Raw genomic sequence first — 45501 nt, 5'->3', positions numbered from 1 at the left:
AACGCAGGGTTCGCCGCTCCGTAGGCACGGCTCGCGTTCGCCGCCGTCACCGTCAGCGTCGCCTTGTTCACTGTGATCGGCACCGTTACGGTTGCCGGACTATAGTCCGTCGTGTCTGTCGGCGTGAACGTCACGCTCAGCGTGTTCGTGCCCACTCCCAGGACTGTTCCGCCTGCTGGTGTGTACACCAGCAGGCCAGGCACCGATGCCGTCGCATTCAGCTGCGTCGTCGAGAGTGCCGTGCCATACGTGATCGATGCCGGATTTGACCAGGTGACCGTTGGGGTGGCCTTGTTCACCATAATCTGCACTGTCGCCGTCGCTGTCGCATAATTTGAATTTGGCGGCGTATAGGTCACATTTAATGAATGTGTTCCCGCAGAAAGTACCGTGCCTGCAGCCGGGGAATAGGCGAATGCGCCGCCTGATGGCACCGCTGTCGCGTTCAATTGAGCCGTGCTCAGCGCTATCCCATAGGTAATCGCTGCGGGAGTGTTCCATGTGATCGTCGATGCGGCCTGATTTACCTGGATCTGGACCGTCGCCGTCCCTGTCGCATAGTTCGGATTCGATGGTGTGTAGGTCACGCTCAGAGTCTGGGTCCCCGCAGGGAGCACCGTGCCCCAGACCGGCGTATAGGTGAAGCTACCGCCTGCTGGCGTCGCCGTCGCATCAAGCTGCGTGTTCGACAGCGCCGTCCCGTAAGTGATCGCCGCTGGCGTCGCCCACGTGATCGTCGGAGCGGCCTGCGTGATCGTCAGCGTGCCATTAGTGAAGGTTGTGAAGTTGTAGTTCGTCGAAGCAAGTGTTCCCAAAGCTGCTGTAATGGGGTACACCCCAACGTTCGCGGGGGTAACTGGAGAAGTGGTAAGTGTGGGTGCCCCAGTGACCGCCGTCGCCTGCGTGTCGCCATTCACAAACCCTGTGATGGTATAGGTGTAGGGTGGATTCGCAGTGCCGTATACGGCAGTTTCACTGTTCGCAATAACCGTCAGTGGCGCTTTATTGACAAGGATGCTGACGCTCGCCGTGCCTCCATTGCCATAGGTTGTAGTGTCAGTTGGCGTAAACGCGACATTGAGTGTGTGTGTTCCAGGCAAGAGCACCGTTCCTGCCGGTGGGGTGTAGACGGACGCTCCAGGAACTGGGGTTGCTGGGTTCGACAGCGTGCTTAAAGCCAACGACAGGATAGTGATGTTGCTGTTGTTGGGTAGCGTAATGCTCTGGAGGGTCTTCGCCGGATTCAGCGTGATCTGGTATCCGTATACATTGTAAGTTCCGGATTGGGTCCCACCGCTCTGTGTATCAGCATAGGTAGTCGATTCAACAAGGGACTCACCTGGGTATGCATAATAGTTTTTCCAGTCGCTGAGGCTTAGGTTCGTTGTAGTGGTCGTGCCATCTGTGTAGGTGATGATGAACGGCTGTGAGGTCTGGTTGCCATTGGCCGCACCAAGCAGATAGAGCGTATAGCCACTCAACGCAGGGAGCGGGACAGTGGCGCTAGTGATGCCATCCGGCACACCAGGCGTTCCCAGAGGGAACGTCGTTCCATTCCAGATGATCGAGCTACCGAGTTGGCTGGCTGAGTACGCGTAGTTTGTACCACTGAAGCCAGTCGCGCTAAAGCTGGTGCCATCGGTGAAGAACGCATTCACGTCATAGGAAGTCGAGATCGGTAGAGCCACCATACCCAAGTTGAACGTAGAAGTCGCATTCAACTGCGTCGCACTGAGCGGCGTGCCGTAGATGATTGGAGCTGGCGTCGCCCAGGTCGTAGAGGTGACCGTCGGATTGACAACCAACGAGACTGATGCGGACGCTGTGCTGTAATCGGTCGTGTCCGTCGGGGTGAAGGTTGTCGAAAGCGTATCCGTGCCAACTGCAGGGGTCGTCCCCGCAGGCGGGTTATAGACGAAGGTTCCCGAGACCGGCTGTGAGGTCAGCCCTGCAGCCAACATCACGATGTTTCTAGTATTGGGCAGGGTCAGGCTCTGCACAATCTTGTTCGGGTTCAACGTAATCTGATAGCCATACACGCAAGCGGAGTGCGTATCTACGCCGCCACCAGACGTGTCCCGGTTGAGGTTGCACTTGAGCGACGACTCTCCGGGCCAGCTCTTTGAATTAAACCAATCGCTCAGGTTGATCGTCTGTGTGATCTGACTGCCGTCCGTATATGTGACGGTGAAGGTCCAGTTCGACTGGACGTTGTTGACCATCGCGCCTATCAGATTCAGCGTGGCATAGTATCCAGCAGGAAGCGTAATCTGCGTAGCTGTGGTGCCGTCTCCGTAGACTGCATCGGGAGCATTAGCTGGGCCGAACGTGTAGGTTACGCCATTCCAAGTGAGCGTCGTACCCAACGAGTTCGAAGAGTAGGCGTTCCCATCGTTGTCGAACCCGCCCGTGTTGTAGGTGCTTCCGTTGGTATAGATGCCGTAGACGTTGTAGTAGCTCGACAGTGGCACCTGGATCGAGTTCGTTGCAGTGGCATTGAGCTGGATGGAGTCCAGCGGCGCACCATAAGTAACGGCGGTCGGGGTGGCCCAGGTGATCGCCGGCGTCGCCTGATTGACCTGAATCGTCGTTGTAGCGGTGGCAGAGGTGAAGGCCGTCGGGTTGCTCGGTGTGAATATAACGCTGAGCGTATAAGTTCCCACCGGAAGAATCGCACCCATGGCTTGAGTGCCGCCGTTGTAGCTATAGGCATAGCTTCCATTTACGGAATTGCCATTGTTGGTTGCCACGGCATCCAGCTGGGTCGTCCACAGAATCGTTCCGTATTGAATCGGAGCCGGATTCGCCCAGGTGATCACAGGCGTCGATTGCCCGACGGTCACGGTCACGGTTGACGAAGTGCTGCCAACAAAGTTTGGATCTGTCCCGCTACCTGGAAAGACTGCCTTGATGGTGTGCGTTCCTACGGTCAATGAGTTCGTAGCGTAAGTGGCTACACCGCTCGATGGAGAAGCGTAGCCAATCAATGTAGCCCCGTCGTAAAAGGCCACGTTAGCTGTTGGGGTCAGGGAACCTACTGGGAGAGAGCCGCTCTGAGGCACAATCTTTGCCGTGAACGTGACCTGTGTCCCATAGCTCGGCGAAGTGCTGCTTACACTCAGAAGTGTGGAGGTTGCAACTTTGGTGGAGGTAAGAGATACGGTTCCGGAAGTGCTTGCGGCGAAGTTCGTGTCCCCTACATATGAAGCATCGACATTGTGCTGCGTACCACTTCCCGGCACAGAAACGCCCGTAAGTAGCGCACTTGCTGTGTCCGTCATCTCATTCAGCAGAATATTAATGGTGTTACTGCCATCATTTGCAGATGCCAGGTCGGTGGTGCCATCGCCGTTGTAGTCCGCGGCCGCGGCCACAGATGGAAGCGTACCCACACTAGTAGTCGTCTGCGACTGGAAGCTAAAATTTCCGTTGCCAAGAAACATCCCCACGGTATTAGAGCTTGAATTGGCGACTGCCAAGTCGATCTTGCCGTCGGCATTGAAATCCCCGAAGACGATGGAAGAGGGTGAGCTACCTGTTGCAAGGGATGGTGCCTGCAATGTGAAGGTGCCATTGCCGTTTCCCTTGAAGATATCCACCCTGTTTTTTCCACTTTCAGCGATGGCAAGATCGAGATTGCCATCACCGTTAAAATCGGCTGTTACTAAAGCAGCGGGGCTAGTACCGCTGCCAGTCGTGAAGGGCGATCCAGTAACTTGATTGAAGGTGCTCCCATTGCCTGTGCCCAACATGACACTGTAGGTGTTGCTCTGCTGGTTAGCAGTCGCAAAATCCAGATTGCCATCGCCGTTGAAGTCACCCACGACGATCGAGGCTGGATTATTGCCGACGCCTATCCCGGTCAAAGGGGGATTGGAAAATGTACCACTGCCAGTTCCCAGCAAAACATTGACTGTGCCACCACCTAGGAGGGTACCCGCGACTGCAATATCTGGAATGCCATCACCATTAAAATCACCCACCACCAGTGCGGTAGGAGTCATCAAATCAAGTGTGGAAGCAGCGTATGTTATCTGAGATTGAAATGTCCCATCACCGTTTCCAAGCAGAACTGAGATCGTACCAGCGCTTGAATTGGCCACAGCAAGATCGAGTTTGCCGTCACCATTAAAATCCGCGGCAACAATAGCAACAGGCTTACTACCCGTCGCATAAGTTTTACCTGTAGCTGTGAATCCACCCGCTCCATTGCCCAGCAGAATACTTATTGTTTTGTCGGTGTAGTTCAATACGGCAAGATCGACCAAGCCGTCTCCGTTGAAGTCACCAGCAACTGCGTCCACCGGACCATGGCCGGTGGCAACAGGCGAATTGCTACCAGACACGACCTGCTGCGTAATCGTGCCTGCGCTCAGCCCAGCCACTCCTAACAGGTAATTGCTATTGCTCGTGTCAAGGAAAGACACATTTCCCGTTGGAGAAAGACTGTTGCTACCGGCACCTATAACGGTCGCTGTCAACGAGTAGTTTCCCGATGTCCCGGCGTACGACAGGCTTGTAACTGTGGGGTATGGGCCGCTGACGGTTACGCTCTGCGCCGAAGAAGAGCTTGCAGCGTACGCTGAGGGCGGGTTGAAAGTCGCTATGATCGAATGCGTGCCGACCCACCCAAACTCCTGTTTGAGCACAGCGGTTCCCGCATTCCCGTTCGCCGATTGCACCTGCACTGTGCCTAACGTCTCTGCGACACTGTTGTAAGTATCTTTGAATGTGACGGTGCCTCCGGTCAGCGCGGTGGCCCCCGCTTTTACCGTAGCTGTCATCGTAACCACAGACCCATCGGATGTGCTGGTCGGTACAACTGTCAGCGTCGTCGTCGTCGCTGTTTGCGCTCCTGCTACAGCAAACATTGTCGTCGCCAATAACACAGCCACAGCCCACCGTAGCATCATGGCAGGAAGAAGCTTAGAGCTTCCTAATCTTTGACGCTTCGTCGCCCGCCTGTATGGCACAAGGATTGCTTCGTTGCTTATGCGATCTAGAGCAACAGACTGGCATCCCGAAACGGTGCGAGGCTTCGCCGCTGCAAACGGCAACACGCTACATACTTGGGAGGCATGCGACTCAGGCTGGCAGGAAGCAATTCCGGCGGACCGAACTGCGGAAACATTGGACGAATCAGGCATTTCAAACCTTTCGGTGCAAGCAGCAAGCGTGTACGTCAGCTAATCAGGGGGCCCAACTACGTTGCTCAACAACAACCAATTGAGCGGTTTTATTGCGAAGCCGTGGCAGTTTTGCACGGCACCGGACAGACTCTGAACAAAGCGCGAGACCGGGTAAGCTCGAATCGTGATCCCGGTAGAGCAGCACAAAAGCATTAATCTCTACGCCCCGTGCCATGGCATTTCAGGCAAATCTTTTTGAGTCGTGTCGGTTGAACACTCCTAACGCTGAGGTAGCGCAGTTTCCAAATTGGGAATCTTGCACCCTGAAACATCATGGCGTGGAGCATTCATGCGGGGTATGGCACGCCATGTGCATCAACACCAACCAAAGTTGTAGAAGTGAACCACAAAGATAAAAGTGGGGATACACGTGCTCGTGGACGCTCTTACACATGCGTCCTGGACAGCATGCAAGACCCGGGCGGTTGACCCTGCCTTCCTATGCGAGATACCCTCTCTTTAGATCTGGTGATGGGAAGCGCGGTGCGAATCCGCCACTACCCCGTAACTGTGAGCGTGGAGAACTTCGACATTCAGTTCAAAGCCACTGGGGCTGAAACCCTGGGAAGGTGAGTCGAAACTTCGTTGAAGCGCAGAGTCAGGAGACCTGCCAGAGGCCAACCGGGCTTCATTCAGCTCCGAAGGGAGAGCTGAAGAGCATTCTCGCCAGCAGTCCCGCTGGCACGAGCGCTGTTTATTCTTCCCACTTCTTCGTTCTGAGCTGGACTGCCCAGCTTGTAACTGTTAACCCACCGGCGAGGTGTCGGGAAGCGCGGTGCGAATCCGCCACTACCCCGTAACTGTAAGCGCAGAGGATCCGAGCGATGCTGCTTGAAGCCACTGGAACCAAACGGTTCTGGGAAGGCTGCTCCGGAGCCGATGATGCGCAAAGTCAGGAGACCGGCCTTGCCTCACCTATCCCGAGGGGGGACCATGCGTTCAACACTTCATGCTTCGCGGGCAATCGTCCGCGCAATTTGCTTTTTCGTCATTGCGCTTTTGCTATCCTCAATCCAGGCCACCGCCCAGGGCACGCTTCGTGGAACCGTCAAAGATCCCTTAGGAGCAATAGTCGTCCACGCCAAAGTTGAATTGCTCAGCGGCGCAACAGTGGCTGCAACTACAACAACCGGCCAGGCCGGAGAATATGTCCTGCCTGTAAAAACAGCCGGCATCTATCGCGTCCGTGCCACAGCGCCCACCTTTCAAACCTCAATCAGTCAGCCCATCTTCTCCACCCCATTCATAAACTCCAATATCGACATCACTCTTGCGACGGGAACACTCACGCAGCAAATAACAGTCACCACTGGAACCCCAACGCCAATAGCGCAAGTTGGAGCGCCCGTTACGGTCCTGACCTCTGACAGTTTTCGTTACACTCCACAGGTTGCCGATCCCTTACGTCTCGTTCCTGGACTTCAACTCACGCAGAGCGGACAGGCTGGGGGCACCACCGCTCTCTACATCCGTGGTGGTAACAGCAACGCCAACAAAGTGCTCATCGACGGTGTACCAGCCAACGACATCGGGGGCGCGGTCGAGTTCGCCAACCTCGCCACCGTTGGAGTCGATCAGATTGAAGTCCTGCGTCAGCCGAACAGCACACTCTATGGCTCCGACGCACTCGCCGGTGTTGTCAGTCTCACAACCGCTCGCGGCACAACAGGGCTGCCACTATTCACCTATGCGGGCGATGCAGGAAACTTCGGAACCTATAGCCAGGCAGTCTCTGCCAGCGGACTCTTCCGTCAGTTCGACTACCTCTCAGAGTTCTCACGCATGGACACGCGCAACAATCTGCCGCGCGACCAGTTCCACAACGCAACCTATGTAGGCAATTTTGGCTGGACACCGAACACCGACAACAACCTGCGCTTTACCGTACGCCATCTCGCTGTAGCTGCCGGTCAGCCAAACACGATACAGCTTTACGGTATCGCCGATGCAGCAGGCTACAAGGAGCAGGAGAACTATTACTCTGCCATCTGGAACAACCAGACCACCAACCGTTGGCACAATCAGATCCGCTATGGTGGTCTCCGACTCAACTACCAATACACCGATTACGCGCCTACCGGCATCTACGATCCAAACACCGACCTCTATCTTGGAAAGCCCCTCACCATCACTGGAGCAAATGGGTACAGCGTCACCGGCCAGGCAATCTTCCAGTACGGAGCGAGCTACGGCTCCAGTTATCCAAGCGTCTACAAAGCCCCCAGCAAACGCGACTTCGTTTACGCTCAGACGGACTACCAATTCAGCCCTCGCCTCGTGGCCCTTGGCGGCTTCAAGTATGAGGACGAACGCGGCTACACTCTCTCTGAAGGCAGCACGCCAAACTCCATCGAGCGCGGCAACTACAGCTACACATTGCAACTCGGAGGTGCTCTCGGTGACCGCCTCTACTACACACTCGGCAGCGGGCTTGAAGACAATGGACTCTTCGGCTTTGCCGCTACACCTCGCGCTTCGCTTGCGTACTATCTTGCACGCCCATCGGCTGCACATTGGCTGAGCGGAACCAAGCTCCACTTCAGTTTTGGCAAAGGCATTAAGGAGCCGAACATCTCCGACCAAGACAGCTCGCTCTATGACTTGCTTGCATCCCAACCCAATGGCAGCTCGCTCATCTCTCAATATCATGTCTCACCCATTGGCCCAGAGACCTCACGTAGCTACGACGGCGGCCTTGACCAGCAACTCTGGAACGGACGCGCCCGCATCGGCGTAACATACTTCCACAACGAGTTCACCAACGGTGTCGAATATGTTCCCCAATCCGCGTTACTCGAACTAGGCATCCCGGCTGGGAGCGATCCTGCGACGCAGTTCGGTGCGACGATCAATTCCATGGCCTTCCGCGCTCGAGGTGCCGAAGCCGAGGGAGAGTACCAGGTCAGCCATCATCTCTTCGCGCGTGGCGGCTATACCTATCTTGACGCCGCAGTTCAGCGGTCATTTTCGAGCGAATCAGCTCCGGCCTATAACACCAGTTCAGACTTCAGCACCATTCCTATTGGCCAATATTCGCCGCTGATCGGAGCACGCCCATTTCGCCGGGCACCACACACCGGATACTTCAGTCTGAACTACATGCGCTCGCGCTGGTACGGCTCTCTCACCGGAACGTTGGTTGGACGCCGCGACGATAGCACATACCTTTCGGATGAAAATTTTGGATACAGCCTGCTACTGCCCAACCACAATCTACTCGGTGCCTATCAACGACTCGACCTCAGCGGAAGCTATGAAGTCAGCCACGCGGTCACGGCCTACGCCAATATTCAGAATCTATTGAGCGAACATTACAGCGAAGCCTTTGGCTATCCAGCCTTACCCTTCACCTTTCGCACTGGCCTCAAAGTCAGCTTTGGTGGCGAATCCTGGAGCATCCGATAATCTGAAAGCGGGATGCCGGAATTATCGCCGGCATCCCAACAGCCGGCGTATAAAGAGTAACCATGAGCATCGCGACAAAACACGGCGACAGTGGCCAGACTGGACTTGCTGGAGGTACTCGTATCTCAAAGGCCGATCTGCGTGTCGAAGCATACGGCTCGGTCGATGAATTGAATACAGCCCTCGGCTTTGCTCGCAGCATCTGCACCAACCAACAGATTTATGAGTGGACTGAGCAAATCCAGCGAACACTCTTCAGCATTGGTGGGGCATTAGCCTCGCCGTCGGAGAGCAAACACGTACCTGTCATCACTCGTGAGCAAGTTGAGCACCTCACCATGCTCGTCCATCAAATTGAAGTCATTGACGGAATCCTCTCCGACTGGTCAATCCCAGGCGCGCACCCCCAGTCCGCTGCGTACGAGGTCGCCCGCACCACTTGCAGGCGCGCCGAACGCAACGTCGTCCGCCTGATGGAGAGCGGCGTCCAAGTGCAGGCCGAATTACTGGCCTATCTCAATCGCCTCTCGGACCTGATCTGGCTCTTCGGCAGGTTGATCGAAAAGAGTGCTGGCGTTGACGCCAGTCTCCGCACCGGTGAAACCGAAGGCGCACGCTGGTCACGTGCATGGAAATAAAACTAATTGTCTTAGCATGCAACTAGTTTTCAAATTCCGCCCCAGGCGGTGGAAGCACATCTTTCTCCCGTGCGATCCAAACATAGAGCGTCGGTAGCAGGAAGATACTCATGACAAGGTCGGTGATGAGACCACCGACGATTACGATAGCAAATGGCCGCTGCGAATCTGAGCCAATTCCATGCGACATCGCTGCAGGCAGCAAGCCAAGGGTGGCCACGAGCATAGTCATCATAATCGGACGGAGGCGAAGGACCGCCCCTTCTACAGCTGCCTCCTCCACCGTGTGACCTCGTGCACGGAGCTGGTTGATGTACTCAAGCATGATGACGCCTGTCTGCACCGAAACGCCGAACAGCGCGAGAAAACCTACTTCAGATGAGACGCTGAAGTTTGTATGGGTGATGAGCAAGACTAGCAGGCCTCCAATGCTGGCCATCGCTACTGTGGCCATGATGAGGAACGCCCACTTCAACGACTTATACATCGAGTAGAGAATAATAAAGATCAAGAGGACAGTCAGCGGAACGATAACAGCCATCCGTGCTTCTGCACGCAGTTCGCTCTGATACTCCCCCTCCCACCCTAGGTGATATCCGCGTGGGAGCTTCACTTCACGGTTGACCTTGTCAATGGCCTCTTTTACCGCATCGCCGAGCGGGCGGTCTCGCACGCTGTACTTAATAGCGACATATCGTTGGTTGTTCTCGCGGTAAATTTCGGAGCCTTCATCAGCTTCTCGGATAGTACATAGCTGAGCAAGTGATACTCGTTCGCCCGATGGAGAAAGTAGGCGAATATTTTCAATCGCTTGCCGTGTGTCCCTGTATTGCGGCAGGTAACGCAGCGTCAGGGCATAGACCTGTTCACCTTTGAGTACCTGAGTGAGAGCCGTACCACCAACAGCAGTTTGAACGGCATCCTGTACGTCAGCGACGTTGATACCCCAGCGTGCGGCCTTTTGGCGATCTACCTCAATGTCCAGATCGGGTTGCCCTGTTACCTGGAAGACCCCAATGTCTGCAATGCCTTTGACATGGCTCATTACAGCTTCGATCTGGTTGGCAAGGTCCTCAAGCGTATGGAGGTCGGAACCGTAAACCTTGGTAGCAAGTTCGCCCTTCACTCCGCTGACCGCCTCTTCCATGTTGTCTTCTATTGGTTGGGAGAACCCCCAGATGACGCCAGGTATTTTCTGTGTTAGCTCAAGGTTCATCGCGGCAATCAGATTGTCTTTGTTGCCGTGAAAGATGGACCTCCATTGAGACTCGGGCTTTAGTCCAACGAAGTACTCGGTGTTGAAAAACCCCGTGTGATCGGTCCCATCGTCCGGGCGTCCGGTCTGGCTGGTACACTCAGTCGTTTCGGGGAATGAACAGAGAAGAAGCCGCGCCTGATTTGCTACGGCGATCCCTGCATCAGGTCCGGTACTCTGCTCTAGAGTGCCACGTACCCATATAGTGCCTTCATCAAGATGTGGCAGAAATTCTGAGCCGATGACTCCTCCAAAGGCAAGGTAGATAGCCATCAGGAGTGCCACAACACCCATGCCAATAGTGAACCTATAGTGTCGAATGGCCCATGTAGCCCCACGGCGATAGCGATTGCGGAGAAACTCCATGATGGGGTTCTTCCACTCCGTTGCACCCTTTTGAAAAAGCAGACTACATAGTACAGGTGCGAGGATAATCGAGAAGAGCAGAGCTCCGAGTAGAGCAAATGCTACCGTCCAGGCCATTGGCCGGAAGAGACGGCCTTCGACTGCTTGCAGTGTGAAGATCGGCAAGTAGGCAGTGATTATGATGGCAATCGCATAAAAGACCGGACGCTGAACTTCGTGCGCGGCTTCGGATATCTTCGCCTGCGTTGTCCTGCCGTTATCGTCCTTGTGTGCTAAGTGACGGACGATATTCTCAACCATGACCACAGCGCCATCCACCACCATGCCGAAATCCAGTGCGCCGAGCGAAAGCAGGTTGGCGGGAATATGCTTCAGATCGAGGCAGGTAGCGGCAAAGAGCAGCGAGAACGGAATTGTCAACGCCACAATCAACGCGCCGCGTGCATTCCCTAGAAAGAGAAAGAGGATAATAATGACCAGGCAGATGCCTTCGCCCAAGTTGTGCAGCACTGTATGGGTGGTGAAGTGCAACAGGTCGCTTCTGTCGATAAAAGGAACAATCTTTACTCCCTTCGGCAGGATCTGCTCGTTCAGCTCCTTCACCTTCGCATGAATACCGGCAAGTACTGGCTGCGCATCCGCGCCTTTTTGCAGGAGCGCGATGCCAGAGACAACATCATTGTTGTCTACCAACCTGCCATCCTCGCGGTGATACGTGTCACCGAACTGGCCTAACCGGATCATCGGGCCTTGCGTCACCTCGGCAATGTCCTTCACGCGCAGGGCTGTACCATTTTTCGCAGCGATGACGGTATTCTCGATGTCCTGGATGTTGCCGACCAGGCCGACCTCGCGCACGTTTATCTGCTGCGAACCTTCTTGAATAAAGCTACCGCCAGCGTTCGCATTATTGTTGGTGAGCTGTTGCTCCACTTGCGCGATGCTCAAGCCATAAGAGACAAGCTTGTCAGGATCCAATCTCACCTGATATTCGCGCGTTGGGCCACCAAACGGGTTTGTGTCCACTACTCCAGGAACAGACTTAAGGTTCTTCTCGATCACCCAGGTCTCGAGCATCTTCAGGTTCATCGCGTCATACTCTGGGTTCACGCTGCGTAGCGTGTAGAAGTAGATCTGTCCAACTGGACTCCAATCGGTACCCATCTGCGGAATCACTCCGGTAGGCAATGTCACCTGCGATAGGCGCTCGAGCACCCGCTCACGGTTTTCAAAGTCGGTTGTGTCTTCCCCGAAGACCAGCTCGACTGTAGAGAGTCCGAAGATCGACCATGATCGAACGTGTGCAACTCCGGGGATACCATTCAGTGTGGTCTCGATTGGAATCGTTACCTGCTGCTCAACCTGTTCCGCAGAGATGCCTGGCCACTGCGCGATCACATCAACATAATTATTGGCGACATCGGGATAGGCCTCGACAGGCAGATTGTGAAACGAAACAAAGCCCCAGATAAAGAGCACAATACCGATCGTAAGAACAAGAAAACGGCTCCCAAGCGCAAAATCGACCAACCTGCGGATCATTGCGCCTCCAGCGTCTCTTCGATAGACAAGACATTGGCGACCACCTGTTGGCTAGGGGCTATGCCGGAGAGAATCTCTTGTCGACTACCGGACAGTGTGTCGCCAACAGTCACTTCCACGCGCTTAAACTTCTTGTCGCCAGCAGGCACGAATACCCAATCGCGATCATGCAAATGCAAGATGGCCGAAGCAGGAATGACGGCATGGGTCTTCTTCGTCTGGCTTTCGATCGTGGCGGTGACGAACATACCCAATCGCAGGATGCCAGGGTTCGGCACTTCGATGCGCACCTTCGCGGTACGCAGTGTCGGGTCGAGCACAGGGCCTATGTCGCTGACGCGCCCCGTAAGAACCCTGTCTGGATATGCATTCAGTCGAATCATCGCAGTCTGTCCTAGCCGCAACTTTGGCAGATCATTCTCGTACACATCGCAAAGAATCCAGACACGCGAGAGGTCAGCAATGGTAAACAACGTAGACGATCCCGTGTAAGTGACGCCTGCCGCTGCTGCGTTGGTAACATTCTGCGCAACGATTACGCCGGAGATCGGCGCATAAACATTGACAATACTCGATGGGTGATCCCTGCTGACGCCAAGCGTTTCAAGTTGCTGCGCTGCCGCACCCAGGTCAGCCTTTGAATCCTTTTCCGCATCTTCTGCCTGCTCCAGAGCCCCCAACGAAACAGCTCCGTGTGCAAAAAGGTCTTTGGTGCGGATGTAAGCCTTGTTTGTCATCTGCTCATCATTGAGGGCCTTGAGATAGGCATCATAAGCATTAGTGACGTCGGGGCTCTGGACACGTAGAAGCAGTTGGCCCTTCTTCACGTTGTCGTCCAGTCGCGCACGGATGTCCACGACGCGCCCGCTGGCCAGAGAAATTACTGGAACTTCGCGAGAGATATCGGGGCTTACCGATCCTGTTACATTAAGTTTGTCACGAGCGTCATAGCTCTCTGCTGCGACTAGGGCAAACTGTTCAGGCTTGTCCACCGTCACCACGCTGGAGTTGCTCGCGTCGATCACCTGTGCGGGAGGTGCCGCACCGTCGGCAGGATTAAACTTTTTCCCGCATGACGTCAGCGACAAACAGATAGCAAAGCAGCAGACAGGCTTTATCGCGGTCCAAGTCTTCACTGAATCACCTCCTGAGCTACAGAGAGATTCAGCTGCGCAGCTGCTGTCAGATAAGAACCTACCAGCTGCAGATATGCCATCTGAACATTACGATAGTCGCTCTGTGCATTTAGAAAATCCATCAATGATGCTCCCCCATGCTGCCAGGCATAAGTCTCGGTGTCGCGGACATACAATGCTTGTGTAAGATACTGCGTTTTATAAGGCCGCAGCAGCGTCAGATTGCTGCTCACCTGTGCATAGGCAGAGTCCACGTCGCTGAAAAGCTGTGCGCGCGAGGCATCGGCCAGTTGCTGGTTGCGGTCAATGTCGATCTGCGTGCGCAGCTTTTCGCCTTGGTTACGGTCAAAGATACGTAAGGGAATGCTGACGCTGAGCCCCAAGGTCTCGTGGGCATACGGATTATTGAAGGACGGATTGTAAGTCCACCAGCCACTGAAGGTGGGGTCCGTGGATCCGTTGGCAACTGCTAGCTTGTGATTTGTCTGTGCCTGCTGCAAACCTTCGAGTGCAGCTTGTAGATCCGGCCGGTTTGTTAGCGCAATCTGACGAAACGTCCCAAGCGGTTGCAGTTGATCTTGGAAAACGAAGGGACCCTCAACATCAAACTGATCCACTGGCGTCTTGTCATTGAGAAGCTGCAACATCTGGATCTTTGCTGTCCGTAAGTTGACCTCGGCCGTCGCAAGATCAGACTCGTATTGCACGCGCTGCAATTCAATCCGATCTAAATCAATGCGCGCGAGATCGCCGGCCTGGAACCGATCTTGGCTGATCTTGATAATGTGGTCGTAATAGGCTAATTCCTCGCGGGAAAGAGCAACAACCGATTTCGCTTCCAACGTCTGCACAAACACGGCGCGCAACGTGAACAACAGGTTTCGCTCAAGGTCTTTGTGTTGTGAGGAGGCAATCTGTGTACCCTGCTGAGCACTCTTAAGACGAAGTTCCCGCTTGTGGTCGCGCTCATGCAGATAGCTAAATGCAGTTTGGATCTGAGTACCAACCAGTGGTTGCCAAACTCCATGATACGGGGTGATCTGCGTACCATCTGTCGAGAGGGTAAATTGAGGATTCGGCCGCAGATATGCTGTTACCTCATTAGCCTTCATCTCGTCCACGTTGGCTGCATCTGCCTTCAGCGTGGGATTACCTGTCTCGAACTTAGCCTTAACTTGATCCCAAGTCAGCCCCTGTTGCGCCGAAGCGCTCAAACAGCACCCAAACAGAAGGCCCATCAAGGCTGGGACGCTCACTGCCCGGACAAGATATCGAATCGTTCGCATGAAATAACTCAAATAAGGTTTTACTCGCGGAATGTGCATGGGCCATCACCACAGCCCAGCATCGGATGCTCTCAGGCTAGCTTCAGCATAAAGTGCAAGACGATGACCACACCCGGACCTTTCAGCTCTTCGCCCCTATCTTTTGGTCACAAATACATGTCGCCATTGCACAAACTGCGGTCCGTACATAAATCTACAATGGAAGTGTTTCAATGTTGGTAACACAACGGGCAATATGCGCATCTACGCAATATTCTTTCGTGGAAGTAAGCGAGCGACTCTGTTTAGAGCAGCCGCTCTAACATTGGCGATTGCTTTACTTGATTGGCGAGTTGTAGGTGAAATCCCTTTAGGTTTTCTTTACCTCCTCCCTATGGCAATGATTGGCTCCGTTTTAAGCTCTTGGCAAATTGCTTTGGCCGCTATGTTCTGCACTCTCCTCGCAGAAAACTTCGACGATCTAGCATGGAGCCTACGTACTGGAACCACACGCGATGTTCTCTATGCTGCAGCCTTCACTGGCGTTGGGCTGTTTGTACGCGAGATTAACCGCAATCGCAAAATGACGATGGAACATCTCGATGAGATCGAGCACCAGAGCGAAGCACGAAAGGAAGCAGAAGAACAGCTACGGGTCTTGATTGAAAGCAGCCCAGCAGCCATCATCACGGCCGATGCAAATAGTGCGGTACTTATGGCCAATGAAGCTGCCCACCGCATGTTGGGTGTTCGCCAGGGAGAGCTTCAGGGCAGAGCTATCTATCGCTATCTGCCTTCGCTACGAAACATCTCCAGTCCTGACACACTACAGCAGCTATTCCGCACCGTCATGCAGGCACGCGCTCAACGTGAAGATGGCGAGACATTCCTTGCCGATATTTGCTTTTCGACCTACCGCACGAATGCAGGGTTGCGTCTGGCAGTCATGGTGCTCGATGCGTCCGAAGAGTTTAGAACACATGAGGTATCTGGCCTTCATCAATTAATGCTCGGATCACGCATTGTCATAGGAGCCATGTCTCATGAAATCCGTAACGTCTGCGGTGCCATTACGGCAGTCCATCAAAACCTGTCTCGTGAACCTCTGCTTGCTGGCAACCAAGACTTCGAAGCTCTGGGGAACTTGATCTCAGCACTTGGAAGTATCGCAAATTTTAATCTGCGACAAACGGCAGATCAGGCAACCGAAGTCGATCTGATCGCATTACTAGATGAACTTCGAATTATTATCTCCCCTTCTCTTAGCGATGAAAATATTGCAACCCAATGGAATGTAGAGCCATTTCTTCCGCTCGTATGGGCCGATCGGTCAAGCCTGATGCAGGTGTTTCTGAACCTGATCACTAACAGCATTCGTGCGCTTTCCGAACACTCGGCGGGGACCCTTCGCATCAACGCAAGAACTGAAGCAAATCACATTGTTATAGAAGTTGCAGACAACGGGGGCGGGGTAAAACATCCGGAACACCTCTTTCACCCTTTTCAGAACGGCGTAGCATCTACCGGGCTGGGACTTTATCTATCACGCGCGTTTCTGCACTCTTTTGGTGGAGAGATTCGTTATAGATCCCTACCTTCAGGAGCATGCTTTGTGATTAGTCTGAATTCTGCGGCAATGCCAACTGAGGTCCACAATGCCTGAAATCCGTATCTTGTTGGTGGATGATCACAGCCTCTTTCGCGAGAGCTTGACCCGCCTGCTCGAAACATCAGCGGTTTTTCAATTGGTCGCTCATTGTGCGACTGTGTCTGACGCTCTGGCCAGATTATCCACCAACGAGATAGATGTTATCCTTCTCGATTACGATCTCGGAGAGGACTCAGGCCTACATCTTTTAGCAGAATTGAAGCAGTGCTCGAGCCGCGCCAGAGTGCTAATGGTCACCGCAGGCCTATCAGACGAAGCAACGCTTCAGGTGATCGAAGCAGGCGCTGCCGGTATCTTTCTCAAGCAAGGCAATCCAGAACAACTAATTGCTGCTATCAAATTAGTAGCAAGCGGGGGCACTTGGTTGGATGCTGCTGCAGTTCAGAGCATCATTTCCGGACAGGGAGCACATTCAAAGCAATTGAACCGTACTCATTCTCTAACTTCACGGCAAAGTGAGGTCCTACGAGGTATCCTAGATGGACTCGCGAACAAGGAAATCGCCTGGAAACTTAATACATCTGAGAGCTCGGTGAAAGCCGTAATCCAAGAGCTCTTCCATAAAGCAGGCGTTAGAACTCGTAGTCAATTGGTAAGAATCGCCATCGAAAAACACTCCTCCGATTGGCTTCACCCTAGATAGGGCGATGCGCATAGAACATATCTCAATCATGAGACGATTTATTGCACCAATTTGTTGGGACGTTCTTCTTTTTGCGAAACTTGCCCCCTATCCAACTGGGCGGAGAATATGGCTTTACATATGGAAGAGAAACCATGCTACAACTATTGCTCCAATACCGAGTTCGGCCAATCATCGCGCCAAACCAGAGTGGAAATCTGAAGAGCAGGAACTCCGGTGTGCGCATCATAAGCGTGAAAGACAATAATGTCCTGGCCAGATGGCTGTAGTAGCACCGATTCGCCTCCTGGTCCGACCCAGTGGCGGTCGGTACTCAACAACGGCGTGCCTCCTCCTCGCATCATTGAGGTACCGCTCTTGTCGACATATGGACCGGTGATTTTCCTGGAACGGCCCACTAATGTTCGGTAGCTGCTATGAGTTCCACGGCAGCAGAGATCCCAGGAAACAAACAAATAGTAGTAACCGCCATGGTGAACGATAAACGGTGCTTCGATGGCCTGCCAATCGGGAGGCAGTCCCGGTTTTGCTGGCGATGGGTCCGGCGGACGAAATCGAGTTGCCAATGAATACAGCTTGTGACGACTAGCAAGCCCTGTCGTGTCGTTCAGACGTCGCAATTTAATCCCGCCCCAGAAGCTTCCGAATGCAAGCCATGCACGATGATGTTCGTCCATTACAAAATTTGGGTCGATCGCGTTGAAGTCATCGGCGACAGTTGAGCGCAATACGAGGCCTCGGTCGATCCATTTATAGGCGGGGCTGGATCGGTCCAGCGTCTTGTTCGTTGCCAGCGCTATGCCGGAAGTATTCTTGGCAAAGAGAGAAAACGCATAGTAAAGACGGTACTCCCCACCTTCAAAGGAGATGTCCGGCGCCCATAGCTCTTTGGTCCCTGGGCTCTCTTGCTGTATCCAATCAGGAATCTCATTGAATACATGTCCGCAAAGGCTCCATGCATGGAGGTCAGTGGAACAGCGAATCTGAAATTGACCACCGTCGCGAGCTTTTCCAGTGGCGAACACATACCACGTGTCCCCGGCTTTGATGATGGACGGATCATGCGCGCCCCAGTAATCACCCGAGAGCTGAAGTGCCTGCGGTTTCTGTGCAGGCACATAGCAGGAGAGCCCGGCGAATGCGGCTACTGCCGCGAAGGCGATCCACCATCGTTGGACACACATTGCATCGACTATTTTGTCGCGAATCTGTGCACGCAATCCACGCTGTGCCTCACCACGAGCATCAAGTACAAGGGTCAACATTGGCTCCTCTGATATGCAAGCATTCCAATCTGTTTTTCAAGCCGAACGCCGTCCCAAGCCTGCCCCGGTTATTTGACATAGGGCCAGCCATCCGACGTCCAACCGAGCTGATTCAATCCAAGGGCAGGTGAGCCGCCATTGTTTCCGTCGTAGTAGTGGTAGACGAGCACAGCCCCTGACGCGCCAGTAAAGACGCTCTCCCCCCCAGGACCATTAATATTGCTGTGCGAGCTGAGCAGGATCGTTCCTCCGCCCTGTGTGAGTGGAATACCACCACGGTCTGTATAGGGTCCCATCACAGAAGCGGCGCGGCCGACAATAATGCGGTAGGTGCTGCTTACGCCATTGCAACAGGTGTCAATCGAAGCAAAGAGATAGTAGTACCCTCCGTACGGATAAACATAAGCACCTTCGATTCCGGTGCCGGATGGATGGTCAGCCAACTGTGTGCATGCTGCGCCAGTAGGAACACCTGTGGTGGTGCTAACTGGAATAATTTGAATCCCGCTTGACCACGACCCAAAAACGAGCCATGCATTTCCTGCGAAATCGACAACTGAAGCAGGATCAATCGCATTGGAGCCGGAGCAGTTCGAAGACACATATATTGCTGCTCCCGAGTCGACAAAAGAGCCCGGTTGACCGTTGGGACTCACCGCCAGACCGATGCCGGACTGAGTGCTGCCGAATGTGGAAGCAGCGTAATAAAGCCATACCTCACCATTGTGGATTGAGACATCAGGTGCCCAAAGATCGCCGCTGCCGCCGGTGAACGCGTTGGTCCACGCCGGCAGCGATGAAAGAGCATACCCCCCATCAGAAAAGTTGACGAGATCTGAAGATTGGTGCTCATGGAGAAGCCCATGAGTCGAGAAGAGGTTGTACATTCCTCCCACCTGCGCCATAGATGGATCATGAATACCAGTGGACGATGAATCCGGTGATGAATAGGAAACGTTGACACCACTTGGATCCGGGTAAGGAGAACTGCCCGTCGAGGTCAACGTCCATTCCTGACAGTTGCAGCCAGCGCCGCTGGTTGCGCGGGTGCCCTGATCAACACTACGCGATGAAACAGATTCCAGATAGAGTCCGCTGTTGACGTTTTTGATGAGGTAATTTCCATCGGAAAGTAGATAGAACTCCCAGAGATGATCGGCCGTTCCGTTGTCGGCCCATTCAACCACCTGCGCTCCGGCTGACGTGGAAGCGTTGCTAACGCCCATAACCTGATGTGTCAGCATATTCTCCACGTTGTACTGGCCACTGCCCATCGGGATGAAGTGCCAATCGATCTCCGCTCCTGCACCGCTGGCCGTTTGTTGCGACAGCACTGTGCCAGCGGTTTGGCTTTGACTCGAGATACTCAGGTTCGATCCACTGGCCGCTGCGTTAGCAAGAGTGTAGATATAGCTATCGTTCACTTCAGTCAGCGTACCCATATCGAGTGTCTGTATACCGGAGGCGCTTCCTCCATTGCCGGTTCCCGAGGTCCCTCCTCCGCTACTACATCCCAAGAGCAGACAAATGGTGAGTAGCACGGCAGCGCAAAAGCAGAATTTCAAGAGCTTTCTCCTGAGAACGAGGACTTTCCAGATAGTCTGGCGCAGAGTTGCGACAGATTTTTCGCAAAAATAGCTTTCAAATGGATCGGCACGGATTCAGCCTGAGCGCGCAATAACGCGCCCAGGCCATAGTGATCAGTAGGTAACTCTCAACACAAATTGGATATTTCTTGGCCCCAGTAGCGTACTACCTACCTGACCAAAGTTCGTGTCCTGCACCCCCGAATCCGGTTTATTGAAAGCATGACGATTGAATGCGTTGAACATCTGACCGCTGAATTCGGCATGGATGCTCTCCCGGATTGGAAAGGTTTTACTGATGCCGAGGTCTTCATCATAGAATCCGAAGCTACGGATATCAGCAGAGTTGCGCGGCATATTGCCAAACTGATACGGCACATTCACGCCTGGACTGGGATTAGGATCTGCCACAAACGCGCAGTTCCAATAGCCGGTAGAGCAAGCCCCAGACGAGTGATCGTAACCGGTATTTCCATCGTTGATGAATGTGAAAGGATTGAAGCTGCCTGAACGGCGTACCCCTTGGCCAGCCACACGATTCGGGCGGATACCGTTATCGAAGCCTGGAATCCCATTGGCTCCCCAGAAGCTGATGGGTTGGCCACTCATATAACGATGCACACCACTGACTCTCCAGCCACCGATGACTGCATTGACCGGCTTGGGAGCATTACCCAGTAACGCCTTACCACGACCCACAGGCAGTTCATAGACGTAGCTGAGAACGAAGTTCTGCGGAATGTCTTCATTGCTAACAGCCTTCTCCGCCTTGTGATCGTAGGGGTTCTGCGTGCCTCCCTGGTTCTGCAGCGTGCTGTAGTACGGCTGAATAGCGTCCGCATCAGTGAGCGTCTTTGAGAAGGTATAGGAAGCCAGCACATTCAGGCCGTTGTGGAAGCGCCGCTCCAGTTTGGCCTCAAGTGCGTTGTAGCTCGACTGGCCAACATTTTGGAGATAGCTGTCCTCGTTGATGTAACCATATTGAGGAAATGGTCTTAGTGCCTGCTCTGCCCATACCTGCGAACCCCATTCGTTGAAGAAGTTCGAATAGGGCTGAAGCGGCGGTGAGTTGAAGCCATTGGGGCAAGGAGCAGCAGCCCACCATTGCAGGCAGGTACCCATCGCCAGGTCCTTCAATGGGATGTCATTTGGATAGTCGATCAGGCCGTGAAGACGGGTCGAGTGCATCCCCAGATAACCGACTGAAACAAGCAGATCGGGAGTAATTTCATACTGATTTTCGAGCGTCCACGTCTGCACCATCGAAGGACGTCCGAAGGTTGGCTCAATACTGTCCACCCCCTGAGTATTCGACTGGGTAGGATCGAGATCCGGCGTGGAGGGTAACACTGGAAGTCCAGCGTCCACTTGCGGGCCTGACATCGGATCAGCAGTGAAGAGCGTCTGATTGACCGTGAAACCCTGCATAGTCCCTTGGCCAAAATCGGCATAGACGAGAGGGCCATAGTAGATGCCAGTACTTCCACGGAGAACGTCTTTGGGAATCACTTGCCAGGCAAATCCCACCCGTGGTGCAAAGTCCTTGTACCATGTCCGCGCCCAGGTCTCGTCGACATTCCCATTACGTCCAGCGCCCTTTCCTGCAAAGACCAGGGCACCGGGAAGATTGTCAGCTGCGCTGTTGGGAGCATTCATGTCCATGATCGCCGTGTCGCCATCGGCTTCGTGACGCGGCGTGGTGTAATCCCAGCGCAGACCGAGGTTCAGTGTCAGATTCTTGCGAATCTTCCAATCGTCCTGCGCAAACAGCGCGCCGTAGTGCATGATCCAGCGCGGAGCATGAAGCTGAGAGATTGCATTGGCCGTACCCGCCTGACCGATGAGAAAGGCTGCGAATGAGTTGCCATCCTGCCCCCAGTACGTTGTATCAGATGCAGTTTGATTGTCCCAGAAGCTGAAGCAGCCCGCATTACCGCTGCACGTACCGCCGATCTTACTGACGAAGGAATATTGGTGATATTGTGCCTCCCCGCCGAACGTGAAGCTGTGTGCGCCATGCTGCCAGTGGACCTCATCATGCAAAGCAATCAGGCTATCCACATCCTGGCTGCCGATATTCTGGCCAAATCCTGGATACGGACTGCCGACAAATACAAATCCGGGGAAGACGGGACCACTACCATTAGCGATACCCAGTTTGCTATCCCATTCCGTGTTCATGTTCGCCGCACGAGAGAGGTTGTAGTTATTCGACCTGTTAGTGCCGAATGTCATCGAATTGATGAGATTCGGGCTGATAGTCCAATCCCATCCAAGACGGAAGAGCTTGCCAAGTTGATTAGTAACTCCCCCACCAGCCGAGTTGATTGGGGCCGGCAAATTGAGGCCATTCCCCATGTCCGTATTCTGACGGGAGCTATAGAGACCCCAGATCTTATGGCTGGCAGTCAGGTTCTGGTCGAGCCGGAGACTATAGACGGTTTCATTATGCTGATCTTGCGTGTCATAGACATAATTATTTGTTCCGCCCGACAGATTCGGCGTTGGCAGATACTGAAGCACCGCCTTGGCCACCTCACTCTCGCGGGTCATGGGGATTGTGTTGAGTTGTCCATTGACTGAAAATGGCATGCGGCACGCTTGACCATTGACGGTTTTTTCTGTCGTAGGATCGAATATCTCTCCGTAATAGAGCACCGAATTACATGCATCCGAGGCCCCTGGAATGACGCCGCCAAGTGTGGAACTGAAATCAAAGTACTGCCCGTTGCTTCCCAACTCAGTTGGAGTTGGGATCAGACTTGTCACAGACGATCCAGTGCTGTAGTGGAGCTGCTCCCACCCAAAGAAGAAGAAGCTCTTGTCTGTTCCGTTATAGAGCCTAGGAATACGAACCGGTCCACCAAGCGAAACGCCGTAATCATTTTTAGTATCGGGAGGCCGCTGCAGGCTCTTTCGAACAGCGGTATTACTCAAAGGTGTCTCGGCGAGATAGCCATTGTTGAACCAGTTGTTACCATCCAGTGCGGCGTTTTTGTAAAAGTTGAACACCGCGCCGTGGTACTGGTTACTTCCGCTCTTTGAGTTGTAATTAGCAAGCCCGCCCGTAGTGTTGCCAAGGTTTGCCGGAAGGCCGGAGAGATCGATATGAAACTCGCTCACTGCCTCGACCGAGGGCGCAACGATATCGAAACTTCCCGAGCCATTCTCCATGCGATTGGTCGTGATGCCGTCAATCAGATAGTCCGTGCCCTCTTCTTGTCCGCCGTTAATCTTTGTCATCTGAAAGCCTGAGCCACCAGACGACGTGCCCGGCCCGACTGCTCCAGGTACAAGAAACTCCAGAGTCGAGAGTGACCGAAGTGTGCCGCTTACCTGCAAGGGCAGGTATTGGACCTGCTCAGGAGAAATGGTGTCGTCGATCTCCGACGTCTGTGTTTCCAGCGTCAGTGCCGCTGCGCTCACACTGACCGATTCTGTAGTCGACCCTACCGTGAGTACAGCGTCCTGCGCAGTACGTGCGCCAATAGAGACCCGAACTCCGTTATAGACCACCGTTCTAAAGCCGGGAGCACTGACCGTCACCTTGTATATCCCCGTATGAAGTGACGGGAACACATAGTAGCCTGCACTTGAGCTCGTAGCGGAATAAGTCGTGCCGGTAGCATTCTCCGTAGCAGTGATTTGCGCACTTTGCACCACCTTCCCATCAGGGTCAGTTACCACTCCGGCGATCCCGCCTGTATCTAGCTGCGCGCGCACGGGTGTAGCCAGCGCTGCAAACGCAAGCAGCAGAACCAGCCAGATTGTCGGTCGGCGCACTGTTCTACGGGCCGCAAATGCCCGTGTTGCGAATTCAGAAAAATTCATGCCTGCCTCCTTAAGTAAACCTTTTCTCAAAAACACCTACCAACTTGATTGCCGCCATCGCGTTTCCTCCTACTTCTCAATCCGGGCGGCTGCTCCTCATTTACATCTCGAAATGTTAGTGGTCCGTCGAGGCCGTTGTACTCTCTGCATCATCAACAGGAAGCGATGCCCGGTCTCGTGTTATTTGTGCTGTATGGCGGTCCTGCCGTGCGGCAATCTGACTCTTCATCCGCAGGAAGTTCTGCATCGCATCATCGGCAGCTTGCGTATCTCCAAGCTTTCGATAAAGCCTGGCCAACTTATAGTACGAACTGATGGCTCGGCCATTACCAGCGTCTGCAGCTATTGCCCGCTGGAACTCCTGAATTGCGTCCTGATCGCGTCCGAGATTCATTAATCCGCTTCCCAGATAATAGTGAGCGTCGTTCAATGTTGGATCTGCGCGCAATGCCTGATTGAGCAAGTCCACTCCCTCCTGTGGACTCTGTCTAAGCACGAGCAGGCTACCCAGTTTGAACTTGGAAGTAGTCGAATAGGGATCAATGCGGAGCTCATCGCGATAAGCTATAGCCGCCTTGTCCATCTGGCCCGCGATCCAATACTGATCGGCAAGTTCCTCATGAAGTCCCGGCTGGTTTGGAGCCATCTTTACGGCCAGCTCGAACTCCCAGATGGCCTGTTCAGTCCGATAGCCAGTTGCATATGCTTCGCCTAGTACTTGATGAACGCGCATTGAATCCTCGTTGAGCTTAAACATCTCAGCATACGAGGCGTTGGCCATCAGCAGGTACGCGTGACCGCGGTGATACAAAATATCCTCATCCTTTGGATCCAGCAAGTATGCTCTGTCGAGAGGAGCAATCGCGGCCTTCGGGTTATTCTCAGCCAGATAACAGACACCCAGCCACATAAACGCCTTTGCATCACGTGGATCATCGTGGGTCTCTCGCAATAAACTGGCCTCCGCATCTTTGTAGCGATCCTGACGATACGCAATAATGCCAAGAAAGAGGTTTGCGCCGCGAAGTCCAGGCTTCAACTGTAACGATCTCTCCAGTGCATCGTGAGCCATCGCGAGTTGGCCCGTCTGTTCGAGTGCCAGACCAAGATCCAGATATCCTTCCGCAAACTCCGGAAGAGCATGCGTCACGGCCGTGTAGTCCGTAACTGCTTCGCTGGCATTCCCCGCTTTAATGGCGTCTGCTCCCTGTTCCATGGCTTGACGCACGTTGACATCTGTGACGGCAGCTTGAGACACCATCTGGGGCCCTGCGATCAAAGCGAAAGTAACGATTCCAACCAGACACGATCCTCGCAGTGCTCCCCATTGCGGGAGCACTGCGGATGTCCGGAACCTGGAATACGACTCTTGAATGATCCACCTCACAACACATATTCCCGTTGCATCAGAAGCGCCAAGGGAACTAGAAGTCTTCTCCAAGGACTGGAGCCATCAGATGGGAAGACCCGCACAATCCCTAGTACAACGAACAACACCCATCTGACGAGTAGCCGCATTCGAGCACCGTGCTAAGCCCGATGTAAAGCAATAAACGGCTTAGCAGGACGTTAAGCTACGTAAAATTTCCGCCTAATTGGCTGAAACTAAATCAAGTTAGCATGAACCTGCGACACCCCTTTGCATGGGCAACCGAAAGGACGTTTAGAGCACTTTGCAGCGGTCGGTTCTCTTGGAGAGTGGACGATTGATATAGTAGGCGACACAAGGAAGTGAACTTCAGAGGCGATGCCGAATACCGCTCCATCTCCGCTGCACGAGGCGGAAGTTCTCAGTCCAGAACAAATTGCTCTAGTGCGTGAACACTTGGAGGAGGTTCTGGCCAGCAAAACTTTAGCAGGCAGCAAACGGACCCAAGAGTTCCTCAGACTGGTCGTCACCCACGCTTTGGATGGGGAGAAGGATAGCCTCAGAGAACGCATGATCGGAGCCGAACTGTTTCGACGCCCTGTCGGGTATGACACTGGGAACGATTCAGTGGTGCGTGTCCGTGCCAGCGAAACACGAAAAAGACTGGCTCGCTACTACGGTGCGGAGGCAAAGGACGGTAAACCTCCCGTCAGGATCGAGCTGCTAAGCGGGTCTTACATGCCACGGTTCCACTTCGAGCCTGCACGGTCGGAGCAAAGTTCAATTAAGGAGATCGCACAAAGAACGGAACCAGCGGAGACCAGACGTCCGGTCTCTCCGCCTTTTCGACTCGGCCGTGTTGCATTGTTAGCCAGTGTGGCTGTAGCCATCATTGCGATTAGTGGCTGGATTGCATTCAAAAAGTGGCACAATGTCTCGTTGGCATCCAAAGGCATCCATTCCATTGCCGTCCTGCCATTCGACAACCTTTCAGGAGCCCCGGCACAGGATTACTTTGCCGACGGGCTCACGGAAGAGCTGATTAACGATCTCGGGCAAGTATCGACTCTTCGCATCATCTCATTTACTTCTTCGATGAGCTTCAAAGGAACGCAAAAAAAGCTTCCCGAGATCGCGAAGGAGCTGGCCGTTGACGGCGTAGTTGAGGGTGGTATTCTGCGCGACGGAAACCAAGTGCGCATCAGTGTGCAACTGATCGACGCCAGAACTGATCGGCCTGTGTGGGCCAGCACCTACGTCCAGGACATCAGTAGGGTCTTCGCCTGGCAAGGAGAAGTTGTACAGGAAATCGCGGAAGAGATCAGCACAAAGGTAACGCCCCAGGAACAGGCGCGTCTCGATCGTACGCACCCTGTTGATCCCCAGGCACAGGATCTCTATCTGCATGGGTTGTTGCTGCGGAATCGATCCGACTGTCAGCGAGCCCTGGATTACTTCCGCCAGGCAATCGGCATAAGCCCCGACTATGCCCGCGCCCACTCTGCGCTTGCAAGCTGTTATGGGCTGATGGGTGAATCCGGACAGATGCCTTATGAGCAGGCATTTACTCTCCAGAAGACGGAAGCACTTAAAGCAATAGGGCTGAACGATTCCCTGTCCGAGGCCCATGCAGAGCTAGCCAACACTGCCATGACCCTTGACAGAGACTGGCCAGCTGCGGCCGCAGAGTTCCGCCAGGCCCTGAACCTGAATCCCAGCTCAGCCACCAACCACGAAAAGTATGCCTTCTACCTCGTTCGAACCGGCCACCCACAGGAGGCGATCGCCGAAATCGAACAGAGCGTCGATCTTGATCCGGTTTCTGCAAGTACGTTTCACGCCGAAGGGTTCATCTACTACTTTGCTCATCAATACGATCAGGCATTGAGCGTAACACGAACCGTTCAAGGACTAGACATTGGGCTACCGGATTGGAACTTCCTACTCGGTGCTATTTATGCAGCAAAGAACATGTATCCGGAGTCTATTCATGCATTTCTGGAATCCAGAACAGGCCCATACACTCTAGGGCATCTGGGAAATGTTTATGCTCGTGACGGTCAAATCGTTGCTGCAAAAAAGATTATCCCGCTCCTGGAAGAGAACGTGCAAAAGAATGGGGTTGGACGATATGAAATTGCGCTGGTATACGCTGGCCTGGGAGAAAAGGACCAGGCCTTCCGCTGGCTTGAGGACGCCTTGCAAGCCCACGATGTTGGCTTGGTTTATCTCCAGGTAGACCCCTGTCTTGATCCGCTGCGCTCCGACCCGCGCTTCCCCAGACTTCTTCAACAAACCGGTATTAAATAAGGTCCCTTCTCGGTTCGAGTAGAAGATTGCAGAGATACCTAACCAACTGTATTCAGGTTCAGCTCATGGCATCGTCTTCGATCGCAGCGGCTAGCTTGCAGTACAAACCAGTCGCAAAACCGGCAGCAGCAGAGGGTCATGATCCCCAAGTTATTGGAAGGATGGTAGGCACGATTGGATTCGAACCAACGACCTCTACCGTGTCGATCTTCGTTTTGACGCAATGTCAGTAACTTAGCAGCACTGAACAAAGCGCTTATTGGACCCAATTTTGACCCATAGATGGACCCACGCTGACGGTTGCAAATCAACGCGACACGAACGGCAACAGCGAGGAAAGACGGTCGATCTGATTGCTGCCCGGCACTCAGTATGTTCAAACAATACGCGTCAAAATGCGAACCGCTCCGCACTTCAGCATGAAATGGAGACGCCGCCGTACCAAAAGTCCTAAAAAGCGATTGGGGCACTGCGACAATCCTAGTCGTGTAGTGTCAGAGGTTCCGCTTTGTCGTCCATCGCGCGATCTTCTCATTGATCGTTTGGCGCTGAAAATGTGTCTTGCCCTCAGGGAGAGAGTGTGTGCAAAGTTGTGGGTGGTCATGCTGCGTTAGTTGTGATTGGTTCGAGATTGGCCGAAGCCCTTGTGCCCATGACGGAATGAGTCTTCTAAAGTCCCATTGAGCACCTGAACGCGAACGTTGAGAAAGCTCTAGACAGTAGAGCGGTTCCATCGCATCTGCTGCTTCTTGACCATCCGCTTCGAGACAATCTCGTTGAGCTCGGACTCAACGAACCCGGTCGAGATTCGCTGTCCGGCGTGATAGCGCCTGCCAAATCAATGGACACGCAATGGTAGCGCAAGCACCGGCACAGCTGACGCCAACCACGGCAGAGCGCAATGAACGGCACGACGAACGCGCAAGGTTAACCGGTCACGATCTACAACCCCGCGACCGGCAACCCATTGACCGGGCCAATTCCTGTGAGCCCGCAAGCCCGTGCGCTGCTTGCCTTATATCCTCTACCCAACATCCAGGGAAACACCTGCTTCAACTATCAAGCATCCTTGCTGAACAAATCACAGCCCCAACTTCTTCATCGCCTATAGGGGAAGAAGTGCTCCCGGCGTAAGAGTAATTTAGGTTGAGTTTCTCAGTCGAGAGCCGCCAAATTCGTGTTATTCTTCACACGATTTTCAGGCGGCGAACTTGCTGGGCAGTTGTGCAGGATGCCTTTTGTACCGTATGTTTGCGGTCTGATTGGTTCCTGATGGCGATCCCTTGCCGCCAACGGGAGCTTCGGATGCGTTGTGGTTCATCGTTGTTTGCTTGGATGTCTATCATTGTCAGGCCTTCAAAGGGGTGCGTAGGTCTCTGTGTTGTATTGGTCGGACTGTGCTTTGCAAGTATTAATGGATTCGGCCAAACGAAGCCTGCGACAACGACGAACCTCACAATCACCTCGGGCGGCACTGCGGTTACGTCAGTGACTAGCGGGAGCGTCGTGACCCTGACCGCTACGGTCAACGCGGGAGTAACTGCAGTGAGGCCGGGACAGGTGAACTTTTGCGATGCGACTGCGAAAAGTTGCACGGATATTCATCTGCTTGGGACGGCACAATTGACCGGCTCAGGAACGGCGACGCTCGTGTTCCGACCGGGCACTGGGAGTCATAGCTTCAAGGCAGTGTTTGCTGGGACCAACACATATGCCGGGAGTGCGTCAGGGGCATCGACACTGACGGTGACGGGCACGCCCGGGCCGATTGCCTCGGCGGCCACGGTCACGGAGAGCGGATCGTGGGGAAACTATCAACTCACGGCCACGGTGACCGAAGCCGGGAGAACGGCGGCACCCACTGGGGCGGTATCGTTCCAGGATGCGAACCATGGGAATTCCGTTCTGACGACCGGGACGCTGGGGACTGCTGTTGCCGGGGTCGGCTGGCCAAACCCTAAATCCATCAATGCGGCGGGAAGCAAATTTGTGCTCGTGGCCGATCTCAATCGCGATGGCATTCCTGATCTGGTGGTGAATGACAACCCGGTGGTGATCTACCTGGGCAGAGCGGATGGAACCTACACTGAAGCTCCTGTGCCTTCGATTTCGGGGCCGACTGCAGGTTCTGTGGCCGTTGCTGATTTCAACGGGGACGGAATTCCAGACCTGGCCGTGGCGATGTACAGCTCATCCGCCGTTTCTATCCTGCTCGGGAACGGCGATGGGACGTTTGGGACGCCGATCCAAGCCAACCTGCCGAGCGGCGACACGAATCCCTCCCAACTGTTGACTGCGGATTTCAACGGGGACGGCATTGCCGATCTGGCAGTGATCAATAGTTACGGATCGACGATAAGCATCCTCTTTGGAAATGGAGACGGCACGTTTACGATGGCTGCTGCTCCTTCGATTTCCGTGCGTCCTTCGGCCGTTGCCATAGGAGATTTTAATGGGGACGGGAAAACGGACCTGGCTGTTGGGGATGCTTACAGCGACTTGATCACCATCCTTCTAGGCAATGGAGATGGCACGTTTACGACTGCCGGTACGGTGCATTCCGGTACCAATGGTGGGACGAGCGATGGTTTGGAGATTGCCACGGCCGATTTCAATGGAGATGGCAAACTTGATCTCGCTGTGGCGGCCGGCGGTGTAGGCGGCACTAGCGAGTCGGTGACGATACTCACCGGTAACGGGGACGGGAGTTTCAATCCGTCTTCATCGGTTCAGGGCTCAAATGCCACGAGCGTTACGTGGATACAGGTTGCGGATTTTAATCAGGATGGCGTCCCGGACGTGGTTCTGGCGGACGCGAGCGGCAACGTAAACGTTCTCTTGAACAACGGCAGTGGTTCGTTTGGCGGAGATATTCCGGTCGTTACGGGTCTCAGCGTTCCTTATTACCTTATGGTTGGCGTGGGTGATCTGAACGGGGATGGGTATCCGGACATCGCGGCCGGCGGCTATTACAACAGTACGCTGGGATTGTACCTGACGGAACCAACGGAGACGGCGACTGCATCGGCCAATATTTCTTTGCCCGCCGGGATGCACCAGACGGATGTGAGTTATGCGGGAGATAGCAATTACAACGCAAGCGTCTCGGGCACGATACCGTTGTGGGGCGTTCCTCCCACGACGGCAACAACACTGACACTGACTGCCGGAGGTTCGGCGGTAACGAGCGTTACTCCGGGAACAGCAGTTACGCTAACAGCGACAGTGGCGGCGGGGACGAGCCCGGTTACGACAGGCCAGGTGAACTTCTGCGATGCATCAGCGACTTATTGTAGCGATGTTCATATTCTGGGAACAGGTGTGTTGACGAGCAGCGGGACTGCGACATTCAAGTTCGTCCCTGGCGCCGGCACACATAGTTACAAAGCTGTCCTTGTCGAAGATGGCTATGGTGCAAGTAGTTCCTCGAATCCTGTGTCGCTGACCGTGGGGCCCGCGCCGAGTCCTGTCTACACGGACATGACGGCGATTTCGGCTGGCGGCTACGCGGCCAATTACTCATTAACGGCAACGGTTGTGGGATATGGAGGCACTGCTGCGCCGACAGGGAACGTGTCTTTCCTGGACACGAGCTTCGGGAATACAAGTTTGGGCACTGCTGCGTTGGGAACGAGTAAGTCCGGATTCGGATGGCTTATTTCGCAGACACCGGCATTGAGCTATGCGCCCGTAGGGGAAGTTGAAGGCGATTTTAACGGAGACGGTATTCCGGATCTTGCCTTGCTTTGGAGCACCAATTCGTTCAGCGGAGGTCCATATTCAGTCACTATCTTTTTCGGCGGGGCGAATGGCACTTTCACGACTGGGCCAACGACTGCGGTGACTGGCATGCAGTTGTATTCCTCCTCCATGATCGCGGGCGATTTCAACGGAGATGGCAAGACGGACCTGGCGATGTTGAATTCGTCGACCGGCTACGGCACCAGCAATGTCACGGTCATGCTGGGGAACGGCGATGGAACGTTCGCTGCGCCGCAAACTACCCAGGGTTATAATCCGGGGCCGGTTGGCGGCGATGTCGTTCAAGGGTCGATGGTTGCCGCAGACTTTAATGGCGATGGAAAAATGGACCTTGCAGTCGTGGGCGGACTTGTCGGTTCAGGCGAAGTCACGATTTTCCTGGGCAAAGGGGATGGAACGTTCACGTCGATGGGGACGAGTTACGGGTACAGTTCAAGCTTTAACGTGATTGCAGCGGGTGATTTTAATGGCGATGGCGTTCCGGACCTTGTGGTCGCCAACTACTTCGCTCCCAGCGGCGCTACTGTTCTCCTCGGTAAAGGTGATGGGACGTTTACTGCACTGCCGACGCAGATTCCTGTGAATACGTTTGTCGATTCGATTGCGGTTGGGGATTTCAATAGTGATGGCGTTACGGACCTGGCCTTCGGTTATAGCGGGGGAGTAGGTGTGTTCTTAGGGAATGGTGATGGGAGTTTCAAACAGGCAACCGGCAGCCCGTTCGCCGGCGCTGGTCTGAGCCTTGTCGCAGGTGACTTTAATCAGGACGGCAAGCTTGATCTGGCGGGGCTCGATACCTACAATGACCAGATCGATCTTCTGATCGGCGCCGGGGACGGAACATTCGCAGCGTATGTTACGACTCCGAATGTGAGCAGGGGGACCGGTCTGTTCGCCCTCGTCGCGGGTGACTTCGATAGCGATGGCGTGCCCGATTTGGCCATGCTGACCCAGTATGTCGATACCGCATCGATCCTGCTGACGGAGCCAACGCAGACGGCGACGGCGACCATTACAGACATTGCGCCGGTGGGCGCAGGAACACACAACGTGGAGGCGAGCTATGCGGGAGATGGCAATTACTCGCCCAGTGCTTCCCCGACTACACCGCTGACGGCGGGCCTGAGACCAGTTGTTATTTCGCCAGCGGGCGGGACCTACTCCTCAGTTTCCACGATAACGATGAGTGAATCGATTCCCGGAGCCACAATTTACTATTCCGCGCTGGGGCCGGTCCAGACCAATGGATTCGTTCCCTACACGGGGCCGATTACGCTGGCTGTGGGCGGAAATGAGACGATACAGGCATACGCGTCGGAGACTGGCTATGTTCAGAGCACCTACACCTCCGCGACTTTTGCGCTGAATTTCCCGGTAGCTCCCGCTCCTGTGATCTCGCCGGCTGGTGGGAGTTCTGGCGGACCGCAGTCGGTGACGATTTCAGACTCCGTGGCTGGCGCGGCGATCTATTACACAACAGACGGAACAATTCCAACGCTGAATTCGACGCTTTATACCGGACCGATTATGGTTTCGGCGTCGGAGACCGTGGCAGCAATTGCGGCACCAAGCGGATACACCCCGAGTAGTGCGGTCGCGGGACAGTTCTTCATCGGTTTATCACAGAGCTCGTATATCTACACGATCGCCGGGAATGATAGCTGGGGGTACTCGGGGGATGGCGGTTTGGCGACCGTTGCGAGCCTTAACAGTCCTCAGGCATCTGTGGAAGACAGCTCAGGCAACATCTACATTGCCGACAGCGGAAACAACGTTGTGAGGAAAGTTGCTGTAGGAAGCGGTGTGATTACGACAGTGGCCGGGACTGGAATCGCCAGCTATAGCGGCGACGGTGGGCCAGCTACCAGCGCACAGTTGCAACTGCCCTACGCTCTGGCAATCGATGGCGCCGGGAATCTGTATATCGCTGACGAGGGGAACCGGGTAGTTCGCATGGTTGCGGCCAGCACTGGGACGATTACCACGGTTGCAGGCAATCCAACGGCGAGTAGCGTGGGCGATGGCGGCGCGGCGACGAGCGCGCAGCTTCAAAATCCAAGAGGGCTGGCGCTCGATAGTGCTGGGAATTTGTACATTTCAGACGCGTCGCGTGTCCGCAAGGTGTCGGCGGGCACAGGGATTATCACCACGGTAGCGGGAACCGGGACTTATGGTTATACCGGCGACAATGGTCCTGCAACAAGCGCAACATTGAGCTATGCGCAAGGCCTTGCAATAGATACCGTCGGAAATCTTTACATCGCGGATGGGGGGAACAATGCGATTCGAAAGATCACGGCGAGCACTGGAGTCATTACAACCGTGGCGGGAAGCGGGCCGATCGTTTCAGGCTCGAGTTTCAGCGGAGATGGAGGCCCTGCTACGAGTGCACGGCTCCTTGGTCCGCAGGGAGTAGCGGTGGATGCGGCCGGGAACTTATATATTTCCGACACCAACAACTATGTTGTGCGCGAGGTGACGGCCAGCAACGGCATCATCAATACCATTGTTGGGCATCCGCAAACGTGTTCCTCCATGAGTGGCGATGGGGAGGTCGCGATTGACTCCGTGATCTGCTATCCAGGGGGAATCACGCTGGACAGCGCGGGAAATATCTATATTGCAGAGATCAGGGCGCATCGAATTCGCAAAGTAAGTGTGGCTGCTGCGCCACCGACGGCAGTGACTGCGGCCCCCGTATTCAATCAGCCTGTGGGTACGTATGCTAACCCGCCTGCGGTGAGCGTCACGAGCGCGACGACAGGAGCGGAGATTTACCTGACACTGGATGGATCGGTTCCAACCACGGCCGGCGCAGGTTACCGTGGGCCGATCACTGTTACCGGGTCTGCGAAGGTGCAGGCGGTGGCTGTGGCTCCAGGGTTTCTGCCCAGCGCCCCCGTTTCAGCTAGCTATACCATTACAAACCCGCCTGTGGCGGTAGTGACTACTGTGGCTGGAACCGGTGCTTTTGGAATAGCAGAGGCTGGGGAACAAGCCATCGACGCCAAGCTCCGCAACCCGGAAGGGTTGGCATTTGATGCTGCGGGCAATCTGTACATCGCCGATCCGGTCAGCAACACAGTGTGGATGGTCGGGGCGACGACAGGTACGATCAGCGTTGCGGTAGGCACTCCCGGAACATCTGGATACAGCGGAAACGGGGGCCCGGCGACGAGCGCGCTCCTGAATAATCCAACGCATATTGCTTTCGATGGTGCAGGCAACATGTATGTTGCGGACACGTTTAACAACGTCGTGCGCGAGGTTGCAGCGGCGACGGGCAAGATCAACATTTTCGCCGGAGGTAGCGGCTCGTTTTCGAATATCGGCGATGGCGGACCGGCAACTTCAGCCAATCTCGCCAGCCCACAGGGTCTAGTCTTTGACAGTGCGGGAAATCTTTACATTGCGGACTCGGCACATGGGCGAGTGCGTATGGTCTCCGCGAGCACTGGAATCATTAGTACGGTCGCAGGTGGCGGGACGGGTGCACTTGGCGACGGTGGACCAGCGACTTCAGCGACACTTAAGAGTCCGGTAGACCTTGCATTGGACGGCCATGGAAATCTGTACATTGCCGATTCGGCCGATGGGCGTATTCGCCTGGTCAACGCGGCTACAGATACCATTTCGACGGTGGCTGGCAATGGAAATACAGGCGAGAGCGGCGACGGCGGACCGGCGACGAATGCGGAGATTGATCCTATCGGGATCGCGCTGGACGGTACTGGGAATCTCTATATTTCGAACGAAGTTAACGAAGTGCGGAGGGTGCCGGCTAGCGGAGGCGTGATCACAACGGTGGCTGGCAGTGGGTACACCGGTTTCAGCGGCGATGGCGGCTCTGCGACGATGGCCGAGTTTTGCGTGCCTGACGGCTTAGCTTTCGACAAGTCGGGGAGCCTCTACATTGCGGACTGGTGCAACTATCGGGTGCGTAGAGTCACGTTTTCCGGTGCGGCGGCGACGCCGGACTTCCATCTGGCGCCTGGAACATATACGTCGGCGCAGACGGTGACGATCACGGACCAAACGCCGGGAGCCGTGCTGTATTACACGACGGATGGAAGCACGCCGACCGCGGCCTCGCCTCAATACAGTGGCCCTATCAGCATGACATCGACCGAGACATTGAAGGTTATCGCGGTGGCGACAGGTTATACGGTAAGCTCGGTAGCCTCAGCGGCCTACGTCGTCGGACCGGTCGTCCCAGCCATTACATGGGCAGTGCCGGCACCAATCACTTATGGAACGCCGCTCGGCTCCGCGCAATTGGATGCGGTGACAACGGTAGCCGGGACGTTCGTTTATTCTCCGCAGCCAGGAATGGTTTTGAGTGCGGGGCAACAGACTCTGACTGCGACATTCACCCCTAGCGACACAACGGACTATAAGACCGCAATGGCAAGCGTCATCTTGACGGTGAAAACGGCGACGCCGGGAGTGAGTTCAGTAGGCTCATCTCTGAATCCATCTCTGGTTTCGGATTTAGTGACATTCACCGCGACTGTTACATCTCCCAGCGGCGGCACACCTTCAGGGACGGTCACGTTTCTGGACGGGACCGCACAATTGGGGTCGGGGACACTGAGCGGAGGGACTGCGACCTTCACCACGTCGGCGCTGTCCGCCGGAAACCATGCAATCACGGTGTCGTACTCGGGAGACCAGAACTTTGCACCGGTGACGAGCGCGCCACTGGCGCAGATGGTGGAGAGCTTTTCGATCAGCAATTCGAGCACGGGATCGTCATCGGTGACGGTTTCTCCTGGCGGACAGGCAAGCTTTGCTCTCGTTGCGATGCCTCCGAGTACAGGTGCAGCTCTTACGTTCGCGGTGGCCGGACTGCCGCCTGGGGCGACCGCAACGTTCTCCCCATCAACGGTGGCGGTGGGTACAGGTGCAACGAATGTGACCTTGACGGTGACCCTACCGAATACTACGGCAATGCTTTTCAATGGAATTCCGCTTAGACGGAGCACGCTTCCGATATTGCTTGGGTTGATGCTGTTGCCGATTGGTGGCAGACTCCGTAGAGCATCGCGTCAGGGTTTTCGGTTCATCTGCCTATGTCTCGTAATGTTCGGGGTAACTGCGTTCATAAGCGGCTGTGCAGGTAGCAGCAGCACTCAGTCGACCCCACATCCTCAGGCTTATCCGTTGACGGTTATCGCATCTTCCGGGTCTCTTGCACAGTCGATAACACTGACATTGAACGTGCAATGATGGCGCCGTGCCGACGGACTTTACGACACGCCATGCCAACCATGACGCTCGGAACGTATGCCCAGCAGTTATGGTGGACATACGCGCCGCACAGAACAGGCTGGCAGCACCTTAAGTTAAGGGTAGGTTAGGACAGCTCGCTCGGGTTTCGGCGTAATGGCGATTTTCGCCCTTACCTGTTTCCAAATGGGCTGTTTCTCACTGCTAAGTTGTTGAAGGATATGGTAGGCACGATTGGATTCGAACCAACGACCTCTACCGTGTCAAGCTGTTAACCATTTGACTTTACAGGAACTTAGCCGCCATTTAAGTCCCTGCAAACTTCACGAAGACGAGTATTTTGTGCCCCTTTTGCGCCCTCACGCTTGGGTTTTGTGCCGTCAGACATACGTTTGCGTCGTGCTGGGCGTCTGATAAACAGGCCCTTCCGAGGCTCAGAACGAAATCGTTCTCCTGGCATTGACCATCCTGCCTGATTAGCAACCAGCTCAGCTTGCACCAAATGTAAGGAAGAACCTAGTTAATGGGATCGGACACCGGGAAATTCCCGATTGGATTAGGGCCGGACATGCAACGTTACCTCATTAGAGTAAACCGTGGTCTTGTTGTCTTCCTCGGTGCGGCTGACCTTCAGAGTGTATTGTCCGGGTTCTGTGATTTCATATAGGTGCTTTACATCAATCGTCATAACAAACATTATCCCGGGCGGTTTCGGAAGCAAAACACTGCTGCCACTAACGACTTCATTAGGATCACCTCGCCGTTGCCTACCTGAGATTTTTCGGTGAAAGACAGTAGTTTCTACCTCCTTCCCATCCTTCATGAGAAGAAAATGGAACCCTCTGTACCATGAATCTTTATCTGTAGTCGGAATGGCTCTCCAAAAGATATCTCCAGCAGTTATATTCGTGATTGTCATCTTCACTTGGATCGCGGAGCCCAACCTGAAGGTATCAGTAGGCTAGGTTAGCACGATAGTGTAGGCAGGATTGATTGCAGCAGGTTTCTTGCTGGTGGCATCAAAAGAAGCTTGCGCCAAACAAAGAGTTCCCTGGAGCATCAAGACAAAGCATATGATCGATTTCATCACCATCCCTCCACGGATTTTGCAATTACGATGAATTAACTCGCAGGAGACCATGTAGGAAACCCAGAAGACTGTGGAATTCCGAGAGTTTGAACAGGGCATCCGTTCGTGGTGCTCAATGTATAGGTTGTCCCGTTGGATTGATTGACAAGCTGGTTGATCGCACAACCAGACCAATGCCATGTCACAGAACTTAGAGGAACAGGGATCGAGGCACACGTACTCGTGCTAGGCGTAAATGTACCATCCGCATTTTGAACTGTCTTGGCAGGTGTGCAGGATGATTGCCCTGAAGGCGGAATTCCAGGATCCCACATCAAGTACATTGTAGCCGTAAACGTCTCCCAACCCTCTCCATAATTCATCATCGGCAGACCAGCGGATGGAGTATCCCAAGTTTCAGCAGGATACACGTAGGCATAGGGATAGGTTTTGTCGATGCTGACGGTGGGAGTCGGCGGAACCAGCGTTACACCATTGCCCGTAATATACTTCTGCTGTACTCCATTAAGGAGTTGTACAAATGTAAAGCTCTGATTAGTTCCACTAGGTGGTGTGGCGCTTGTCTTGAAGTCGATACCAATAGGACCCGTTACACCTTGAGGACTGGTCACTGTAACACCTGTTGTAGATAGGCTCCAAGTAGGAAGAATTTGCACACCCGAACCATCGGTCTTCATCGTTGGCTGAATCATAAGGTTCCCGCTCGGTCCTTGAATCATGAATGTTGCCGTGGCACTAGCAGACTGGCCGTTGTTCAATGTATAGGTGTAGGTAACAGTCCCTGTGGCCCCTGGGTTGATCCAATAGATCGTTTGTGAATTTTGAGATGGTCCGGGTTGGCGAGTTCGAGGCCGCCACCGACACTTCCACCTGCCGCAACAGGTTCACCACCTGCTCAGCTGTGTGCTTTTTCCTACGTGCCATAACCCGCTCCTTGAAATCCAGTCTCTCTCATCGCAACTGGTTCAAAAGATCGGGCAGGCCACACTAACAATCCAACTGGTTCAAAAGATTGGGCAGGTCAAATGGACGAAGTTTCCATCCTCGACCTCGATGCTCCAGTCGAAGAGGACTACTGGCTGAAGCAGTTCTTTGAAGTCACGAGCATTTACAACAAAAGCGGTGACCTCTATCAACTTTGCACACTTTCTATTGACTTGGTGCCTGAATTTCGAACTTTACAGTATTTGTGCGCAACCAGTGCCCAGATCCGTTCTTTGGTCCAGTGGGATCGTATATCTCCAGGTAAACACTGTAATTGCCAGGCGTGTTAAGAACATAGAAATAAGACAAATCATATTTTTGCGAATCCACTGAGCCGGGCGCAATGGACCGGCCAGCTACAGGGCCCGACGGAAGGGCTGGGCCATCACCACGACGAAAGTCTCCAAGAAGATGACGATATAACTCTGTCTTTGGCGGATTGCCAGCCTTCCCTGTGATGAGAATCCGTTCGAGACGACGCTCGTTCGAGTACCATATCGCCTTTGATCCAGAGTTTTTGATCTCCAGAATTGCGATCGGCTTTTCTCCAATGGCATAGCTGCTCTTTTGCATAGAAACCTGAATGGATACCGAATCCAGTTGGCTGGTCGTGGGTGCGGACTGTGCCCCCAACGGGATCACGCAGCCGACAATAACCACTAGTGCAATTACGAAGCGAGCATAAGTACGAGTGATGGTCATATCAACTTACTCCTTTCTCAAGCCATGCTATTGACAGTTGGTGTTCGCGGAAACACTGCAACCTCCCGAACCAGTACCAGTCGTCCATTGAGGATATCCACTCGCGGCACCAGCGGTATTCCCGCTTCCTGTCCCACATTGCAGAAACCAGTTTGGCGCGGCTCCTGTTCCAGCATTGATAGTGCAGGCAGACCAGTTCCAGTGTACGGAGCCGAGTGGAATGGGAGTAGAAGTACATGTACTTGCATGGTCTATATAAGGAACGCTAGATGTATCGGTCCAAGCAGGGGTGCAACCAGCCGGTAGAGCAGGGTCCCAGAGAACGTACATTGTTGCATTGAATGGTTCTGCTGCCTCTCCCCAGGTGGACTCTATACCCCTGCCTGGAGAATCCCAAGTGGCATTCGCGTAACCTGGGCCGTTAAAGTACGGATATGTCCCGTCGAGCTGATTGGATGCCGTAAATGGCGTAAATGTACTATTCTGCGGAACAATCTGCAACTGAGTAACGGAATTGAGAATCTGGACCCAGATGAACTGACCGCAGCCCGCAGCAGGTGGCGCGCCTGGGCTTGTCGGGCATTGTGATTGATTAGAGACAGGCTGAGCGTTATCGGTTAGGAAGACGCCTACCGATCCGTTGGTTGGGTGAATTGGAGCGTTAGTCATTGACAGCGCAGCTACACTACTCTGAGCATTAGATAGCACAGAGCCTGTGTTATTGCTCTGTGCAAATGCGTTTGGAAAAAGGCTACCGGTAGGTCCGCCAATATTGAAAGTTGCTGTCGCGCTCGCTGACTGTCCATTGTTCAGCGTGTAATTGTAGGTAACAGTCTCGCCGTTGTCTCCTGGATTAACCCAGTAGAAAGTCAACGAATTCTGGTTCAATGACGGATCGGATGCTTCCGTTCCTCCTGCAGATGCCGATGGTTGAGTACCGGGTGTTCCTGCGCCATCCACAAAGCCGCCCGTAATCGCCGATTGGTTTGAGAAAGACCATGACTGGCTCTGGATGCTGTACCCATTTGGCGTGGGCACAGACAACACGATCTGCTGACCGGCAACGACCGTTTGTGTTGTTCCCGATATATTACTGCCGTTGAACATGATCTGAGGTGTCGGGGTGACGGCGTTTACTGAAGCAGCGCTCGTGCCTACTGGCGACCCTCCGTTGCAATTGCCGCAGACATAACTGTTTCCCGCATATCCCGGTTGGACTTGAACTGTTGCGGATTCGTTTGGTGCGTCTTGAGCAACAGTCACTGTGACTTGCGTCTGTGTTCCATCTGGACTCGTATTTGTTGCAGCACTGCTAGTTACACCAGCACCTGAAATACTTACAGTCGGTTGATTCCCAAATCCCGTACCGGTGATGATCAGAGTAAAGCTGGTGCCTGCCGTCCATGTATAGGAGCTTAGTGAAGCGATTACCGCACCTGGAGCGCCAACGGTAAAGTTGACAGCATTACTCGTGCCCCACATATTGGAAATCGTAAATTGGTAATTACCCATTGTCTGAGTGCTCGGGATAGAGTAACTCACCGTTTCATTGCTTGCTCCTGGGGACGAAACGGAAGTTGGTATCCCCGGAAGGTCAGATATTGACGTACCTTCCTCATCTTCGAGATTAACCCCTTGGACCGTAAAGCTGCCACTCGTGCCAATATTTGCTGATGGAGGTGTGACCGATGTGATTTGAGGAATGCCAACTGTCACAGATATATCCGACCCATTGTAAGGTTGACAGATCGTCGCTGTTGGATAGGTTGAGGGGGGACCCTCGCTGAAGAGAGGGCTAGGTTCAGGCGTGCTCTGCGCTTGAACATATTCGGGCTCAGGATCGCCGCAATCATCAGTATCGCAACCGGGAGGCAAAGGAGTTGGAGGAGGAACTTCAGTTATATCCACAAGATAACAGGCATCGACTTGAGGCTCAAACGTGAACGTATTATTGGTGGGGCTGACGGACACTGTAGAAACCGCCGATTCGAGACCATAGACTGCAGGCAATGAAGCAACTGTGCTTCCATTTACGAAGAGATATCCAGCCCCCGCAACATAATCAACATCGGCCGTATCGAGATTATCCATTTCGATATATGCTTCCACCTCCCCGGTTGCTGTCCGTGGGCCTCTCTCTGGAAGCCCTGAGCTCCCTGAGGAAGGATATTGTTCCTCCCCTGCACCTATAAAAGCAAACGCTTCGGCTCCTGGGATATTATTCGATGTCTCATAAGATCCGTCTGGAGTGTTCGGTATGGCCGGGATGGGGCGAGTTACGCTATCAGGGGTAATTGAGTTTACATCTGCTGTACTTCCTGATGCAGGTGTTTGTGCAGAATTTGATGAAGGTATAGCCTTCGTGTTAGGTGCTATGCGGGAAACGAGAAACTTGCGGAAAGTCGACCGTGCATTACTAGAGAGCTCGTTATCTAATTCTTCCATCTGCTGAGTCAGCATCTGCTCTCGATCAGTATCTATTTGTTTTAGCTGATCATATAGTGTTTGCTGTTCGGGAGTAAGCGGAGCACCCTTGACTGGTTTTGTTTGCAAATATAATTGTCTCAGATGGATCGCTTTAGTGTTGAGATCTGCCATCGCGCTTGAAAGGCGATCCGCCGCTTCGTGAATTGGCGCGTACTCAGCATCGGATATGCTCATCTTTGATTGAATAAACGTCCGGACCGCTGTTCCAGAAGAACCGCCTTTTTCCATTTGGGCAGCCTTCTGATCAAGATGATGTTGGTACATGAGAAAGTGCCAGTACAAGTGAGACATAGGGATGCGTTGAGTTTGTGAACTCTCTGGGCTTGAGCTAGGTGTTTGCCCCATCCCAGTACGAGATAGGAAGCCAGCAAATATTAACAGTATTGCCACATGGATGATTGCCAACAAACGTCTCTGCATGGCTGTCCTTTCCTGCTCCAATTCTGGAATTAGTTAGAGTGTCACCCTACTCGGTAGGACATGCGAATGGTGATGTGACCGTAAAGCTCGCAGGAAAGCTTGGAGCCCCTCCTACTGTCACAACAACGTCACCACTTGATGCTCCCGTCTGTGGTACCTGCACTGTAATGCAACTACCTGGGGTTGTAGCACAGGAGTTCCATTGCAAGACTATGAGAGGTGCACCATCTAATGTCACCTTACTGGCACCTTGAATGCTTCCGAAATTTGCCCCAGTAATCGTAAATCCCATTTGTGGCGGCCCCTCCGTAAGCGACAGCCCGGAAATGCTAGGTACCAAAATGGGGCCTATAGCAAACGGGATTGTATTACTAGCAGAACCATTCTGGAATACTTGCACATTGCCATTTGACGCGCTATCGCTAGGTACAACCGCAACGATTTCTGTGTCGCTCCAGACTGTTATAACATTTGCTTGAACGCCCCCAATTATGACCGTGCCACTGCCCTGACTGGCACCAAAGCCTGAACCATCAATTGTGACAAGCGTCCCAGCCGGAGCAGGTTCCGGACTGACTCCTTTAATCTGCACAGTTGAGCCAGGGAGGTCCCATGATGTAGGGGCCGAGCTGAGTATTGGGCTAAAATCTGGACTCGATGGGAGCGCATCGAATAGAGAGGTCAAATTTAAAGTTGGATTAAGGGCTATGTCTAGTGCCGCTTGAAAGGTATCAGTTGGAGCAGTTCCTCCAGGTGGTGTTGCGGCAGTAAATAAAGCCGGACATGCAGACGCTGAATTAATGCACTGTTCGATCATGTCCGCAAGGGTATTCAGCGTCGTTGCCGATGGACTCCCGCTTGGAATCGCGCCATTGGAGCTGCTGACAAGAGACTCCGAATAGGTGACTGCGTTCTGCAATGATGCTGCACTGTTGCTATCGGAAGCGAAGGAATCAGTTGAAACGGTAGCAAAGCTGCTCAGAGCGAAGGCAGATGCAATTGTTGTGGTCTCAGTAATATCCATAGAGCCCCACTCCTGCCCACATGGGGTTGGAATCATTGCAATCATGGCTGCGTTGGGGTTGTTCTCATCTGTTCCGGCAGGATCACCTTGTGTGGCTAGGAGGTACATTGATGCACCAGGACTAGGGCACGACTGATAAGCAGTGATTGGCCCGAAATCTCCTTGAGAGTCAGTAAGAATATACGAATTTCCGGAAGAATCTGTCTGAGCACCGACGGATGACGGAGAGATCATCGAAATCGGCAGCGATCCGAATCCATTAGTGCTAATGGAAAACCAATAGATTCGCATTCCCACTGGCGCAGGTACCGTTAGTGGGGTGATACCTTTCTGGGGAGAATGGGAGGATAGGTGAACTCTTCCACTCTGCGCTATAGCACCCGGTAGGCTGCAAAGAAGCACTGCTAACATCAAGAGGGTAGAAAAGAGTCTTGGAAGGCGGAGGGAAGAATTAGATGATTGCTCAAAGATCATTGAATACACCCGTCTCAGTTTTGAAGCGAGGTAAACCAAATGCATCCAGCGATTGGCTGGGTACACTAACATCTAGCTTGTCCTATTGAGTAACCCGAGAAGAGGTGCAGCAGTATTCAGTCAGAAAGTACGATTCATTCTCAACTTTGCACGCGATAACGACAAGAAACATGGCTGCCTGCTAAACGTCTCATGCAATCGAATGTCTGTCAAGCATTTAAAATTGCATTTGTTTGGCAAAGTACAGCCTGGCTGTACACTATGCAGGAAGACGTGACATGGAAAGGAAGTAAGGCGCAATTCTATTTCGTCAGGTGGGTTGTTATCTATGTTCGCGTCCCAGACAAAAGTCCTTGCTACGCAAGGGTCACTCTGTTGTCAATGGAACGAGTCGAACGTGCTGACAATTAACTAACCCCGTATTTCACAGAGCGCGGCGAGCCTGCAACAACCACTGATCGGCCTGAGTTTTAGGCCATGTTTGTATATCTGACGTCGTGAACTGTGCCGATTGGAACAAACTGCTTGATGCATGATGAGTATGGGTTGAGGCTAATCACAGTTTCCGGGCTCTTCTAAGATCGATATTCGATGATTCCATTGGTGATTTTTCGGGGAACTGATAAACGCCCCGCAACAGCGTTTCGGGATCGGTAGCAAAAGCGTCGTGGCCTGACCGATGTTTTGTACCAGTGAGATTGCTAATGTAGCGCAGGCCATTCTCCAGTGGATCGGCGACAGGTATCGTCCAGCAAGAGTGATACCCGTCCCCGCTCCCCGTCATTACTTCATAGCCTCAGTGACTGCGTCAGTAGCTGCTGTGAGAGGTTATACAGAAACTCCTGCAACGGGCCATACCGTTGGTCGTGTCGCGCAAACAGCGCGGTCTCGATCCAGAGCAGTTTATCGGTCACTGGTTTGAATATCACACCCATGTGGGAGCTACGGGACGCCGAAGACGGCAGGAGGGCCACACCGTAGTTGTGTGAGACGATTTCCATTGCGTGTGTAAATGAGATGACTTCGCGTAATACTGGGGTGATCCCTGTGCTTTCGATATACCTCGTCACTCGGGCATAAAGTCCAGGGTGGGAAGATTCCGGCAAGCAGAAGACCATCTCGCCATCCAGGTCTTTGATTGAGATGGATGGCTGCTTTGCAAGACGATGGTTTTTGGAGAAGCAGACGCAGTAGGGTTCGCGGGAGATGAGTTTGACCCACAGGTCCTCGTCTTCTATAGGGTAGACTCCGATTGCGGCATCCAGTTTCCCACGCAGAACCGAGTCGATTAGTTGCAGCGTAGAGCCTGCCTCCAGAAGTGCCTTCGATGGATTCCTACCGACGCCTGTTTCCATGTCTGACGATCGCAACTGTTCGAGTACAGGGATGAGCCTGCTATGGACATATGGAGAGTAGCCGATCCGTAGAGGGCGCGTTGCAATCTGGAAACGATATCGCGCGAGATCCCATGCGTGGGTGATGTGGTTCGAGGCCAACTGTGTCTCCTGAAGAAAGACCTGCCCGGCGTCGGTAACGGACAACCCGCTGTGGCTGCGCTCGAAGATCCTGCCTCCGAGGTCGGACTCCAGCTTGTCTATACTACGGGTGAGAAGAGACGGGCTGACACCGAGCTTCCGAGCAGCTCGACGAAAGTTACCTTCCTGGGCGGCAGAGAAAATGAATTGCTGGGTGCGAAAAGAGAGATGAATTGCCGGATTGTCATGCATGGGAAACACCTCAACCAGAGAAATGGGCCTGGAAACTGCCTTGTGAGTGTCGAGGCAGTTCCCGTTGCTGTTGGAGAAGGAGTGCGGGGGCAGGCGGAAGTGTTGCCCAGGATGCAGATAGAGGACAACGGTT

General features: G+C 53.8%; 18 protein-coding genes and 2 riboswitches. Of the genes, 6 read left to right on the top strand and 12 right to left on the bottom strand.

What is annotated here, in order from left to right; all coding sequences use genetic code 11:
- On the bottom strand, nucleotides 1-4871 hold a 4871-nt coding region (locus IEX36_RS13045), incomplete at its 3' end, for a beta strand repeat-containing protein (RefSeq protein WP_229668952.1).
- A gap of 767 nt (nucleotides 4872-5638) precedes the next feature.
- Nucleotides 5639-5818, top strand: a riboswitch (cobalamin riboswitch).
- Between the two features lie 112 nt (nucleotides 5819-5930).
- A riboswitch (cobalamin riboswitch) is annotated at nucleotides 5931-6112 on the top strand.
- 10 nt (nucleotides 6113-6122) lie between these two features.
- Between IEX36_RS13045 and IEX36_RS13040 the strand changes: the two genes are divergently transcribed.
- Nucleotides 6123-8594: a TonB-dependent receptor gene (locus tag IEX36_RS13040; protein ID WP_188759692.1), complete on the top strand. Its 2472-nt coding sequence runs from the start codon at nucleotides 6123-6125 to the stop codon at nucleotides 8592-8594.
- A 62-nt stretch (nucleotides 8595-8656) separates the two neighbouring features.
- A complete protein-coding gene (locus IEX36_RS13035) occupies nucleotides 8657-9232 on the top strand; it encodes a cob(I)yrinic acid a,c-diamide adenosyltransferase (RefSeq protein WP_188759691.1) in 576 nt (191 codons plus the stop codon).
- Nucleotides 9233-9254: 22 nt separating this feature from the next.
- Here the strand turns inward: IEX36_RS13035 and IEX36_RS13030 are convergent, their stop codons facing one another.
- Genes IEX36_RS13030 through IEX36_RS13020 form a run of 3 tightly spaced genes read right to left on the bottom strand, consistent with a single transcriptional unit; the run spans nucleotide 9255 to nucleotide 14817 of the window.
- On the bottom strand, nucleotides 9255-12395 hold the full coding sequence (locus IEX36_RS13030; RefSeq protein ID WP_188759690.1) for an efflux RND transporter permease subunit: 3141 nt from the start codon (nucleotides 12393-12395) through the stop codon (nucleotides 9255-9257).
- On the bottom strand, nucleotides 12392-13531 hold the full coding sequence (locus IEX36_RS13025) for an efflux RND transporter periplasmic adaptor subunit (protein WP_229668951.1): 1140 nt from the start codon (nucleotides 13529-13531) through the stop codon (nucleotides 12392-12394). The genes IEX36_RS13030 and IEX36_RS13025 overlap by 4 nt, the downstream gene beginning before the upstream one ends.
- Nucleotides 13528-14817 (bottom strand): TolC family protein, encoded by a 1290-nt coding sequence (locus IEX36_RS13020; protein WP_188760013.1) that lies wholly within the window; start codon nucleotides 14815-14817, stop codon nucleotides 13528-13530. The genes IEX36_RS13025 and IEX36_RS13020 overlap by 4 nt, the downstream gene beginning before the upstream one ends.
- Before the next feature lie 304 nt (nucleotides 14818-15121).
- On the opposite strand from IEX36_RS13020, the gene IEX36_RS13015 reads away from it, so the two are divergent.
- Together IEX36_RS13015 and IEX36_RS13010 are read left to right on the top strand one after the other, a co-directional pair.
- Nucleotides 15122-16459, top strand: a complete 1338-nt coding sequence (locus IEX36_RS13015) for an ATP-binding protein (RefSeq protein ID WP_188759689.1) — start codon at nucleotides 15122-15124, stop codon at nucleotides 16457-16459.
- Entirely contained in the window at nucleotides 16452-17108 is a 657-nt protein-coding gene (locus tag IEX36_RS13010; RefSeq protein WP_188759688.1) for a response regulator, read from the top strand. Before IEX36_RS13015 ends, IEX36_RS13010 begins: the two co-directional genes overlap by 8 nt.
- Nucleotides 17109-17251: 143 nt before the next feature.
- Here the strand turns inward: IEX36_RS13010 and IEX36_RS13005 are convergent, their stop codons facing one another.
- The 4 genes from IEX36_RS13005 to IEX36_RS12990 form a co-directional block, all read right to left on the bottom strand.
- Complete coding sequence (locus IEX36_RS13005; protein ID WP_229668950.1) at nucleotides 17252-18370, bottom strand: arabinan endo-1,5-alpha-L-arabinosidase; 1119 nt, start codon at nucleotides 18368-18370, stop codon at nucleotides 17252-17254.
- A gap of 71 nt (nucleotides 18371-18441) precedes the next feature.
- Nucleotides 18442-19815 carry a family 43 glycosylhydrolase gene (locus tag IEX36_RS13000; protein WP_188759687.1) on the bottom strand — a complete coding sequence of 458 codons (1374 nt, stop codon included), beginning with the start codon at nucleotides 19813-19815 and terminating at the stop codon, nucleotides 18442-18444.
- 258 nt (nucleotides 19816-20073) lie between these two features.
- On the bottom strand, nucleotides 20074-23790 hold the full coding sequence (locus tag IEX36_RS12995) for a TonB-dependent receptor (protein ID WP_188759686.1): 3717 nt from the start codon (nucleotides 23788-23790) through the stop codon (nucleotides 20074-20076).
- Between the two features lie 115 nt (nucleotides 23791-23905).
- The gene (locus IEX36_RS12990; RefSeq protein ID WP_188759685.1) at nucleotides 23906-25048 is read right to left on the bottom strand and encodes a tetratricopeptide repeat protein; all 1143 of its coding nucleotides are present in this window, start codon (nucleotides 25046-25048) and stop codon (nucleotides 23906-23908) included.
- A gap of 489 nt (nucleotides 25049-25537) precedes the next feature.
- Here IEX36_RS12990 and IEX36_RS12985 point away from each other — a divergent pair, with 489 nt between their 5' ends.
- Nucleotides 25538-27469 (top strand): TPR end-of-group domain-containing protein, encoded by a 1932-nt coding sequence (locus IEX36_RS12985; protein WP_188759684.1) that lies wholly within the window; start codon nucleotides 25538-25540, stop codon nucleotides 27467-27469.
- Nucleotides 27470-28741: 1272 nt separating this feature from the next.
- A complete protein-coding gene (locus IEX36_RS12980; RefSeq protein ID WP_308422307.1) occupies nucleotides 28742-36460 on the top strand; it encodes an FG-GAP-like repeat-containing protein in 7719 nt (2572 codons plus the stop codon).
- A 2239-nt stretch (nucleotides 36461-38699) separates the two neighbouring features.
- On the opposite strand, the gene IEX36_RS12975 is transcribed toward IEX36_RS12980, so the two are convergent.
- From IEX36_RS12975 to IEX36_RS12960, 4 genes are all read right to left on the bottom strand, one after another.
- Entirely contained in the window at nucleotides 38700-39236 is a 537-nt protein-coding gene (locus tag IEX36_RS12975) for a hypothetical protein (protein WP_188759682.1), read from the bottom strand.
- A gap of 27 nt (nucleotides 39237-39263) precedes the next feature.
- A complete protein-coding gene (locus IEX36_RS12970) occupies nucleotides 39264-42143 on the bottom strand; it encodes an autotransporter outer membrane beta-barrel domain-containing protein (RefSeq protein WP_188759681.1) in 2880 nt (959 codons plus the stop codon).
- A gap of 46 nt (nucleotides 42144-42189) precedes the next feature.
- Nucleotides 42190-42960, bottom strand: coding sequence for an IPT/TIG domain-containing protein (locus IEX36_RS17720; RefSeq protein ID WP_373283046.1), 771 nt, complete (start codon nucleotides 42958-42960; stop codon nucleotides 42190-42192).
- 1469 nt (nucleotides 42961-44429) lie between these two features.
- Entirely contained in the window at nucleotides 44430-45368 is a 939-nt protein-coding gene (locus IEX36_RS12960) for a LysR family transcriptional regulator (protein ID WP_188759679.1), read from the bottom strand.
- Between the last annotated feature and the right edge of the window lie 133 nt (nucleotides 45369-45501).

It is taken from the genome of Edaphobacter acidisoli (assembly GCF_014642855.1).
GTDB classification, from domain to species: domain Bacteria; phylum Acidobacteriota; class Terriglobia; order Terriglobales; family Acidobacteriaceae; genus Edaphobacter; species Edaphobacter acidisoli.
This window is presented reverse-complemented; position numbering and strand designations above follow the sequence as displayed.

What these genes read in the sequence shown, in the direction of transcription:
- IEX36_RS13040 (WP_188759692.1), top strand. Translation starts at nt 6,123, where the DNA reads ATGCGTTCAACACTTCATGCTTCGCGGGCAATCGTCCGCGCAATTTGC.
- IEX36_RS13035 (WP_188759691.1), top strand. Translation starts at nt 8,657, where the DNA reads ATGAGCATCGCGACAAAACACGGCGACAGTGGCCAGACTGGACTTGCT.
- IEX36_RS13030 (WP_188759690.1), bottom strand. Translation starts at nt 12,395, where the DNA reads ATGATCCGCAGGTTGGTCGATTTTGCGCTTGGGAGCCGTTTTCTTGTT.
- IEX36_RS13020 (WP_188760013.1), bottom strand. Translation starts at nt 14,817, where the DNA reads ATGCGAACGATTCGATATCTTGTCCGGGCAGTGAGCGTCCCAGCCTTG.
- IEX36_RS13010 (WP_188759688.1), top strand. Translation starts at nt 16,452, where the DNA reads ATGCCTGAAATCCGTATCTTGTTGGTGGATGATCACAGCCTCTTTCGC.
- IEX36_RS13000 (WP_188759687.1), bottom strand. Translation starts at nt 19,815, where the DNA reads ATGGGTACGCTGACTGAAGTGAACGATAGCTATATCTACACTCTTGCT.
- IEX36_RS12995 (WP_188759686.1), bottom strand. Translation starts at nt 23,790, where the DNA reads ATGAATTTTTCTGAATTCGCAACACGGGCATTTGCGGCCCGTAGAACA.
- IEX36_RS12985 (WP_188759684.1), top strand. Translation starts at nt 25,538, where the DNA reads ATGCCGAATACCGCTCCATCTCCGCTGCACGAGGCGGAAGTTCTCAGT.
- IEX36_RS12980 (WP_308422307.1), top strand. Translation starts at nt 28,742, where the DNA reads ATGGCGATCCCTTGCCGCCAACGGGAGCTTCGGATGCGTTGTGGTTCA.
- IEX36_RS12975 (WP_188759682.1), bottom strand. Translation starts at nt 39,236, where the DNA reads ATGACCATCACTCGTACTTATGCTCGCTTCGTAATTGCACTAGTGGTT.
- IEX36_RS12970 (WP_188759681.1), bottom strand. Translation starts at nt 42,143, where the DNA reads ATGCAGAGACGTTTGTTGGCAATCATCCATGTGGCAATACTGTTAATA.
- IEX36_RS17720 (WP_373283046.1), bottom strand. Translation starts at nt 42,960, where the DNA reads ATGATCGAACAGTGCATTAATTCAGCGTCTGCATGTCCGGCTTTATTT.
- IEX36_RS12960 (WP_188759679.1), bottom strand. Translation starts at nt 45,368, where the DNA reads ATGCATGACAATCCGGCAATTCATCTCTCTTTTCGCACCCAGCAATTC.